The following is a 57,671-nucleotide window of genomic DNA, read 5'->3' as shown; positions in this document are numbered from 1 at the left end:
ACGAAACCCGATTGTTGTGTAGAGATGGGACGCTCGTTAAAGTACGATTCGTCATTAACCTTGAAGCTTAATGGAGAGAGGCGATATGGCATTTTGTATGGACCTGCGCCAAAATCATTGGTTATATCCAACGCTGTTCCTTCATAATGGTCGCGCATACAATCGCGCACATCTGCTACAGAGAGTTTTTTGTTGGCTTTGAGGTAAAGTGGCATCGGTTCGTCAGTTTCACCTAATATATAAGGTAAGAACTCATTGCCCCGATCGGTCACCATATTAAAGAAACTCCACACACGTGCTTCGCAATACCTACGTGCACCAAAATCGAGTGGAGCATACGCTTTGGCAAAACTAAAATCTTTGTTCACACCACTAAAATAACCTTTTTCGCGTGCAAAAGAGATAACGTCGGGTGAGCAAAGACAATTATTCTTATCGTCCATATTAAAGGTATGGATACGTGCCTGATTGGCATGTGCCGAAACGCAATCGTCGGGAATGCGAACTGCTACCCAAACCGCTCCACGTATACCGGGTCCTTTACCAATCATCTCCATGATCCATATCTCATTAGGGTCGGCAATGGTAAAAGATTCTCCACTACTGTAATAGCCATATTGTTGCACAAGATCGGTCATTGTTTTAATAGCTTCGCGAGCTGTACGCGAACGTTGCAAAGCTATATAGATAAGACTACCGTAATCCATAATACCCAAAGTATCTACCAATTCTTCACGTCCACCAAAGGTCGTTTCCGCAATAGTCAACTGATATTCATTGATATTTCCAACTACATTATAGGTTTGGCGCGCTTGCTCTATTTGCCCAAGATATTTATTAGTATCCCATTCGTACACATCTAACATCGTCCCTTTGGGGTATGTTGCAGCGGGATAGTGGTAAAGTTCACCAAACAATCCGTAAGAGTCTGCCGAATAAGAAACGATTGTAGAGCCATCGGTTGACGCACCTTTGCCCACAATAAGATTTGTACAAGCGAAAGTATTCGCCAAAGCTGCAAATATCACAGCCACAGATAAAACAATTTTCTTCATCTTCATTAACTGGTTATAGTATTATATTTAAAATCAACTACCAATAAAACGTATGGCGCACAGTCGATTCGTTACCGCAATTGTCTGTCGCTACCATTACCACTTCATGGTTTTTACCTTTCTCCCAACGCTTGGAATCGAGTTTACACACAAAAGTATTATTCATTATATACCACTCAAAGATGGCAAATTTTCCATCAATTGTTCCGCGATACGACTGTATACCTGTCTCCTTTTCTTTGACTTTGTAAACAACCTTGCCCGATTTCCCCCATGTTTTCTCTCCAACAGGCAATATTTCAGGGGCAATCGTATCAACAGCTACTGTGTATGTTCCTAAATTAGAGATACGCCCTTTCATAAAGCCATCTTCATACTTACCACCTACACTCGATAATTTACCGGTTTTAGACATTCGTGCAATGTAATATTTGCCCATATCTGCCACCGGACGACGCAGTAGTCCTATTTGAATATCTGCATAACGACACAGCGGCACATGTTCATCACTTAATTGATAAACGAATGCAACGGTAGTTGTATCCTTCCACACAGCATAGTTAAGTACCACATCGTCATAGAGTTGTCCTCGTCTGACAATCAGGTCTAAACCCGGTTCTTTAAGGAAGTTTACTTTGTCCCATGCAAAATAAGACTTTTTTTTCATATTTACAGTTTTTATTACCTGCTTTTTGCCTTTTACAGTAAAATTATAGCGGGAGGTATTACCGTAAACATCCTTTAGCGTGTAATTAAAGTGATAGTCGCGCTCTTCGTCAATGGTTATTAATCCACGATTATTATTCTTGGCATGCAACATACGCAGTGTGTTTCCCGGCTCAATAAAAGACTTCATATATTGCCCATATGTCCATGAATTTATCATGTGGTTTTCCTCAGAAGAGAAGCGATCTACTATACTCGTAAATATTTCCTCTCCATCTACCTGCAGTTGAACCGTATGCACTCCGTAGCGATTATTTACCCCATTCATATAATCGTAGGCTTTGATTCCAACACCTATTACCCCCCATGCTTCCACTCTCTTTTTATCTCCGGTAAAGAAAGCAAACGGTTTATCCGAACCGTTTACCACTCCTCTTCCCAGCTGTGGAAATATCATGAAACCCGAAGCTACAGGTGCTTTTGTATCTATTATCTGTTTTTTGAAAAACGGAAGCGGATCAATATAGTCTTTGCTGTCTGTCTCAATCATATCCAGATGCAAATGTGGTCCAAAGGAGTAGCCCATATTACCACCGTAGCCTATCAACTGCCCTGCCTTAACACGATACTCGTCTTTGCCGGGAATGATTTCTACTTGCCAACTCTCTTTTTCGTATTGCAAAGCTTTTACTCGCCGGGCAATATCACCAACGTACGCTTCATTGTGTCGAAGTATAGTTGTATAACCATTGTCGTATGCTACTTCAAGCACATATCCCGAGCCATTTGTAACACGGATAGCCGAAATATAACCATCTGCCATAGCATATACCGGTTTACCGGATACACCTTGACTTTTGAAATCTAATCCGCCATGAAAATGATTGGATCGTATCTCACCGAAATTTCCACTAAGATAGAGCGGAAAGTCAAAAGGAGCAACAAAATGAATGGATGGTTGTTCTTGAGCAATGGCTTGAAATGAGAGAAGAAAGAAAAAGAACAACGTCGTATATAGAGACTTAATCATGGTATTATGTACATGTATATTAATCAAGTGCAAATGTACGGTTTGCAGTGGAGATAATAAAGTTCTTTACATAGTTTAAGTTCTGATTAACAGAAGGAGAAATTAATTGTAATCTTCTTTGAAAAAACTTTTTCTAACTGTTTTCAGAAAAAAAAATAATAACTAAATTGCGCTCTGTATTTTAACCTTATAAATTAAATCGTCATGAAAATTGGTATTCCAAAAGAAATTAAAAACAACGAAAATCGCGTAGGAATGACACCGGGTGGTGTCGGAGAGTTTGTAAAAAGAGGTCATGTTGTCTATGTGCAGCACACAGCGGGCGAAAACAGTGGTTTCCCCGATGCAGAATACGAATCGGTAGGTGCCACTATACTACCTACTATCGAAGCTGTTTACGCTGAAGCAGACATGATTATAAAGGTGAAAGAGCCTATCGAGCCCGAATACAAACTAATCAAAAAAGATCAACTCCTGTTTACTTACTTCCACTTTGCCTCTGAAGAGAAATTGACACATGCCATGATTGAGTCGAATTCTGTATGCCTTGCCTACGAAACCGTAGAGATGCCCAATAGATCGCTTCCGCTACTTGTACCCATGAGCGAAGTTGCCGGACGCATGTCTATTCAAGAAGGTGCGCGCTTCTTAGAGAAGCCACAAGGTGGAAAAGGCAAATTACTAGGTGGTGTTCCGGGTGTAAAACCTGCGAAAGTATTGGTACTTGGAGGTGGTATCGTAGGATACAACGCCGCGCTAATGGCTGCCGGTATGGGTGCCGATGTAACAGTTACCGATATTTCCATTCCACGCTTACGCTACCTTAGCGAAGTGATGCCTGCCAATGTAAAAACGCTGTACTCTTCGGCGCACAATATTGAAAAGGAGCTACCAACAACCGATTTGATCATTGGTTCGGTATTAATTCCGGGTGCAAAGGCTCCACATCTCATCACAAGGGATATGCTGAAGCTGATACGCAAAGGTAGTGTTTTAGTAGACGTTGCTATTGACCAAGGCGGTTGCTTTGAAACGTCAAGACCAACCACACATGCCGAGCCTACGTATGTTGTAGACGATATCGTTCATTACTGCGTAGCTAATATTCCGGGAGCGGTTCCTTTTACCTCTACACACGCGCTTACCAATGCCACATTACCATACGCGTTGAAGTTAGCCGATATGGGTTGGAAAGCTGCTTGCAAAGCCGACCCCGTACTGGCACTGGGACTAAACGTAGTAAACGGAAAGGTTGTGTACGAAGCCGTTGCCGACACATTTGGATTGAAATATGAACCATTGAGTTTATAAAACTCTTCATTAATAAAGTGCAGCGAGAGTTTGTTTTAGGACAAACTCTCGTTTTTTATAGAAGAAACACACTGCGCATTCAGCAAAGTGTTTCCATATTAATGTTCTTAAGTCGGAATAATTAAATCATTACCAGAATTATTCGAGCGGCAGTGTGAACCAGAATTCAGACCCTTCTCCAAGCTTAGAATTCACACCAATGTTTCCTCCCATTTTCTCTACAATCTGTTTGCATATAGAGAGTCCAAGACCCGTTCCTTGTGCAAAGGGATTGAGTTTTACAAAGCGATCAAATATATCATCCTGATGTTCATTCAAGTCAATACCAATACCTGTATCGGAGACACTGAATTTTACGTACTCTTCTTCAACATCATACCTCAAGCAGATACTGCCTCTTTCCGTAAACTTAAGAGCGTTATTAATCAAGTTATTTATGACTTGAGCCAACCTGTTTTTATCAACATTCAACAGTACTGATTGCGAGTTATCTTCATAAAAAACAGCTACATCGGGAGATGGGGTTATCAAGAAGGATTCAATAACTTCTTTGCAGAACTTGTTTACCTCAATGAGTTCGAACGTAAAATCATATTTTCCTACTTCCACTCTTGATAAGTCGATAATATCGTTGACGAGTTTTAATAAAAGGTCATTGTTTTTCTGTATCAAAAGGAGATACTCTTGTCGTTCATTTGTATCTTCTATTTCACCTAGTACACTCGAAAATCCAACGATAGCATTAAGAGGTGTACGTATCTCATGACTCATATTCGCCAAAAAGTTTGATTTAAGTTTATTGGCGGTTTCTGCCTTTTCTTTAGCAATAATGAGTTCTTGTTCGGCTTTCAGTCTCTCGGCTATCTCTTCTATTCTAAGGAGTCCGCCCACAAGAACCTGATTATCATCGTAGACGGGAGTAGCAATAACCTCGAGGTCAATTCCATTTACCTTTTTCCGCTGTGTTGCCGATATTCCATCTTCCACAGCTTGCCTCAGTGGACAGGTTGGGCAAGGCTCTTTTTCCCCAAAAGCCGTGCGATAACATTGTTCTCCCGGTACATAATGACGGTTTATGTCGGTAGCTGTAACATTTTTGGTTAACTCCCACTGCACCACAAAATTTGTATCCATATATACAAGACCAAACTTGGCATTATCCAACGCCAGATTTTGCTTCTTTATGGCATCTTCCAAGTTTTCTTTAGCAAGAATAAGATCGTGTTCGGTTTTCTTTAGTTCCGAAACATCAACCATTATCATTTCCGCTTCCTCACCGTTGGTGTAGTAAAAGGTGCACTTGTAGGTTATACTACTGCTTGTTTGATGGAATATAAATTCTGTATTTGTACTTCCCTCAGGCATCTCCCGGATACAGCTCATCATATTATCAAAATCATCGCCAAAGAACACACTACCAAGTTGGGTGTATTCACTATCGGTAAGCAATTGAGGAAAACGCTCAATGGCTTTTTTATTCCCATTCAGCACAAAGAAATCTGTTGGATGGTTGTTTGCCACTTGCATCCTGATGAAAAAGTGACATATAGGCATACATTGATAAGCAGCTATTATTTGCTCGGCTGTTTTTGCCTCACGCCAAACCTCATTGCTTTTCAAGACTTCTGTATGTTTGTTTAAACTCATTTCTGTATTTTGGAGTTTGTTTTAATAAAAATGCACTAATCTTACTCCTTAATTATAGGAATAGAAGAAAAGTGAAAGTCTACTGACTTACAAAAGTACAAAAAATAAAAAAACAATGCAATTTCTCTGGTTTTCTATATACTAGTTTAGTAGTATGAAAGTCTGTTTTTCTGTTCCATCAAGTACTACAAAAGGGAAGAGCACAACAACAATGTAAATAATTATCCAAAACCACAAAACTAAAGTTGATATAAATAACTTACAAATAAACAGCTCTACAGCACACTCTAGGGGCGTTTTTACAAATGCAGCATTTGTCTCTTTCGAAATGCAGCAAACCACTTCATCGAAATGCAGCATTCTACTCAAGCGAAATGCTGCATTTCGATGAAGTGGTTTGCGAGAGACATTAAGATGTAAATAATAAGTACTAAAAAACAAAGAAAACCACCCACCCCTCTAAAAGAGCAAACCACAAAAATAGGAGAAACCAAGAATAACCATTATCTTTGCACCGTTTTTTACGTAGAACAACAATAATACACACTATATGTTAGCTAAGATTAAGCAACTTCTGGAAGAAGTGGAAGCGCTGAAAGCTTCGAATGCTGAAGAACTCGAAGCTCTCCGCATTAAATACCTCAGTAAAAAAGGGGCTGTCAATGACTTGATGGCTGATTTCCGTAATGTAGCCGTCGAACAAAAAAAGGAAGTCGGCATGCGTCTTAATGAGTTGAAAAACAAAGCACAAGAACGCATTAACGCATTGAAAGAACAGTTTGAAAGTCAGGACAGCGGAAGCGACGAAATAGACCTTACCCGCACTGCCTACCCCATTAACTTGGGTAGTCGTCATCCTATTACCATTGTGCGCAATGAGGCTATTGACATATTTACCCGTTTGGGCTTTAGCATTGCCGAAGGTCCCGAAATTGAAGATGACTGGCATGTATTCTCAGCACTTAACTTCGCTGATGATCATCCTGCACGCGATATGCAAGACACCTTCTTTATTGAAGCACATCCTGATATTGTTCTGCGCACTCATACTTCGTCGGTGCAAGTGCGCGTAATGGAAAATGCGAAGCCGCCTATCCGTATAGTTTGTCCCGGACGTGTATATCGTAACGAAGCTATTAGCTACCGCGCACACTGTTTCTTTCATCAGATTGAAGCACTGTACATAGATAAGAACGTATCGTTTACCGATCTTAAACAAGTTTTATTATTGTTTGCCAAGGAGATGTTCGGCAATGATACAAAGATACGTCTACGCCCTTCTTATTTCCCATTCACCGAACCAAGTGCCGAAATGGACATCAGTTGCAATATCTGCGGCGGAAAAGGATGCCCGTTCTGCAAGCATACCGGCTGGGTAGAGATTTTAGGATGTGGCATGGTCGACCCGAATGTTCTTGAAGCATCGGGCATTGACAGTAAAGAATACACAGGTTACGCACTAGGCATGGGGATTGAACGTATTACCAACCTCAAGTATCAGGTTAAGGACTTGCGTATGTTCTCTGAAAACGACATTCGCTTCTTGAAGGAGTTCGAGGCAGCGAATTAAGACATATTCCGTTTGGGTTCTCTTTCTCAGAAAAAGAGAATCCAAACGGTTCTATATTTATTTTAATAACTCAATTATGGCTAAAGACAAACTTGTAACGCCAAGTTACTGTTTCTTGTTAGCAGCTAACTTCCTCTTGTTTTTCGCCTTTTACCTAATACTTCCTATACTTCCGTTTTACCTGTCTGAAGTTTTTCAGGCGGAGAATTCGCTCGTAGGTATTGTATTGTCCGTATATACAGTAGCTGCACTTTGCATTCGTCCATTCTCTGGTTTTTTGTTGGATATACTCCCACGTAAACCACTCTACCTACTGGCATATTTCATCTTCACAAGTGTATTTGCGGGGTATATGTGGGCAGGTGTATTGTCACTTTTTATAGCATTTAGGGTTATACACGGATTATCCTTTGGAATGGTAACAGTAGGTGGAAATACGATTGTGATTGACGTTACCCCCTCCTCTCGCCGTGGCGAAGCCATTGGCTACTACGGGTTAATGAACAACATGGCAATGAGTATTGGTCCTATGGTTGGACTTTTCATGCATGATGCCTATTCGTTTGAAACAATCTTTACGTGTTCACTCATCTCAGGATCTATCGGTTTCCTGATGGCATGTTTGGTAAAAACGCCTAAGAAAGAACCGGTTGAAAGCGAACCTATCTCACTTGACCGTTTCTTTTTAATAAAAGGAATACCCGCGGGGATATCGCTATTATTGCTCTCCATACCTTATGGCATGACAACTACGTATGTAGCTATCTACGCGCAGCACATTGGCATTAGCGTAAACACAGGGCTGTTCTTTACTTTCTTAGCAGTGGGCATGGCGGTTTCGCGCCTCTTTGCCGGTAAGCAAGTAGATAAAGGACGTATCACAGAGATTATTTCGGCAGGATTTTACGTAGTTTGCACCTGTTTCTTTCTGTTGGCTGCATGTGGCACATTGATTAAATACAACGCGATGTTTACCAACATCCTGTTCTTTGCCATTCCGCTGATGCTTGGTGTAGGCTTCGGGACTATGTTCCCGGCGTTCAACTCGCTATTCGTTAATCTGGCACCAAACAGTAAACGAGGTACGGCAACTTCTACTTACCTCACTTCGTGGGATGTAGGTATCGGAATCGGACTTATGTCGGGAGGATTCATCGCGCAATACATTTCGTTTGATGTGATGTACTTTTCCGGTGCATGCCTCACTGTATTATCTGCCATTTATTTCAGGGTAAGAGTTACACCGCTTTTTCATAAAAACAAATTACGCTAACCATGACAAAGAAAGAACGTTATAAAATAGTCATCGAGTGGTTCCAACAAAATGTACCGGTTGCCGAGACAGAGCTTCAATATGAAAGTCCATACCAATTGCTGGTTGCAGTCATTCTTTCTGCACAATGCACGGATAAACGGGTGAATATGACTACCCCAAAGATATTTCAAGACTTCCCTACCCCCGAAGCACTTGCTGCCACTTCCCCCGAGGTAGTATACGAATACATTCGCAGTATATCTTATCCAAATAATAAAGCAAAGCACTTGGTGGGTATGGCACAAATGTTGGTAAAGGATTTCAATAGCGAAGTGCCCGATACATTGGAGGAACTGATAAAACTACCCGGTGTGGGACGAAAAACAGCAAATGTCATTCAATCGGTAGTGTTTCATAAGGCAGCAATGGCAGTAGATACACATGTGTTTCGTGTATCCAACCGCATTGGTCTTACCACCAATTCCAAAACGCCACTCGCTACCGAAAAAGAACTGATGAAATACATTCCTACCGAATTGGTACATATAGCACATCATTGGCTTATTCTTCATGGGCGATACATTTGCCAAGCAAGAAAACCCCAATGTGACAAGTGTGGATTGCAATTGGCATGTCAATTCTATTGCAAGACTTATAAAGTCTTAAAAAGCAAGCCGAAAAGCAACCAATAAATAACAAAATCGTTCACAAAGAGAGAAATAGTAGTAACTTTGCACTTCAATTTAGTAGATTCATTACATATTTAATAAACAATAGCGTATTATGCAGACAATTGACAAGTACAACTTCAAAGGTAAAAAGGCATTCGTTAGAGTGGACTTTAATGTTCCATTAGACGAAAATTTCAACATCACAGACGACACCCGCATCCGCGCGGCACTTCCTACACTGAAGAAAATTCTAAGCGATGGCGGTAGCGTTATTATTGGTTCGCACTTGGGACGTCCAAAAGGTCCAACTGAGAAATTTTCACTAAAACACATCATCGGACACGTATCCGAACTACTGGGTGTAGATGTTCAATTTGCTAACGATTGTATGAGCGAGGAAGCTACAATGAAGGCTGCCGCACTACAACCAGGAGAAGCATTAATGCTTGAGAACCTCCGTTTTTATGCCGAAGAAGAAGGCAAACCAAGAGGATTGGCTGACGATGCTTCGGAAGAAGAAAAAGCAGCTGCCAAAAAACTCGTTAAGGAGAGTCAAAAGGAATTCACAAAGAAATTGGCTTCGTATGCCGATTGCTATGTAAACGACGCTTTTGGAACTGCTCACCGCGCACATGCCTCAACAGCATTGATTGCAGCCTATTTTGACACCAACAACAAGATGTTTGGTTATCTGATGGAAAAAGAGGTGAAAGCAGTAGATAAAGTTATGAACGACATCCAACGTCCGTTTACAGCTATCATGGGTGGTTCTAAGGTTTCTTCTAAAATTGAAATCATCGAGAACCTATTGAATAAGGTAGACAATCTTATCATAGCAGGTGGCATGACTTATACTTTCACCAAAGCTTTAGGAGGCTCAATCGGTCTTTCTATTTGCGAAGAAGACAAGTTGGATCTTGCTTTGGATTTGATAAAGAAAGCCAAAGAAAAGAGTGTAAACCTTGTACTTGCTGTTGATGCTAAGATTGCTGACAGTTTCTCTAACGAGGCTAACGCTAAGTTTGTTCCGGTTGGTCAAATCCCTGATGGATGGGAAGGTCTGGACATTGGCCCTGAAACCGAAAAGAAATTTGCAGACGTTATCAAACAATCAAAGACAATTCTTTGGAACGGTCCTACAGGAGTATTTGAGTTTGACAACTTTGCACATGGATCACAATCGGTAGGCGAAGCAATCGTAGAAGCTACAAAGAACGGTGCTTTCTCTTTAGTAGGTGGAGGCGATTCGGTAGCTTGCGTAAATAAATTTGGCTTAGCCGACGGCGTATCATACGTATCGACCGGTGGTGGAGCATTGCTCGAGGCAATTGAAGGAAAGAAACTTCCGGGTATTGCAGCTATTGAAGAATAATATTTTATATAAGCAAAGGCAGCCAATGATGGTTGCCTTTGCTGTTTTCTACTATCACTTCCGGAACAACATTGTTCTAAAAACACCACCATCAATGAAACGTTACCTCCTCTGTTTAGCTATTATCCTAGCCATTCCTGTTGTTGCACAGGAAACATTAAACACTGTTATTAACACGCTGAAAGAACGCATTACCCTACAAGGTTACGCACAAGCCGGATATACGTATGACGATGCCGAAGATCCTGATAACACATTCGACATAAAACGTATTATCTTTATTATGGATGGTAAGATAACCGATAAATGGAGTTGCACTTTTATGTACGACTTCAAACAAGGTGGATCATTGGTGGAGTATTATACTGATTATTCTTTCTTACCTGGTCTATCGGCACGTTTCGGACAGTACAAGATACCCTTTACCATAGAAAATCCATTCTCCGCTTCATCGGTAGAACTTATTGATAGCTATTTCCAATCAACCTTGTACATGGCTGGAGTTAATAATAGCGACAAACTATTGGGTGGAAGTAGCGGTAGAGATATCGGTTTGATGCTATACGGAGATTTATTCAACAAATTCCTGTCGTACAGAATAGCAATAATGAATGGTCAGGGAATCAACCAGAAAGACAGGAACAATCAAAAAGACATTATCGGTGGTATTGATATAAACCCCACATCATGGCTTATGCTGGCTACTTCGTTTATGAAGGGGAAAGGACACGCCATGGGAACCACCGAACTTAACCCAAGTATACAGTATGGCGACAACTACAACCGCAATCGTTGGGCAATAGGTGGTACTGTTAAACTGAAAGATTTTACTCTTCGTTCGGAATATATGATCGGGAAAGACCGCAGTGTAAAAAGCGAAGGTTACTATGCGGTAGGTACACTCACCGTACTACCAAAGTTTGATGTCATTGCGGCATACGATTATTTGAATAAAAGCAAAGAAATAAATGCCAAACAGACAAACTACATAGCAGGCGTTCAGTATTGGTTCTATCCGCGTTGCAGGTTACAAGCACAATATACTTACAGCGATAAGAAGCAAGAAGATAGTTCGAACAAAATACAACTGCAAGTACAGGTAAGATTCTAACCCCTAACGTTCCAACAAGCCTACAATCTGTTCGCTGAATACCATAAAGAACAGACTGTAGCACAGCAGTCCCACAGTAATCAACATTTTGCGATGAACAGAATAGAAGGATCGATAATATTCTTCTATTCCTGTATATATGTACTTATTAAGAAACCACTTATAGGTATAGAACACACCCACTCCAACCAATAAGCCGGCAATGAGTCCGCCAGCAATATCCGTAAGAAAATGCACGCCCAGATAAATACGCGAGTATGCCATCACCACAGCCCATAGAGCAACCGTCCATGTATAGTAACGATAGCGAAAGAGCAACGCGGTAAACGTAGCAAAAGCAAACGAGAATGTGGTATGCCCGGAAATAAAGCCATAAAGCCCTTCGCCTTTATACCCAAACAATGTCTTTACATCGTTTATAAAGTCGGGATGATACGTAGGACGGAAGCGCGCGATATTGGGTTTGAATAACACATCCGATACCAATAAGCAAGTGGCAAGCAGTACAAGAAGTGAGCAAACAACCGGCAACCACACCCGTAGTGGCTTCTTGTATATCAGAGCGAAGAAAAAAGCAAAGAGCCATGGAATCCATACAATCCAACCCGAATAAAGCCATAAAGCGTTATCCAACAAAGGTGTCTGAAAATTATTCAATGTAAGGAACAAACTCCGTTCCCACTCCAGTAGGGTTTCTAACATATTATTTATTATTATCTTGTTTCATAACCAATGCCACTCTTTTGCAAGCTGCCCTATCTGTTTTACCATTTGGAGTTTGAGGTATCTCCGTCACGGTAATAATCTCCTTTATGTATGTAACAGCCGAAAAATCTTTCAGTTCGTTCAACGTTATGTTTTCTTCTACCAGCAACACAACTCTTTCGCCAAATTTAGCATCGGGAAGAGAAGTGACAGCAAAGTTCCCGGTAAGCAGCCTCCGAAGTTCCTCTTCCATGACCTCAATCTGCAACTTCACACCACCGGAATTTATTACGTTGTCCCGTCTACCCAATATTCTGAAACGCCCATCGGGAAGGAACTCCGCTATATCATTAGTGTATAATAGCTCGTCGGCTATAAGGGGAGCATCTATCACGAGTGTTCCCTCGGTAGAGAGTGAAAGTTTGACCGACGGAAAAGGAGTATAATACAAAGAGGCTTCCTCACCGCTTAATCGTCTTAAAGCAATGTGCGAAAGAGTCTCCGTCATGCCATAAGTAGAGTAAACAGCATTAGGAAAAGGTTTAAGTGCTTCGACAAGTTCATAGCTGATGGCGCCACCACCTATGAGGAGTGTGTCAATATTGCGCAGTCGCTCGGTTTCGAGAGGGACTTGCAAAGAATTGAACACCTGCATGGGGGTCATAGCAGCAAAATGGATGGGCTCCTCTATATCTTTAAGCGGATTTCCCGATGGTTTGCTTACCAACAGATTCAATCCGGCTACCAGAGCACGAACAACCACCATTTTACCGGCGATGTACTCCAATGGCAAACAGAGCAGCGTGGTACTCTTGGGTTTTATATTCAGGTGTGCACAAGTAAAGAGGGCGCTTTGCGCCATTTGTTGCTTACGCACAGTCAGCACTTTGGGTATACCGGTAGATCCGGAAGTCTGCACAGTAAGCGTTGACGAGGAAGAGTTCCAATCAGGTTTAAAGAAGAACATATTTTCTGTCTTTCGTCGTTTCTTCCACCACAAGCAATCGCCCTCTACCACTAGTGGCAATTCCACATTGTCTGTAAACAACTGCCCTGTTCCCAATCCCTGCAGCAACGGATTTTCATATTGCGCACACCACTGTGCAATGGCATTCAGACCCACATTTGTTTCGAGTGCCGAAGTAACCCACCATTGTATGTCACGTTTCTCTGCTTCTTCTATCCACTCCTCGCATCCACGCATCCCGCCATGAAGCGATGGTTTCAATACAATATAAGACGGACGAATGGTATCAAGCAAACTCTGTTTTGATTCGCGGTCATTGATGCCGATCAATTCTTCATCTAAAGCTATGGGTAATGGCGAGTGTGCAACAAGCTGTGCCATTTCCGTCCACTGCCCGTTACGAATAGGTTGTTCGATGGAATGAATGTCGAGTTCGGCAAGCTTGTTCAGTTTGGCAAGTGCTTCTTGCGGAGTAAACGCACCGTTGGCATCTACACGGAGCTCTATTTCATTGGCAGAGTAATGGTTGCGAATGTGCCGAATCAGCGCAAGTTCTTCGTCAAAGCGAATAGCACCGATTTTTAATTTTATGCAGCGAAAACCCGCAGCCATTTTGGTCTCTATTTGTCGAAGCATCTGTTCGTAATCTCCCATCCAGATAAGTCCGTTGATAGGAATACCTGCTTCTCCACGAGCGAAAGGAGTATCCCAAAGAAGGAAGCTACCGGTTTCGTAATGACGAAAGGCGGTTTCCAAGCCAAAAAGGATAGAAGGATATGGGCGAAGAGAGTCCCAGTCTATGCAAGCGGTTTCTTCTATTTGCCGGCAAAACTTAGCTAACAGATACTCGTAATCTGCCACTGCATCGCAGCTCAAATCGGGTAGCGGGGCACACTCTCCTACTCCCCAACGTTCTGAATCTGTTTTGGATTGCAGCAACACATACCACACCTTGCGTGTATGATAAATGCCGCGCGAAGTTCCCGCCGGTTGTCTGAACGACCATGTGCGAGGAATTATCGTTAGCCGCATCGTATTACTATTAAGGAAACTTGGGATATTTCTTAAAGTCGGGTTTCCGCTTCTCAAGAAAAGCCTGCTTCCCTTCCTGCGCCTCATCGGTAAGGTAGTAAAGCAAAGTAGCATCTCCGGCAAGTTCCTGAATACCTGCTTGTCCATCCAGTTCGGCATTTAAGCCGGCTTTGATCATACGCAAGGCAAGTGGGCTAAGTAGCATCATTTCTTCCGCCCATTGCACATATTCATCTTCGAGCTGCTCTAAGGGAACTATTTTATTGATCAAACCCATATCCAACGCTTCTTGTGCATTGTACTGGCGACAAAGAAACCAAATTTCACGTGCTTTTTTCTGCCCCACTACACGTGCTAAGTACGAAGAGCCAAAGCCAGCATCGAAACTTCCCACACGTGGACCCGTTTGTCCGAATATAGCATTCTCCGAAGCAATGGAAAGGTCGCACACCACGTGCAACACATGCCCTCCCCCAATGGCATAACCATTTACTGCCGCAATAACCGGTTTAGGAATGGAGCGTATCTGTTTCTGCACATCAAGCACACTAAGTCTTGGCACGCCATCTTTACCGATGTAACCACCACGTCCCTTCACGTTCTGGTCGCCACCCGAGCAGAATGCTTTATCTCCCGCGCCAGTGAGAACCACTACACAAATGTCGGGGTTCTCGCGACAAATAGCCATCGCGTCGCTCATCTCGCCCGTAGTTGTTGGTGTAAAGGCGTTGCGATAGCGCTCGCGATTAATCGTTATACGGGCAATGCCGTTGTAATAGTCGAAAAGAATATCTTCGTATTCCTTAATGGTAATCCATTCTCGTTGAGTTGCCATAAGTTTATGTTATTATTGTTGCTTTCTTAGTCCGTGATAATATGTTTTTAACAAGCGAATATCTTCATCAGGATTGGTAAAGACCTCGAGTAAGATAGGAGCTTCTGCAGGTTGGTCGGCAATGAAAGTAGTCATGGATTCGGTCAGCTCAGCATCATTACGGGCAGCTATATAGCTGAAACCACGCTCCTGCGCCCAAGCTTTTGCCGAAGTGTGATGCACTGCCGTTGCAGCGTTGCGCGTTGCTTCGTTCATCTCTAACCCCGGTAGTGCACGAAATATTTCGCCACCGCCATTATTGAGCAACAAAATACGTACATTATTACCGACATTCTGCATCCACAGCGCGTTCATATCGTAAAAGAAACTGAGGTCGCCAATCGCTATAAAGTTTATCTTATCCGATTTCGACGCATACCCCAGCGCGGTAGATAGCGACCCATCAATGCCCGATGTGCCACGGTTGCAACACACTTCGACTGTTTCTGGTAACGTATAAAGTTGTGCATAGCGCACCGTAGAGCTATTTGCCAAGTGCAGTGCGGCCACAGGGGGCATATTCTTCATAAGTGATCCTATGGCACTCATCTGCGAATAGCCAAAGTCGGGTTCGGGTATCTCTTTGGAAAGCTGCTCCCATGCAAGCGGGTAGTTCGGAGTTTTGTTCTCGAGCATCAGCGACAAGCGGTCAAGAAACTCAAACGGGTCAATCTCTATCACCGTTGTGAGCGAGCCAAACGTATCCGTCACAGAACCATCGAGCGAAATGTGCCAATGTTCGCGCGGTGGAAAGGCACGCAGATACTCTTTCAGCCTTTTAGAAACGACATGTCCGCCATACGTCACTACCAGTTCCGGTCTTAATCCCTTCTTCTGTTCCTCGGTCAACGAATAAAGCAACGCATCGAAATTCTTTATCGCCATGCCCGGCACAATTCGGTTACTCAGGTGTTCTGTGAACCACACAAAGTGTTTATAAAGCAGCTTGCTTACCCGTTTTTCGAAGAGGTATATTAGCGTCATTTGTCCCGCTATCATCATACGCTTGTTGTACTTGTTCATGCGTCCGATGAGTGTAGAGAATTCGCGATCGTACTCATTGAGTCCCTGATAGCGTGTAATAACCCTCACTTCGGGTAGTTCGCGCGTTGTAAAATTAAACAACGGTTCGGAGATAGGTACGTTAATATGCACCGGCCCTTTTCCACGATGAGTAAGTTCCATCAGTGCTTCATTAATAAGGCGGTTGCAATACCATTTATCTTCGTCGCTACGAATTTCGGGGAGTGTTACGGATTTCTTCACCAATGCACCGAATATATTCGGTTGCGGTATGGTTTGCCCGTCCATTTGCCCAATCCATGCAGCCGGTCTATCGGCAGATATCACTATCAACGGCACTTGTTGGTAAAATGCTTCGGCAACGGCGGGGTGCATATTGGCAAGTGCTGTGCCCGAAGTACAGCACACTGCGGCAGGCCTTCCACCGTGCAACGCCAAGCCTAAGGCAAAGAACGCCGCGCTTCGCTCATCCGCCACCGTATGGCAGGTAAAGTACGAGTGGTTTACCAATGTATGCACCAGCGGCAAGTTGCGACTGCCCGGACACACCACTACCTGGTTTACTTCGTGCTTAATCAGCAACGCCACCAGTTCGAGTACGTTCTTTTTATCGGTATACATATTTTTTCGTTTATAGTTATTTATCTTTAGATGATTGCTCTCATGGTATAAAGCTTGTCTTCGGTTTCGCGCCACTCTTCCTGAAGATCAGAAGAAGCAAGCAGTCCTCCACCCGCATATAGGGTAAGGGTTGATGTATCTACATGCATACAGCGCAGATTTACATATATATCGCTTCGTCCGCTTCTGTTGATTCGCCCGATAAAGCCAGAATAGTAACGCCGGTCATAGCCTTCGTGCATACGGATGAAACGATATGAGTCGTTTTTGGGAAGTCCGCAAACAGCCGGTGTGGGGTGCAACAACGCAAGTAAATCGCCCAGTTTGTCGCGCTCTTTCAGGATGAAACGAAAATCACTCCTGAGGTGTGCCAACTGTCCGGCTCGCACCGCATGGGGTCCTTCTTCGCAAATAGGAAGCCCAAACGTATCTAAGCATTGACGAATATAGTCTGACACAAGGCGTTGTTCCTTACTGTTCTTTTCATCCCATGCCGTAGGAAGCACTTCACCTTGCATTATCTGTGTACCCGCCAAAGCCACTGTATGCCAGTTTTCGCCTTCGCCGGCAAGAATTATCTCGGGGGTACTACCTATCCATGTACCCGATTGCGGCGTATGACACAGGTAAACATACGAGCGCGTATAACATTTGCATGCTTTACGAAAGGTTTTGTAAGGAGAGAATGAAGATTTACGTGCCATCTGTTCGTTGCGCGAAAGGACTAACTTTTCCAAACTACCCGTTTGCAAAGCAGCCGAAAAGATGTTATAACACTCTTTATAGGCAGAAGAGACTGCCGCGTATTGCTCTTTTCCGGCAATGGCATCTTCAACCACCTCTGTTTCTATTGGTAAAAGAATTTCTTCGCCTTCTATCAGTAAAACAGGACACTCATCCGCTATTCTGAAGGGAGCAATAACAAAGCCATCTTTTCCATTAAGCTGCGATATATCGGTATAAACAGCAACCTCTCCCTGTTTCTGTTGCAAGAATCTCACCTGTGCATCGCCCGGCAGGCGATACAAAGCAAAACTTTTGTTCGAAGCAATGAGTGCGTCAATGGCTGTGGCTAGTTCTTTTCCGTTCATTTACTATTTCTTATCAAGAAGGCAAAGGTATAAAAAGATTTTGAGCGAAGAAAGACATTCGTAAACTCCCATAAACTACCGTAACTTACCATAACTTACCGTAAACTACCGTAACTTACCGTAACCGGACATTGATTATTTTCGAGTATTTACATTTGCACTGTGTTAATACAAAAGTAATTCAAAATAGTTTCTTAACCCGAATTGAGCGAATGTTTTTTTGAGAAGCACGGCCGGCTTGCCCAAATTCCTCGGACGCTAAATTCACAACACTTTTTAATTATGAGTATGCCTTACAAGGTAATTAAGCAATCATTCGGTTTCGACGAAACCAAAACCGAGAAGTATGTAGCAAAGGCTGTAACCGGCGGAATGCTTCCTTTCAAAAAAGTATGTAATCAGGTAAGCCAGATTTGTGGTGCCCATCGCGGCACGGTGGTTTTGGTCATCGGCGGACTGCTCGATGTGATGGTGAACAACCTCGACATGGGTCACAGCGTTCAGTTAGGCGAATTTGGGATATTGCGTCCCGGTTTGCGAGCTAAAGCACAAGATACGGAAGAAGCTGCCAACGCGCAATCCATTTATCGGAAGAAAATCAATTTCGTACCGGGCAAGATGTTGAAAGACTTCCTCGAAGATCTATCAGTAACTCGTACCACTGTAACCGCCTCTAAAAGCAACAGTAGTAACCAAGATCCCGGAAGCGATGATGGAGGAGAAGATTGGGTAGATCCTACCACTTAATCCATAACGGATAATTAGCCCTGATTGAGGCACAGACGAGAAGTTTTTCTCTCTGTGCCTCTTTTTTTATGCCTAAATGGCTGGTTTCGTGTTAAACACGACAGGTGCTCGTGTTTAACACGGGTGATTGCGGTGTTAAACAGGGGTATTGGTCGTGTTTAACACGGAGAGTCGTTGTGTTTAACACGGGGAGTCTGTAGTAGCCTTGTAGTAACCTGATTTTGGTTGACTGTTTTCTATCTTAACCCTGAAGCGAGTTGACTGGGTTTAACACTTAAAACTATATTTGGTTGACCGTTTTTTCTTTTATCTCTAAAAGCGGTTTACCTTTTTAGCATAGTAATGTAATGAAAAATCTCAAAGAGCAGCCAACCGCCTCCTAGCGCCTGTAGAGGGGATACTATCAGGTCTTTATACTTGAAGCGTGTAGTCTTTATAGTTGACGCGTCAAGTATAAAGAGTTGACGCGTCAAGTCTTTGACCCTTAATTCACTACCAGATTTGGGCGTTTAATAACAATCGAATTGTTGAAAAATAATATTTTCGAGTGAACGCATTATTTTATAATATTTTTTTTAGTATGTTTGCATAATAGTGTTGCTTTAGTGCAACAGACTATTGAATTTGATATATGTATTTGCTGTCAAATCTCCAAAACTGAAAACGACCAAAAAAAAGAACGCGGAGAGGAGGCGAAGCGAATGCATCCCGTATAGGGGTGTGTTCCTTTTGCTTTTCTTGTTGCGTGCGGGTTACTTGGTCGTACCTCAGTTTTACAAGATAAAGCGGAGGTTCGCACCTTTTTTTGTATTTTAAATTATGATGTAAAAAAAGAAATAAAAAAAATAACATATAATGCTTCGTCGGCATTTTCTCGAAACTGAAAACGACCAATTTTAAAGTATGCAGAGAAAATCGAAAAGGCGAATGCACTCCTATTTAGGGTGTGTTCCTTTTTTCTATTCTGCAAGGTTGTAAAAGGCTTGGGGAGGGGAGATGGGGATGCACCCTTAATTTTTAGATGATAATAGAGAGATATATTTTGATTCATGATTAATCAGTATTTGGTTCAAAGATGAGAGTAATACATATAAATAGAAAGATTATGACAGAAAATGAAAAAAAAATGTTTTTGGGTTTGTATCAAATGCTATTAATAGATGCAGAAGTTCACCCAAATGAATTAGAGTTGCTTTATCAAATAGGCAGAGAAAAGGGAGGTATTTCTGAGGAAGATATACAACGAACTATTTTTTCTCCAAACACATTCGTTTCGCTGGATAGTTTGAGTGATGAAGATAGAATAGAATATTTATATAATCTGTCTCGAATAGCTTGGGCGGATGGTAGAATAGATGATAAAGAAATAGAAACTTTGCAAGAGGCTAGTAGACGGCTTGGATTTGCTGAAGAAAATGTTATAAAAATATCGGAGTTCCTTTTAGAACAAGCCAGAGAGAGGAAGTCATTCGAAGAACTATTACAAACCATCAAAAATTCATAAAATGGGAATAGCAGATATTTTTACAATTAATAGAAGAGTTACTACAGAAGCAAAAGTTCAAGAAAGAGACTCTGATGAAACTATTGCTGTAATTTCAGGTGCATCGTACACGGCACGAGGAACAAAGGATGCTGGCTATTGTGGTGGTTCTCCTCAAGCTTTACAACCCAAATTGCATGCTGTTTATATGCAACTAACGCGCTATATTCAGCAAGACGAGATAAAGCAAAACGAAAGAAAGAGCCAAATAAAACAAGAAATTTGTGGATTGGAATCAAAAGCGAAGAATATTGAAAGCCAAATAACAGATGAGCAAGAAAAACTAGGCCATGAAGAAAATAAAATAGGAAAAATATCAAGTGAAATTGATAATATTAAGGAAAATCCTAAAATAATTTCGGGAGATTCTTTTGCAAAAGCAAGTTTCTGGATTGGGTTTGTAATTCTAGTATTCCTCACCATTTATTTATTTGTGTTTTATAGTTCCGCTGCTTACTCGGCTTTTTTCAAAAGCTTTACTCCAGATGACGACAATATTGCGCAAGCAATATTTGATGCACAAGCAATAAGTAAAGCGTGGGCAGGAGGTTTTACTGAGTTAATCTTCATTCTGGCAATCCCTGCCGTTTTTCTAGGACTTGGATTTCTAATACACAAATTTTCGGAAGAAAAAGGATTTAGTAAGTACCTGAAAATCTCGAGTCTTGTCATTGTTACATTTGTTTTTGATTTTATTATTGCATATGAAATTATAGATAAAATACATGAGATTATGAGACAAGGGTCTTTTGATACTACGATTCCACCAATGTCTATTGGGATGGCTTTTCAGAAAGTCAACTTTTGGTTAATTATTTTTGCGGGTTTTGTAGTGTACTTAATATGGGGACTAGTGTTTAGCTTTACAATGAGCGAATATGAAAAAATGGATAAAGTGAGATATGCTATCAAAAACAAAGAACAAAAATTATCTGAATACAAAATAGAATGCAAGAAAATTAAAGAAAAGATATCTGCTCTTCAAACAGAAAAAAGCAACAATCAAGGAGAGATTGAAAAATTGAGAGTACAATTAGGATCTTATGTTTTGTATTTCAACGATGTTAGAGAAGGTATTAACAATTATTTTTCAGGTTGGATTGTTTACTTGAGATCCACGGCCTCTTCACATACAAATATCCAAGAATGTGAACAAATTAAAGAGCAATTTTTGTCAAGTTTAAGAAATTCAGAATTTATTAGAGAGGATTCTAATTAAACAACCAATTAAAATAAAATTTATGAAACGATTATTCTTTATAATAGCTACAATATTACTATTGGTTGCTTGTAATACCAATAATAAAAGTAATGTGGGCGCTTCTAATACAGAAAAACAACAAGAAAAGCAATTAAATATTTCAATCCTACTGGATTTATCTGATAGAATTAACCCGCAAAAGTTCCCTACTACTCCCGAACATTATCAGCGTGATATTGAAAACATTAAAACTATTACAGAGTTCTTTAAATCAAACATGCAACGTTTAGGTGCATATAAAGCCAAAGGGAAAATTAAAATATTTTTCAACCCTCCACCTGCAAATCCTACAATTAGTTCAATTGCAAGTGAGCTCAATATTGATTGTTCAAAAACGGACAATAAGGGGAGAAAAGAAATTTATGATTCTATTACGGAACTTTTCACAAAAAAACTTGATGAAATTTATAATCAGACTATCGTTTCAAGTGTTTGGGAGGGTAGCGATATTTGGCGTTTCTTCAAAGATGATGTGAAAGATTTCTGTGTTGATAACGATTCAAGCTATCGCAATATATTAATAATTTTCACGGATGGATATTTATATCATAAACAAACTGTGTACAATGATAAGAATCAGTTCTCGTATATCTTGGATAAAAATCTGAGTTCATACAGGAAGTTAAACTGGAAGCAACTTATTGAACAAAATAATTTTGGAATTATGGCAGAGCGCAACGATTTAGAGAACTTAGAAGTTCTTGTATTAGAAGTGAGTGCTGAGAATCCAAAGAATAAGATAGATGAAGATATCATATCGTTTGTTTGGAAGAACTGGTTTGAAAAAATGAGCATACCACACTATGAGGTATATCGCTCTGATCTACCAACAAATACAAAAACAAGAATTGAGAATTTCTTAAATCAAAGACAACAATAAATTATCAACTTTTATAAAAAACAGTATATGGGTATTTTTATTATTTCGTTAGTAATCATTTTTATTGTGAAATATTTCCTTTCTTTTAACAAGTATAAGAAAAACAACGGTTTATTAACTCAAGCGGATGCTTATGAATCAGTTAAATGGGATGAGTTTGCACGGAAATGCTCGTCGAGGCTTAACAGTGCGGATAAAAATGGAACATTTATGGCAGAGCTTGCAACTCTTAGGTTTGAAGCAAGGGTGAATAGGGATAAAATAAATAATCAGGCAGTAAAGTTAAAAGCAAATAAGTTAATTGAGAATTTAGATAAAGAATATGCAAAGCGAACAAACATACATTTATGATTTATATCGCAATGAGCTACAGCTTGTATGTGTTAAGGAGATTAATAGAATAATACATAAAAATACACCAAATGGGATTATTAAATAATGAACTTCATAAAGCAGCAATTGTTGCTGGACAAATAATACTGGGATTGGAACACCTTGAAAAGCAGATATATAGTAAATATGATATTCTTGAGCACAAGGAGGATTTCTTGTTTTTAGCATATATGTGTAGAGTTGGAATAATAGATAGAGTAGAATTAAAAGGTTGGCCTCCAACACTTCCTATTGTGATTCCATTGGGTATATTTAGAACAAGAGAAGAAACAATATCTACTATGCTTATTTTTATAATTACTCAACTAAAAGAATTGGCATCTTCTCAAGAGGATATAATAGCTGTGATAGATGATATACTTGAAAAAGGAGAGATTTTTTATGAATATGATAGTATAATTCCTTATGATATTAAGAACAATCTTTTAAGTAATACATACTAATTTGGCCGTTTTGAACATTTAATTTATTTCAACAAATAACTAAATATTTATCAGATGAATAATAGCTTTGACAAGAGTTTAGCCTTATACTTAACTATGAAGTTTAAGGAAGTATTAATAGAATACATAGGAGAAGAATCAGATCTACTCCAATTTTATTTGCATAATATAAGAGAAACAATATTGTATGACAACAATATTAGTGAATTTATAGAGGCTAACGATATATTTAGCGAACAACATTTTGTTGTATACTCTTTTTATATTCAGGCCTTTTTGGATGTAAAAAGGATGTTTGATTATAAGATGAATGCTAGAATGCATATTAAAAAAATATTGTTGAAATGCTCAGATGAATTATATGTAATCGAGGCCATAACGCTTGATGAATATATAAAATTCAAAGATCATGCAAATAAGCTTAGCTTATTCTCTATTTATGATCAGTATTAATATAAGAACAAGGCAGTATGAATGAAGGTAAGGCAGTAGAAAAATCTATTCGCAAGTCATTAAGGGATGGATTTGAGGGTGTTATTATAACGGCCTATAATAGTGTTGATGGCATGGATGTATTAGCACCTGTTATGATGCAGTCAGCTATGAGTGATTTTTACCAAAGTGTTAAATCTAATGATAGTTTAAGATTGCTTGGTAGCGCATCTGGTATTAACTTTGAGGAGATTTTAGAAGAAGAAGCCCAATTAGCCTATGAAAAATATTTTAAATAGGAACAAAATCCTTTAAAATGAAATTACTAGCTATCTTTCTCTCCGCCCTTCTCCTACTCTGCTTACTAGACATGCCCTATGGCTATTACATCCTTGTGCGCTACATCGCCACGATAGTTTTCGGCATATTAGCCTATAGAAACCACGGAAAAAGTCCAGAATGGCTAACAATTGTTTGGGTAGCTTTAGCCGTACTGTTTCAGCCATTTATAAAATTACCATTAGGTAGAGAGCTATGGAATGTAGTTGATGTTGTAACGGCTGTGGTATTATTGGTATTTGCGTTTAGAGGGAAGTTTGAAATAAAAAATAAGTAGAAAAAATTACAGTTATGATAGTAGGTATATTGGTGGGCATTATATTTGTTTTTTTAGTTATCCGAACAGTCTACTCGTTTACTAGAACAGACTGTTCGGAAAACAAATATAGAATTAAACAAAGTATAGAAACAACAGAAAAGATACTCGTTCGCGTACTAAACGAATTGAATTGTGATACCAAATCGGAAAATGGTAATGATGAAACGATTATCAATTTCTCTTTTCAAGGAGTATATTTTAGTGCTAAGATATTACCCGACGAACCTCACATAAAGTTAATGATCTATTCTTTCCATGAAACCTCGATAACAGACTTAAATTTGGTACGCCAAGTCTGTAACCTGCTAAACATGGAAATAAACACTTCTAGGTATGTTTATTCCATAGATAGTAAAGAGAATAGAGTATATATTCATTTGTTTATTGATTTATTGTTGTTAGAAAACACTCCCAATATCAAAGATTATATTAAAGAATGTTTAGCAAAGAATTTTCAATATATGCACTATTATATTCATAGATTCGATGAATTGAAAAAAGACACAACCGATAATGACCCAGAGGAAGATTGTGCGAATCAAGAACGTGAATTATTTTTGCTTCGAGAACAAGAAATTAACCATCAGCAAGAAAATTGGCAATGGAGGCTGAATGAAACTGAAAATTTAACATTATGGCAGTTTTTGAATACTGTTTTAGATATGCATGACGTTGCTCTATCTCAATTGACTATCGTCACACATGATATGCGAGTAATTACAGATTCTGTGGAAATATCTTCTTTCAACTTACTTCGAACCATAATTGACATTTCTAAAGAGAAAAAACTTTCTTTCATCTGCGAGAATGCTACATTAATTATTACATATAGCGACACATGCAATAAAAAGAAGAGTGTAAATCAAATTATCACCATTAATTTGCATGCCGAAGGGAAAACCAGCCAATCGTCCCATTCTAAACAATCATTTTATGTACGAATAACGTGTTGTAAACCACCTTTAAACATTGATAGAAATCAGTCATTAGTTAGTAAAAGAAATGATGTTAAGGTTCGGTCTTTACTTGTTGCTTTCGACACACAGCCGGTTGAGCTAAAAAAAGCTGAGTTTGAATATATGTGGCAGGATGCAAAAGACAAAGTCAAGGAAGGAAAAAGAAACGAATTAACAGAAGAACAACAATTGATCTATGATTGTGTATATCCTTCCGTTGCCTATAATCTCTATTGGGGGAAAATACTATTTAGAGATAAGAGATACTACGAAGCATTGCTTCATTTAGAAAACGTTTATTATATGTCGCAAAAAGAATATCATATCATGAATGATTCCGACAAAGAGGTTTTCTATGAGATATGCTATTTGATAGGGTTTTGCTATTGTGAACTCAAGCAATATCAACATGCATATTTCTTTCTGGATATAACATTCAGAGCAACAAAATCAATCATGTATGCATATGAATATATAAATTGCCTTACTAACTCAAACGATTTCCGTGCCCTCATGGCTATAGACTACCTTATGGAAAGGATAAAACAGAACAACAATGAGGAAGAAGAAATTGATCCTGCAACAATTTCTTTTTTCCATTTCCTTCGTCGTCGCAAGGGTTATGCGCTTATTAATTCAGGATATTTGGATGAAGCAGAAGAAATTTTCAAAGCAATGCTTGATGAACCGGAGAATAAGGATTATGCTTTAGGCGAATTGGCGTATATACAGCAATTGAAAAATCAAGTTGAAGAATAATATATAAATACTTATTCAACTATACGCATTGTTTATGGAAAAAAATCAAATGCAAAACATACTAATAAAGATTCTAAAATGGTATTTAGGCTAGACACCACGAGAAACACGTATAATCCTTTCGGAGTTCGCCATTCTTTCTAATGTTTTGAGAATTGATTTTGGTTCTCCGAATTTAGTAAAGTCGCTGGAAGAGAAAATTAAACCTCTTCCGCACTTCTTAATTTCACTATATATCTTATTATCAACAGATTCCATTGGGTATATCATTGAATTATGTCGCAAAAAAAGATTGTTTTTGCGACATAATACTCAAAACTTACAAGAAAACAGATTGATAAAATCATCAGCCACAAGCTGACGGGCATGAAATAGAAGGAAAGAAATATCCCTCAATCCTTTAGACAAGCTAACGGCACTACATACACTCCATCTTCACGACGATAGGCAAAGCTGCCGACAGCAGTTAAAATCATAAGAAAAGAAGGAGATTTCATCTTGGTGGTATCTATTTTAGAAGCAAGCGATAATAATGTAGAGACACCATCAGCAATCAGTTTATCACCTCCTAACTTTATTTCTACTAGTCCATAGCTGCCATTACGTAAATGTATCACGGCATCGCACTCAAGGCCTGTTTTATCGCGATAATGAAATACTTCTCCATCTAAAGCCTGCGCAAAGACACGAAGATCGCGTACACAAAGCGTTTCGAAGAGTAGCCCGAATGTTTCCAAATCATTCATCAAGTCGTTAGGGCCAAGACCTAATGCCGCAGTAGCAATTGATGGATCGACAAAATAACGTGTATCAGCCGAACGAATAGCTGTTTTAGAACGCAAATTAGGATTCCAAGCCGGCATATCCTCTATCACAAAAATACGCCGCAAGGCATTGATATAAGAATATATCGTATCTTCGGAAAGCGTATCATTCTCGTTGGCATTAATGTCTTTACATATTTGGGCAGAAGATGCTTGCGAGCCTTGGTGGCGTGCATAAGAACGCATCAAACGTTTAACACGAACTGCATCGCGGTTTACACCATCTGCTTGTTGAATATCAGAGTTGACAACAGCATCATAATAATCAAAGGCTTGATCGAGAGCAATATCCTCGGATAGCGTAGATGCTAATGGCCATCCGCCACGACAAGTAAGAAAAGCCATCTGATGTAAGTCCGTATCGTTGACTGCTGCTATTTGCCGAGGTGCGGCAAATAGTTGTTTCAAGCTGATAGCGCCTGTAGAATCGCCCGACTCCCACAGACTCATCGGACGCATCAACAACCAAGCAAAACGCCCTGTACCTGAGTGGTGTATATCATCGTCATTAACAGGAGTAGCGGAACCGGTTAGAATAAAATGTCCTAATCCAGGGCGATGGTCAACTTCAAAACGTATTGCATCCCACAGCTTTGGAGCTAATTGCCATTCATCGACCAAACGGGGAGTATCACCATCGAGTATCATTTCCGGGTTTTCGGAAGCAAATAACATATACTGTTCGTAACGTTTGGGGTCTGACAAGTAGATTATGCTATTAGCCTGTTGTTCGGCAGTAGAAGTTTTTCCACACCACTTGGCACCTTCAACCAACACAGCGCCTTTGCCTCGCAGTTTACGAGTCAAAAGTTGGTCTATCACTCGCGGCTTATACTCAGAAGTCTTCATAACACAATTTATTAAATTACCAGCTACAAATATACATCATTTATTTTCTTTTCGGCAATTTGGCCATTTTTCTTTCGGCAATTTGGCCATTATTTTTTCGGCAATTTGGCCATTTTTCTTTCGGCAATTTGGCATTTGATATTAGTTGGAGTATACAATATTTCTCAGTTACAGAAAGAAAGAACATAAAACTCATAGAGCAAGAATACACGGATTTATATCAAAACATTAGAAAAGCATCAGCGCTTTCCTTTTTTTTAGGAAACAATCCTGCATTTTGTCCTAAATAAAAGGAAAAACAAATCCATATTATTCCGGCTTGGAAATGGTTACTAGAAAGCGTGCATTATTAGATATCTATAAAATAACACCAATAACGTTTCTAAAACCTAGAATAAACCGTATTTTTGTAAAATACAACACATTGCTATACAACGTATGAACGAAAAAGCCATTACCGAAGAGTACCAATATATTGTCAGCCTGATTCTTAGGAAGCAGCTTAGAGACGCGCTTATTGAGCTGAAGGATTATATAGAAGATGTAGCCTACTGGAATCTGAATAGTAAGTTGGAAAGCATTTCGACCTCCTACAACTATATGCTCGAATACATGAAGCAGAATGTTATGGACCCCGAACGGAAGAAATTGCACACGCAATTGCTTGCCCAGGCTTGGGAAATAGCGGAACATGCACGGGTATTGAAATTGGGCAACGCATCATTACGCCAATTTTATAGCGTGCGTGCGTTAGTAAAAACATTCCCACAAACGGATATCAAAAGCCAGTTGATGGAAATGGAAGCCTTTTCGGATGATATTGCTGTAGCGGATTTAATGAAAGATGATAGTCAATCTATCACAGCCGACCATGTGCGCGAACGCCATGAAAAGGCACAGCAAACATTGTTCTATATTGTATGGACAAACATTGCGTGGAGCATGCAGGATGAAAGCGAAGCACAAGAGGTGCTTGCCTCGGCATTACTACCCCAAAAAGACCTTGCTTTGTTTGTGAGCGCGGTAACAATGAGTCTTATGGAGTGTTTTGACATACGCAAGCTAATGTGGCTCTTCGATGCTTACGAACACGAAAATTCATTAATCAATCAACGCGCATTAGTGGGATTAGCCTTTACTTTTCAGCTCTATAACAAACGCATGGAGTTATATCCGGAAATTTCGGCACGACTTAGCCTGCTGAACGAAAATGAAAAGTTTGGCAAAGAGCTCTCGCGTCTGCATGTACAGTTGCTCCTTGCTAAAGAAACTGAGAAGATAGACAAGAAGATGCGCGAAGAGATTATTCCGGAAATGATTAAGAGCGCCAACCTTCGTAACATGAAGTTCGACTTCGACGAAGAGGGCGAAGAAAAAGAAGACCGTAATCCTGATTGGGACATCATGGAGGACCCCAAACTAAGCAGCCGTCTCAAAGAAATGGGCGAATGGCAAATGGAGGGGGCAGATATCTACCTGAGCACCTTCTCGCAACTAAAAACATTCCCTTTTTTCCGTTCAATCAATAACTGGTTCTATCCTTTCGACTCCGAACATTCGGCGGTTATTAAAGAAATGTCAAGAAACAGCGGTAAGACACTTATTGATCTTATTTTACAGTCGGGGTTATTTTGTGATAGCGACAAATACTCCATGTGCTTCATGCTAATGTCTATGCCACAGGCACAACGCGAAATGATGTTTAACCAACTGTCACAGCAAAACATTGAAGACATAACTGCTAATAAAGAAGAGTACATAACCGATCATAGTAAGCAGAAACAGGTGCTTGCCAACCAATACTTGCACAACCTGTATCGCTTTTTCAACCTATATCCACGCAGACATGAGTTCCGCAACCTATTCAAAGAGCCTATCCGCCTGAATGAGTATCCTATTTTGCTCCCTATTCTGGATAAAACGGAGTATCTCGAAGCCCTCGCCGAATTCTTCTTCAAGAAAGAACACTATAGCGAAGCCGCACGTAACTACACAAAAATAGCTGTACAAACGGGTGGTAGTGCCGAAGTTTATCAAAAACTGGGCTACTGTTTACAGAAAGAGAAGAAATATAACGAGGCAATAGAGGCTTATCGCAAATCGGATATGATAAAGCCGGATAATATCTGGAATATGCAGCATTTGGCTACCTGCTATCGCAAAAATCGCAACTACGAAGCCGCGTTGGAATATTACGGTAAGGTGGAAGAGCTTCAACCCGAAAATATCAACTTGCTTTTCAACATCGGTAGCTGCTTGGTAGAGCTCGATCGCTACGAAGATGCACTTAAGCTCTTCTTTAAGCTCGATTTTCTTAGTCCCGAAAATCTAAAAGTATGGCGCGCCATTGGTTGGTGTTCTTTTGTTACCGCTAAGTTAGAACAAGCCATGCGCTATTACGAACGAATTTTAGAGAACTCGCCACAAGCACCCGACTATCTTAACGCGGGGCACGTAGCTTGGTGTCAAGGAGATCTAAAAAAAGCGATTGCACATTATACACAATCGCTAAATACAATATCCACACGCACGGAATTTGTAGATTTATTTAATAAGGATAAAGAATATCTTATCAAGCTGGGAATACAAGAGGATGATATTCCGTTAATGCAGGATTTGTTATAAGAAAGTGATCGTTTAAGACCTTATTCACTCAATTTTCACTCTCTTCTGCAGGAAGCTGAGAAACCCCTTCAGCAGTATAGATGGTAGATGGGATATTGGGTTTTCGCATAGCTCCAAGAACTAATTCCGCAAAAAGTTTAGATGAATTATCTATCTCACCCCCACTCATAGTGAAGTATCGGTTGGTATAGGTATTTGAGCTAAGCATGTCGACGAAGCAGTAATAATCTGTGCCTTTGTAGGTGGTTTCGTGTAATACTACAAAGCCTTTTTTATAACCGCTCATCATTTCGGCAACAACCTTTGCTACCCACTCTGGTTTGTTTGGATCCAGATACAACTCATATTCAGAGTCATCTCTATTATCATCTTTACTACATGATGAGAAAGCTACAGTCAGCAATAGAACTGAAAGTAAGATAGGTATTAATTTAAAGTGTTTCATGATATAAGGTATTTAGTATTATTTAGTAAATGCTTGTCTGTGAAATATACTGCACGAAATCATGTTCTTTATAATAATAATTCTACACCAACTTCATCAGTTCTTTATATAGCCGTTGTATCGGCAGCCCCATTACGTTGTAGAAGCTACCAATTATTTTTTCGACTCCTATGTAGCCAATCCACTCTTGTACGCCATACGCACCGGCTTTATCCATTGGGTGATAGTTCGCTACATAATAAGCAATTTCCTCATCGGTTAACGTAGCAAAAGTAACTTCACTCATAGCGCTAAAGCTACGCTGCCAAGCTGTAGTAGTAAGACAGACCCCTGTTATTACCTGATGCGTTTTGCCGGAGAGCATACGAAGCATTTCACACGCTTCGGCATCATCCATAGGCTTGCCCAGCACTTTACCATCGAGCCAAACAATGGTATCGGCGGTAATGATGAGTTCGTCAGGAAGTTGCTTGGATTGGTAAGCGGCTGCTTTCGTACGTGCTATGTGCAAAGGTATAGCCTCAGCTTGAAGAGTGGGCGGGTAAGATTCGTCCACATCCGGAAGCACTTTAATGGAGAAGTCTATACCAAGTCCGGCAAGTAACTCTTGGCGGCGAGGCGAAGCCGAAGCCAGAATAACACGATATCCGGCTGTAGTGAGAAGTTGTTTTAAGGGATGTTTCATTTTATGTTTTATTTATTACCAATTATTACCAGCCAAAAGCATCGCCAAGCATCCATTTGTCTTGTGTACGTAGTACCTGCTCAATAACATCGCGACCACAGCCGCAACCTCCGTTAAAGTGCGAAATGTAAAGCGATATATTCTTTACATCGGGAACAGCGTCTTTTGGGCAACAGGGTAAACCAACCATCGAAAGTACTTCAATATCGGGAATATCGTCGCCCATATAGAGAATTTCTTCATCCTTAAGTTGATATTTATCCCGGAAGTGACGATAATCATGTATCTTCATTGCAGAACCCATGTAGATATCCTTTATACCTAGCCCGGTGAAACGTTTGTGCACCGCTTCGGTTCTACCACCTGTAATGATGGCTACGTGCAAACCCTGTTTCACAGCAAGTTGCAAGGCATATCCGTCTTTTACATTTACAGTTCGCATAGGTTCTCCGTTGGGATGTAGCATCATCACATCGGTACTTAATACACCGTCGACATCAAAGACAAGAGCTTTTATCCGGGTTAAATCATAATTAATCGTAGACATGATTTATTCTTTTGGGGTTACTGCTTCGGCATACCGGTGAATACTTTCGGAGAGCAAACGGTATACTTGTTGTTTATCGGGGTGTGCAGCAAGCATCTGCAAATGCGTATTAATAACATTCTCGTCATAACGAATAGCAGGACCGGTTTGTGCCTGCTTCGGAGCAAGATGGTGTACCTTTGCGGCAGTTTCATCTATCAAAGGTAATAGAGCGTTAAATGGTAGTTCATTTTCGGCCAATACATCCGACGCAATAGCATATAAGTGATTTGTAAAATTACAGGCAAAGACTGCCGCGAGATGCAGACTCTTCCGTTGCTTAGAAGTAGCATTGTAAACATTGCGCGACATTGTTTTTGCTACTGCGCTGAGTAATTCGACATCTTGTGTCGTAGCTGCTTCTATAAAAAAAGGTATCTGCTCAAAATCCACTTCGCGTTCTTTACTGAACGTTTGCAATGGATAGAACACCCCATATCGTTGGGCTGTGCTTGTCTTCCAAACATCCATAGAAACACTGCCGGCAGTATGCACAAAAAGAGCATGTTCGCGCTGCGCGGTTAGCTGTGACAACAAATCCGGTAACACCGTATCTTTAAGAGCAACAATGTAAAGTTCGGCACGCGTGGTCAGTTCAGAGAGTTGGTTTGTCCACTCCGCCTCTACCGAAGTAGCCAATGCGCGAGCAGACTCTTCCGTGCGACTGTACACCTGTACTATACGAAACCCTTTACGATACATTGCTTTGGCAAGATTCGTGGCAAGATTACCTGCTCCTACGAAAGCTACCTTTGTTCCTTCTATATTCTTCATGGACAGTTACTCTGCTCCGTATTTATTAATGTGTACTTTCTCCCATTGCAGGTGTTCCTCATTGAATGGTTTGCGCTCTACTGCTTTGTGACCGATAGCAATAATAGAAAGCACTTGCAGTTGCAAAGGAATATCCAGCAGTTCATGAATAAAATCGTTAGCCGGCTCACCATTTGCGGAGAAGCGTTCGCGCACCTGCACCCAGCAGCTACCCAATCCTAAATCTTCTGCCTGTAACTGTATCATAATAGAAGCCACCGAGGCATCTTCAATCCACACGTCGCTCGCCATAGGGTCGGCGGTAACAACAATAGCCAATGCGGCATCGGAAACAAAAGCAGCACCGTGCTCTTTACAATAAGCCAACTTCCGAAGTGTTTCCTTATCATCTACGGCTATGAATTGCCAAGCATTCGTTCGTTTGGAAGAAGGCGACATCAAAGCTGCTTTCAATAGGGTTACTACTTCATCTTGTGTGAGTTGCTCGTCAGTAAATTTACGAGCGCTACGACGTTTGGTTATTAAATCACTAAAGTTTTCCATAACTAATTTGTTTGCTTTATGTAAGGCAAAGATACACCATCTGCTTAAAACTAGCTTAAAACTCATTGATAATTGCCTTAGAAAAAGAAATTTACAGGTAAAATCAGCCAAACAGAACTAATTACCACCTATTTTGACATTGTAGATGTACAGACTTTTGGATAGCTTTGTAACGTTAACCTTAAGCTAACCTAAACCTTAGCTCAATGGAAAAACTAATAATAAGTTTATGCGGTGCAAATGAGACCCCTAAACAATTTAACAATCGCTCTATTAGTCGTTGTCATTCCGAAGACATTTGCGCACGCAGAGACTTATCCCTATCCTACAGATAGGAAAGAAAGCAAACAATCCGTGAGGACAGTTTGCTTTTTTTTGATTTAAATGTAGCGATTAACCGCAAGAATAGTATAAATTTGCAATATGCCGTTAAAGCTAACTTCATACTACAACAGCAAAGACATTCCGGAACTTCCCGGAACTAACATCTTTCACTCCAAAGACGTGTTTCTGCTTTATGAAGCAGCAGCAGGTTACGAACCGTTACTTATTGTAGCTTCAATAAATGGAAAGATTGTTGCCAAGTTGCTGGCAGCATTTCGAAGACAAACCTCCTTCATCCCCGCCAACATGATCAGGCGTTGCGAAATTTATGGGTTGGGCGAATACTTTGATAACAACATAGAAAAGGAAGAGGTGTTTGATGTGATGTTGGAACGACTTACTGATGAAGCAATGCGCAACTCATTTATAATAGAATTCCACAACCTGAATCATGCATTGGACGGATATAAATATTTTCGCAAGAACCAATACTTTGCCATAAACTGGCTACGCGTTCGTAACTCACTGCATAGCGTAGAAAACGTGGAAGAACAGATTAGTCCTTCGCGCCTGCGACAAATCAAAAACGGTTTGAAAAACGGTGCGAAAATCCACAAAGCTACTTCTATAGAAGAAACGGTAGAATTTTCTAAACTGCTTCACCGTATTTACTCGTTGCGTTTCCGCAAGTATTTTCCACCTACAGGTTTCTTCGAACAAATACACAAATGGCTTATCGGTAAAGGATTGGCTTGTATTTATGTGGTGAAATACAAGAAGAAAATAATAGGTGGAGCCGTTACACTCTTTTCGGGAGATAACGCATACTTATGGTTTTCGGGTGGGATGAAAAAGAGCTATCTAAGACAATACCCTGGTGTCCTTTCGGTTTGGGCTGCACTGAGCGATGCTAAAGAACGCGGATGCAGGCATCTTGAGTTTGTAGATGTTGGCTTACCATTCCGAAAACATGGATATCGAGACTTTGTGTTGCAATTTGGCGGCAAACAAAGCAGTACCCGCAGGTGGTTTCGCATCCGTTGGAAGTTTCTGAACAATGTAATGAGATGGCTTTACTCTTAAAGTAGATTTAATTATTTTTCGACCGACATATACGCAGAATAGATTTTCTACGTTTATATTATCAATGAAACTTCATACACGTTATACATATATCATCTTAGTTCTATTCAGCTTGCTGCCGTTCTCTCTATCGGCACAAACTGTAAAGATAGGTGGAGTCATTACCGACGAAGCCGGCGAACCTATTGAGCTAGCCACAGTCAGAGTAGAGGGTATGCTAGTGGGTGCCGTAAGTAACCTGAAAGGAAAATACGCTCTTACCTTTCAATCACGAGACACTGTAACAGTGATTTACTCCATGCTGGGTTACCAAACGCGCAAACGTACACTTCATAAGCCCAAGGGAAATATAAGTATCAACATGGTATTACCCGTAGCCGATTACGAACTGAGCGAAATAACCATTACCGAACGGCGACGTCAAACCAGCAGTTTCCAACAGCTAGACGCGCAAAGCAGTAAGCTTATGCCAGATGCCTCCGGGAATGCTATTGAGTCGATGATTTCCATGCAGGCAGGGGTTAGTTCACGAAATGAACTAAGCTCACAGTACAATGTACGTGGCGGAAGTTTTGACGAGAATATGGTGTATGTAAACGGCATTGAAATTTATCGTCCGTTGCTTATTCGCTCGGGAGAACAGGAAGGATTGAGTTTTCTTAATTCGGATATGGTTTCGGCGGTCAATTTCTCTACGGGAGGATATGACGCAAAGTTCGGAGATAAAATGTCTTCCGTACTCGACATTACTTACAAGAAAGTAGAAAAGACCGAAGGTTCTGCAAGGCTTAGTTTGCTAGGCGGTTCGGCGTACGCAGGGGTTTCCGCCAAAAACCTGAGTTGGACACATGGCATTCGTTATAAGTCCAATAGCTACCTGCTTGGCACCTTAGATACCAAGGGAGAATACGACCCACGATACATTGACTATCAAACCTACCTTAACTGGGCACCCTCCAAACAATGGGAAATACAGATTATCGGAAATATTTCTGAAAATAAATACAACTTCAAACCCGAAGATCGCGAAACACGTTTCGGCACATTATCGGACATAAAGAAATTCAAAGTTTACTTTGAGGGAAAAGAACGCGATGTTTTTCGCACCTTCATTGGCTCGGGAAGTCTGACTTACCATGCCGGCGAAAACCATCAGGTTACGCTACAAGCCTCGGCCTTCAAAACCAAAGAGCAAGAAACATACGATATTACCGGGCAATATTGGTTAAGCGACTTGGGTAGTGGTGAAGATGAAGAAGAAAGCGAAAACATCGGTATAGGAACTTACATGGAGCATGCGCGCAATTATTTGAGTGCCAATGTACAAACATACACATTATCGGGTTTACACCGCATCGAAAGACATGCGCTTCGTTGGGGGGTGGAGATGAAACGCGAGGAAATAAAAGAAACACTTAAGGAGTGGGAAATGCGTGACTCTTCCGGCTACTCCATGCCACACGTACCAGATGGACCACAACTCACGTATAGTCTCTCGGCAAAGAACCATATCAAGAGCAACCGCTTCTCTTTTTATGCGCAAGACACATACCGGTTTCAATCGGGTTTGGGATTGTTCTCGCTTACTGCAGGGGTACGTGGCAGTTATTGGGATTGGAATGAAGAATTTATCTTTAGCCCACGCGCCTCACTATCGCTAATACCCGAAGCTAACGAGCAGTTTACCTTTCGACTGGCAACAGGGGTATATTATCAGGCACCTTTCTACAAAGAATTTCGTGACACTATTACAGTAGACGGCACCTCATACGCCTCGCTTAACAAGAGCATAAAGTCCCAACGATCCATTCATTTTGTGGCTGGAGGCGATTACAACTTCCGCATTGCCGATCGTCCATTTCGTTTTACTACCGAATTATACTACAAAGCACTGAGTAATCTTGTTCCTTATAATATAGACAACCTTCGCATCAGCTATTACGGTTACAACTGCGCTAAAGGCTATGCTACCGGATTGGATATGAAGTTATTCGGTGAGTTTGTACCCGGTACCGATTCATGGCTTAGTCTATCGTTGATGAAGACAGAAGAAAAAATAAACGGCCGCTGGCTTCCACGTCCAACAGACCAAAGCTATAACATATCGCTCTTCTTTACCGATTATTTTCCCGGCAGTAAACTTTGGAAGATGAACCTCAAGGCAAATCTAGCCGGAGGGTTACCTTTTGGAACGCCACACGGTGGACGTGAAGAAAGTCTGTATCGTTCATCGCCCTATAAGCGAGTGGATATAGGTATGTATCGCTGCTTACTCAGTAACAACGACAAAAGTAAATATGGTAAATTCAGTCGTTATTTCCGCAACATCTGGCTGGGGGTAGAAGTGTTCAATCTGTTAGATATGAGCAACACCAGCTCCTACTACTGGGTATCTGACTATGAAAATAATCAGTTTGCAGTACCTAATTACCTCACTTCACGGCAGATTAACGTATCGCTGACAGCAGAGTTTTAAACAAATTCCTACAACAGATTATAGCTGTTACCCTAACCTATGGACGGACGATTGTGCGCCTATGGATGAGCGACCGTGAGACTATGGCTGACGGAGCGTGAGACTATGGCTGACGGAGCGTGAGACTATGGTTGACAGAGCGTGCGCCTATGGTTGACAGGAGGCGAGACTATGGCCGACGGAGAACAAGATTTGTTCGTCCTTTTTTCTGACTGTTTTTCACCTCACTTCCGACTGTTTTTTACCTCGTTTCTGACTGTTTTCTTAGTACAAAAACAGTCAGAAATTGGTCGTGAAAACCTTGTGAAAGATAAAAGAGGGGGGCTTCACAAGGAACTCGTTCATTACCATATACTTACAGCGATATGTGAAGGTGAAGACCTATTTAGTAAAACTACATTTGGAGTGTATATTAAGCGTATTTACTCAATAACTAAAAAAAGAAGACGATAAAGTGTGATTATTGTACAAAGTCAACGACTTATTAGGTAAATTACAAATTGATTATTTACTTTTGCTAATTGTGGCAACCTATTGGCAAACAAAACAGAAAAAACAATGAAAGATTTCTTAAAGTACACACTGGCAACAATTACAGGGCTTATTATAGCGGGCGTTGTGCTATTTCTTATCAGCGTTGTATCCTTAGCTGGTATCTTATCGACATCCGAAACGGAAACTATTGTAAAAAAGAACTCCGTGATGATGCTGACTATGGACGGAGGATTATCGGAAAGATCAATAGATAATCCGTTTGACAAACTATTTGGAGATAACATGACAACCTACGGGTTGGATGATATCCTAGCTTCCATCAAGAAAGCAAAAGAACACGAAGATATTAAAGGTATCTATATTCACGCCGAATACTTAACAGGTGCTTCCTTTGCCTCGCGACAAGAAATACGTGATGCGCTGGTAGATTTCAAAGAGTCGGGCAAATTCATTGTGGCATATGCCGATGCTTACACGCAAGGTTTGTATTACATGGCATCTGTTGCCGATAAAGTATTACTTAACCCCATTGGTAAAATAGAATGGAGAGGATTGGCTTCGCAACCCACGTTCTATAAAGAGTTACTCGCCAAACTGGGTATTGAGATGCAAATTGTACGTGTAGGAACCTACAAAGCAGCAGTAGAGCCTTTTATTGAAGACAAAATGAGCGATGCTAACCGCGAACAAATTAATGCATACATTAACTCTGTATGGGATCAACAACTAGCTGGTGTATCCGAGTCTCGCAATCTTTCTAAAGAAAAGCTAAATGAAATAGCCGATAAGATGCTAATATTCTACCCATCGGAAGAATGTGTAGCCGAAGGGTTAGTAGATACCCTTATCTATAAGAATGATGTGAGAGATTATCTTAAAAAGATGGTTGGTGTAGATGAAGACGATAAGCTAAACACACTAAGCATGAACGACATGAAGAACATCAAACGTAATGTTCCAAAAGATAAAAGTGGAAACATCGTAGCTGTTTACTATGCATACGGAGACATTGACATGGGTTCATCTTCTTCTGTTTATGCAGACGGAATTAACTCCAGCAAAGTAATTCGCGACTTGCGCAAACTTAAAGAAGATAAAAATGTAAAGGCAGTGGTGTTACGTATCAACTCAGGTGGAGGTAGTGCGTTTGGCTCGGAACAGATGTGGTATGCCATCGAAGAGCTGAAGAAAGAAAAGCCAGTAGTAGTTTCTATGGGCGACTATGCTGCATCGGGTGGTTATTACATGGCATGCAACGCCGACTGCATTGTTGCCGAACCAACTACACTTACCGGCTCAATTGGAGTTTTCGGAATGTTCCCAAGCTTCGGCGAACTAAGCAAAAAAGTAGGTTTGAAGTACGACTTGGCAAAAACCAACAAGTTCTCGGACTTCGGAAACATGACCCGCCCACTTAACACCGACGAACAAGCTTTATTGCAAATGATGGTGAATCAAACCTATGATCTATTCCTTACCCGTTGCTCTGAAGGACGTGATATACCGAAAGAAGAACTGGCAAAAATAGCCGAAGGACGTATCTGGACCGGTGTTATGGCAAAGGAACTAAAACTGGTCGACGAACTCGGTGGATTAGACAAAGCACTTAGCATTGCAGTAGAAAAGGCTGAGGTAGAGAACTATACATTGGTAAGCTATCCTGCCAAAAAAAGTGTTTTCTCGTCTATTTTAGAAGAAAAGCCGACAAACTATATCCAAAATAAATTAATAAAGAGTAATTTAGGCGATTATTATAAAAGCTTTAGACTCTTACAAAATATGGAGAACGCAGACTTCATGCAAGCGCGTGTACCATTTGAGTTGAGTATCAACTAAAATAATGGATGAGAAGTTTGTTAAGATAAATAAGTGGCTGTATCCTCTGTCATTCCTTTATGGAATAGGGGTTGGTCTACGAAATAAGCTCTTTGACTGGAGAATACTCCGGTCAAAGAGTTTTGACGTTCCTGTTATATGCATTGGGAATATAGCCGTAGGTGGTACAGGCAAAACCCCACACACTGAATATCTAATCAAACTGCTTCAACACGATTTCCGCATTGCTGTACTGAGCCGTGGCTATAAAAGAAAAAGCAAAGGATATATTCTTGCCAATGAGCAAAGTACCGCACAAACTATTGGCGACGAGCCTTTTCAAATCAAAAATAAATTCCCTGAGGTAACCCTAGCTGTTGCCGAAAGTCGTGTAGAAGGTATTGAGCAGCTACTCAAGACCAAAGAAGACAGACCAGACGTTATTCTGTTGGATGATGCATTCCAACACCGTTATGTGCATGCCGGAGTTTATATTTTGCTAACGGACTATCACAGGCTCTTTTGTTACGACACACTGCTGCCCGCCGGAAGATTGCGCGAACCTGCCAAAGCTAAAGACCGGGCGCAGGTTGTGGTAGTCACCAAGTGTCCTCCTGATTTGAAACCAATAGAATACAATATCATAGCTAAGAAGTTACAACTGTATCCTTATCAGAAACTTTTCTTCTCGACCTTTGTATATGGTAAACTCACACCTATCTTATCTAAAGAAAAAGAGAAACGGCTTCTCTCTTCTATAAAAAAGGAGGAAAGTGTTTTATTGGTTACAGGTATTGCCGCTCCCGAATCTATCATCAAAGAGATAGGAAAATACACCGGGCAAATAGAAACGCTTACATTTGGTGATCATCATAACTTTACCAGTAAGGATATCAAAACCATCGAAGAGCGCTTTGCAGCACTGAAAGGAGAAAAACTGATCATTACTACCGAGAAGGATGCCAGTCGATTAGTAAACGCAACATTTTCAAATCAAAATATAAAGCAGTATATTTACGCGCTGCCAATTGAAGTACAAATACTACAAGGACAACAACATTTGTTTAATAAATATATATATGGTTATGCTAGAAAAAATAAAAGAGACCGCACTATTTCTTAAGGAAAGAATGAATACAAGTCCAGAAACAGCTATTATTCTGGGAACTGGCTTAGGACGTTTAGTTGATGAAATAACAGAAAAGTATGAAATACAATACGAAGATATCCCTAATTTTCCTATTTCAACGGTAGAAGGACATAGTGGAAAGCTAATCTTCGGCAAACTGGGCAATAAAGACATTATGGCTATGCAAGGACGTTTCCATTACTATGAAGGATATTCCATGCAAGAATGTACATTCCCTGTTAGGGTAATGAAAGAGTTGGGGATTAAAACTCTTTTCGTATCCAATGCCAGTGGTGGCACAAACGCAAATTTCGAAATTGGCGACCTTATGATTATTACTGACCACATCAATTACTTCCCCGAACATCCACTACGTGGCAAAAACTTGTATGGCGATCGTTTCCCCGATATGAGCGAAGCCTACTCTAAAGAGCTGATAACAAAAGCGAAAGAAATAGCGAAAGAAAAAGGCATCAAGGTACAAGAAGGAGTTTATCTGGGCACACAAGGTCCTACTTTCGAGACACCGGCCGAATATAAGATGTTTGGCATTTGGGGTGCAGACGCCGTAGGCATGTCAACTGTTCCTGAGGTAATTGTAGCCAACCATTGTAAAATTAAAGTATTCGGCATGTCTATCATTACCGATCTTGGCGTAGAGGGTAAGATTGTAGAAGTTTCGCACGAAGAAGTACAAAAAGCTGCCAATGAAGTACAACCGTTCATGACAGCAATCATGAGAGAGTTGATAAATCGCGCATAATTGATGAGTACAGAAATAGCTACATTGGGCGAGTTTGGTTTGATTAAACATCTTACCGATTCACTCAGTTTAAATAATGAATCAAGCCTTTATGGAGTAGGAGACGACGCTGCTGTCCTCTCCTACCCCGATAAGCGCGTGCTTGTAACTACAGACATGCTTATGGAAGGTGTGCATTTCGACCTGGTTTACACACCTCTAAAGCATTTAGGTTATAAATCAGCCATCGTTAATTTCTCGGATATATGTGCCATGAATGGCACACCAAGACAAATTACCGTTTCCATTGCTCTGTCGAAACGATTCCATGTAGAAGACCTTGACGAATTTTATGATGGGCTTCGCTTGGCTTGCCAGCAATACAATGTAGACATCATAGGTGGAGACACCACTTCTTCCCTCACCGGATTAGCCATTTCTATCACATGCATTGGCGATGCCGAGGCCGAAAAGGTTGTCTACCGCAACGGAGCTAAAGAGACAAACCTTATTTGTGTAAGCGGAGATTTGGGTGCTGCCTATATGGGATTACAATTGTTAGAGCGAGAAAAAGCTGTTTTCAAAGGAGAACAGGATGTTCAACCCGATTTTACAGGAAAAGAGTATCTGCTTGAGCGCCAACTTAAACCCGAAGCGCGTTATGACATTATTAAGGAACTTGCCAAGCACAACATCCTCCCTACTTCCATGATTGACATATCCGACGGTCTCTCTTCTGAACTGTTACACATTTGCACGCAAAGCAAAGTTGGTTGCCGTGTGTATGAAGAGCATATTCCTATTGATTACCAAACAGCTGTTATGGCCGAGGAATTCAATATGAACCTCACCACCTGCGCCCTTAATGGAGGTGAAGATTATGAATTGCTTTTTACTGTTCCCTTAACAAGTCACGAACAAGTACAACAAATAGAGGGCGTAAAAGTTATCGGGCATATTACCAAAGAGGACTTGGGTTGCGCTCTTATCTCGCGTGACGGACAAGAGTTTGAACTCAAAGCACAAGGCTGGAACCCTCTGCAAGAAAAAAAAGATTAGTTACTTAGAAGAAACTCTTTTGAATTTCAAAAAGTTTCTCTATTTTTGCACTTGCAAACGGTTAAGGTATCATAGCTCAGTTGGTAGAGCAAAGGACTGAAAATCCTTGTGTCCCCGGTTCGATTCCTGGTGATACCACTCCTTTAAGAGTAGAAAAACAAAGTATATCCTTGAAATACAATATATTTCAAGGATATTTTTTTTTGAAAATCCCAAAAACTATTATCTTTGCCACCCTATGCTAAAAACAAAGAAGGATTTGGTGAAGTAAATAACCTTTGGCGTTCTGTCAAGGTTATCCCTTAATTTATACTCAGGCATATTCTTGCCCGGGTTATTTTCATATATACATATTACAACAAATAACGACATGTGATAGGTGCTTACCTCCTACCTCAGTGTCAAAACAATAATATATAAACATCATGAGTAATAATAATAATTCAGTTCACTCTATCCATGAATTCGACTTCAATCTTATTTGCGAATACTTCGCCAATGTAGAACGCCAAGGGCCTGGAAGCCCCGAAACAACGATCAAAGCATTAAGCTTTATTGATAATCTCACGGAAGAATCTCGCATTGCCGATCTGGGTTGTGGAACAGGTGGACAAACGATGGTATTGGCTCAACATGTTCCGGGAAAAGTTACCGGACTCGATTTGTTTCCTGATTTCATCCACATCTTCAATCGCAATGCAGAACAGTTAGGTCTGCAAGATCGAGTAAAAGGTTTAGTTGGATCAATGGACAATCTTCCTTTTGAAAAAGAATCTTTAGACCTAATCTGGTCGGAAGGCGCTATCTACAATATCGGCTTCGAACGGGGTCTAAATGAGTGGAAACAGTATCTAAAACAGGGTGGTTACATTGCCGCATCCGAAGCATCATGGTTTACTGATGAGCGTCCTGATGAGATTACCGATTTCTGGATGGCAAATTATCCTGAGATAGATACCATTCCAAACAAGGTTGCTCAGTTGCAAAAGGCAGGATATGTACCTGTTGCCACATTTATCATTCCCGAGAATTGTTGGACAGAGCATTTCTACAAGCCATGTAGTGTAGCACAAGAAAATTTCTTAAAGAAGTATGCAGGTAACCCAACGGCAGAGAAACTCATTGCCGGGCAACGCTATGAAGAGAGCTTGTATCACAAATACAAAGCCTTTTATGGTTATGCGTTCTATATCGGAAAGAAAATTTAATAAGTAAATAACAAAGGCGTATTCAAAATTGATACGCCTTTGTTTTAGTCTTCCTACACCTCCGCCCTAAACGCCACCACAGGAACTCCTTCTGTTGAAAACAGATTCCCGATACTGTCGTCATCAAAACAATAACTGATATTTACTTTAGTGGCAGATTGTAATTCGTTAGCCGATATCACTAATTTATCTCCTTCTATCTTGCCGCTAACTACTTTCCAGTCGCCATTATCTACTGATATTTTGAGTCCTTCTATCTTATTGCCACGGATTTGCAGTCCCTTTTATAATGTTTCACATGTGGGGCTTTTACACAAATTGACAGGGGAATTTTTGTTATGAATAAAGGGTTATATTGTTAAGAGGCTATCCCAACCCATTCAGGACAGCCTCTGTAGCCTTGATTTATATAAGAGCTTAATTGCCCCTCTCCGCCCCTTCTTTAAAATCAAACCAGTCGAAATCCGCCGGATTTGTACTTGCTTTACCATTTCCTGAGGCATACATGCCAATGAATACACCGGTAAAACCACCTATCTTTTCGTTCGATACATCTTTAGTGGTGGCTGTACCTACCAACTTTGCATCTTTTCCTTCTTTATACGCCCAAAATTTGTATTCTGAAGCAGTAGCAGTAATTTGCAATACAATCTCCCCATTGGGAATCTCTTTATAATTTACTTCGGCTACTCTATCCTGTAAATACTTGCGGAGCATAACAACCCTCTTACCGTGATAACGGGTAATGAGCAGATCGTAGTGGTTTTTATCATCGGCCCTGACTATCAGTCCGGCCTCTTCGTTATCGGTTACAGGTGTGAAGTCTACCTTCGCTGAGGCAGTTATATCAAAAGCTGTTTGCCTTCTGCCTACAAAAGCAGGCGAATCGTTCTGGCTGAAATTCAGTTCCGAACCGTTGAGGCGCAAATAGCCAGGCCTTTCGGTAAGCGACCAGTCTTTCGCATAGGGATTTCTGAGGAAGTTCCAATACAGTTTTAATTCGGTACTGTTGAAATGATCCCGGGTAGGGTCTTTTTCCCACACATGCAAGGGGAGGTTGGGCTTGGGAAACTCTTCTCTTACAATGCCGTCGGTACCTACTTTGGGCCACCCATTGGCATCCCAAGTGATGGGTGCCAGAAATGTTTCGCGTCCCAAATGCTGGAATTTTCCGTTTTTCGGACGTATTCCCAAACAAACTGCCCACCAGCTACCATCTTTCAGTTGCACCAAATCGGCATGTCCTATAGCATGGAAAGGATGTTCACGAACATTCATATTGGAGAGCACCGGGTTCGTTGGGCTTGGCTCATAAGGCCCCCAAGGCGATTTACTACGCTGTATCACTTCGCGATGCTCGTATCCCGTTCCGCCTTCGGCAGACATAATGTAGTAGTAATCACCTACTTTATAGAAGTGAGGTCCTTCGGGTGAGGAGCCACCCAATCCGGATGCCACTTTACGCAACGGTTCGATGAATTTTCCGGTTTCTAAATCTATCGTACCCAGTAGAAAGTTGCCTGCATTGTCGGGGCTGAGGTAGTAAACTTTATCATCGATGAAATCGAGTGAGGGGTCAACATACCACTCTCCTATCCAGATGGGGTCCGACCAAGGACCGGCAGGGTCTTTGGCGCTTACATAAGAGATTCCGCGTGAGCCTTCGCCACCGTAGTTAGTACCGATAATATAAAAGGTGCCATCGTGATATCGAAGCGTAGGAGCATACTGCCCACCCCAAGATGCCTTAGCTCCTTTCAAAGGGTTGCTTTTGGGCGTAGTCAGTGCATGACCAATCATCTTCCAGTTTACCAAGTCTTTACTGTGATAAATGGGTAGTCCGGGAAAGTACTCGAAAGTAGAGGTTACCAAATAGAAGTCATCACCCACCCTGCAAATACTGGGGTCGGGATTCATACCGGTAATAATGGGGTTTTTAAAGGTAACTTGCGCAAAGAGTGCACAATTGGTTACAAAAACAAAACAAGCTAATAGCGTTACAATTCTTTTCATTATCTGAATGTATAAGATGGTTGAGAAATATGTTCTAATTCCGACAAAGATAAAAAGAAGTAATCGTCAAAGGCTTAAGTTTTGTTTCACAAGAGGGAGAAAAAATGGCTAACGGGCAACAAATTTGTTATCAATAAAGAGCGAAGATGTTAAAAGGGCTATACCTGTGCCACGCTACTGGCAAAGTTGTGCCAACGCGTTGGCACTATTGTGCATCAACGGTGGCACGACAGTGCCAACGCGTTGGCACAACTTACCACTGCATGAATAAAAAAGCTAAAGAAAGATAGCTTACCAATTATACAATTCTATGTATGCGTCGAATTCTTGAGGATGAGACACGCCACAACTTTTAAGTATATCCAAAACGCTTCTTTGTTCGGATGGAGAGAGTAGACGTTCTCCTTTACGAACCCTATAGTAGGTTCTCCGACCAAAATGAGCTGATAATTGGGCAATAACCATTCGCATTTGTTTGTAGGGTAGATGCTCTATCATTTTAATAAAGCCTTGAGCAAAACGCACTTTGGCAGATGAATGATAAAGTGGGCAAGCACCTTTAAGCGAAGCCAAATATTTAGGCATGACGACGGAGCATCTTTGAATGTGGTCTGGTATGCTTCTTTCTACAAGTTGTCTTAAACAAGTGTCTGCTTGGAGACATTCCTGATTAAGGCATATTGTATAGTTATGGGGTGCTTGGGTGTAATCGATTTCTGTTTTCATTTCATTGGTTTTTGTGGGTTATTAAACGCGAGTTTCGCGTTAAATTAATGCTTCGTATTTTTGTTTTGATAATTATTTAATTGATTTTAGTTATTTCCTTGCTTGCAATGCGCATCGCAAGGGTGAATTTTATCTGTTTCTTGCTTGCAATGTGGGTTTATTGTTACAATCACTTCCAATCGTCGGGGATATCGGCGAAATTCGTCATGTTTTCGCATCCGTCGAAGCAGTTGGTCTTGGTAACACCTGCGAACGTACAATTCCACAGGGCTGGGGGGACGCCTGCATAGCCGCTTTGGAGGTTGCTGCCTACGTTATAGAAGCAATTCGAGAAGCCTATCGTCCTGCTGGCGAAGTACGTGGTCAAATCTGTACCTTCGGGCCAGAAGATGTAGGGGTTTGCCTTGGCGGCGGTGCAGCCATAGAAGCAGCCGGCGAAGCTCGTGACATCATCCAGCCCGTGGAAGAGCCCGTTGGGTATTTCTTTCAGGGCGGTGCAGCTGTAGAAGCACATGTTGAAGCTTGTGGCGGTCTTATTCTTTGCAAACAGATCTGCCGGGATGGTTTCGAGCTTCTTGCATTCGGAGAATAAATAGAAAAAATCGTCGGCGTTCATCTTCAGCATGGGCGTATCCATGGATTTCAGCATGGCGCCGATGTCTGCGCCGACGGAGAGGTCCCATTTGGGCATCTGCACGGCGGTTGACGCTGCGGTGCTGGTCAGGTTCACCGTGTATGTGCCTGCCGCAGCGTAGGTGTGCGCCGTGGTGGTTACTTCCGCATTGGTTCTGGGGTCGATTGTGCTTATGGTGCCGTCTCCCCAGTTCACCGTCAGGGTGTAATCGCCGGAGGTGCCGGTGAATGGTAGTGTAATCTCCTTGTTTGTTTCGTCGGCCACTACGGTAAACGCCATTGTTTTGTCGGCCTCGGTCATGGTGGCTTCGGCGATGTACATTTTTGCTGCGCCGAACTTGCCGCTCTTCAGTATGGCGGTGTAATCCGTGCCGCCGGCGGTGGCGGTTATGGTGATGGGGCCTGTTGCAACGTCGGGCAGCACGGGTTGGGCTACGTAGATGGTGAATTCTTCGCCGGTATTGTAAGAGATATCGCTGATTTTGATGGTTGTACCGATGCTGGGGTTCGTCCACTCGCCGGTGGCGAAGGTGTACTTGGCACTGCTCACCAATCCGGGGGCAGTGAGGGTGATGTTGCTGATGAATGCCTTGTCGAAGGCTGGGTTTTTGAGCGTCAACTCGAGCATAGCTGTTTTGTTCTCGAAGTTGAAGTCCAAATCTTTCCACTCCTTGATGTTGCCCGAGGTGTTGTCTACCGTTGCTCCCATGAAGTGGGAGCTGACTCCTGTTCCGTCTTGCAAGTAGAAGGCGGCTAGATAGGTCTTTACGTCGGCATATGTAACACTCCCACCATAATAGCATGCATGGATGGCTTTTGTGGGCACGTCGCCTGCGGGCAGGTTTTGGCAGGTGAATGCTCCGCTGGTTTTTCCTGCGTCATTAGGGTCGAGCGCGAATTCATACAGGGCGGATGCGGCGCCTTCGTAGTGGATGCTGAAGGTGTCGCCCTCCTTCCAGAGCACTTGGGTCGATGTTTCGCCTACGTTGAAGTCCACTCGTGTGTCTGCCTTTTGGTTGATGCCTGCGGTGATGGTTACCGGTTTGCCTGCGAGGGCTTCGGTGTTGTCGTCTTGGGTGCACGCTGCCATGCTGATGGCGAGGGCGGCGGCTAATAAGATTTTTGCTTTCATATACTGTTGGTTATTGGTTTTTTCACCGCAGAGTACGCGGAGTTTCGCGGAGTTTTTAGTTGCGATGCCGCATGGTACTTGAAACTCTGCGCAACTCTGCGTCACTCTGCGGTAAAATCCATTGGTTTACGCTTTATTGTCTGGGTTAATATTGTTTATTACTTCGCCTGCGGCGGGGTTTTGGACGTAGATGCCCCAATCTTCGTTGGGCAGGCCCTGGATGCTGGCGGCGATGATGCCTTCGCTTTCGAGTTTAATTACTTCGATGGCGGGGGTTTGATAATTTGCTTTCATTATTATATGGGTTAAAGTGAATATTTGGGGTTATGGTTACAATCCTTTCCATTCGTTGGGGATTATGGCGTAATTCGTCATGTTCGAGCAGCCGGTGAAGCAGTTGTTGCTGTCTTTTTTCGTGGCCATATAGTTCCACAAGGCTGGCGCGGTGCCTGCATCGCCGTCGGTGATGGCGCTGCCCACGTTTCCGAAGCAATAGTCGAAAACTATCTCCTTGCCGGCGAAGCGTGTGCTCATTTCTGTGGTCTCATTGCAGAAGATATCAGGATTTACCTTGGCGGAGGTGCAGCCATAGAAGCAATGCTGGAAGTTCATGGCATCCTCCAGCCCGTGGAAGAGCCCGGCGGGTATTTCTTTCAGGGCAGTGCACTCGTAGAAGCAGCCGGTGAATATTGTGGCACCCGTGTTCTTGGCAAACAGGGCTGGGTGGATGCTTTCGAGGCGCATGCCCGCGTAGAGCATATCAGAAAGATCGGTGCCGGCCATCCTCAACATGGGCGTATCCATCGATTTCAGCATGGCTTTGTTGGCTGCAGTGATGGGGAGGTACCAATCGGGCATTTGATCTTCTGTAGACGGCGCGCTGCTGATTAGGGTGATGGTGTAGGTGCCCGGGGTAGTGTAGATATGCTTGGTGGTGGCGTCTTCCTTAAGCGTGCCTGCGCCAATTGTGCCCATGTTGCCGTCTCCCCAGAACACCGTCAGGATGTACGAGCCGGTGGTGGTGTAGAATGGCAGTGTAAACTCTTTATCTGTTTCGTCGGCCACTACGGTGAACTTCATTATTTTGTCAACCTCGGTCATATTTGTCTCGGCGATGTACATCTTTGCTGCACCGAACTTGCCGCTCTCCAGTGTGGCGGTGTATTCTACCTCGCCGCAGGTGGCGTTTATGGTGATGATGCCTGTTGCTTCGCCAAGCGGCGGTTGGGCAATGCGGATGATGGGGTACCCATCCTTGTCGGCAAGGCTACTTGCTTCGATTTCGATGGTTGCGTTCTTAACTACGCTTGTCCAGCCACCTCCGTCGAAGGTGTAATAAGCCATTTCAACTAGTCCTTCGGCTGATATGCTGATGTTTTCTAAGGTTTTATCTTTAATATCTGCGTTTTTGAGCGTTATTTCGAGGATGGCGGTTTTGTTTTCGAAGGCGAAGTTCAACGCGCCCCAGTTGGTGAACTCGGGGGTGGTGTTATCTACCGTTGCTACCATGAGGTGGCAGTTGGTTGCGGTGCCGTCCTGCGAGTCGAAGCCAGTGTTAATACCCGGCGTGTTTACGGGGAGTGAGGAGTTTCCGTAATACACGGCGTGGATGTTTGCTTCGGGCACGGCTATGTCGCCCAGGCTATAGTTATTGAATGTTCCGCTGGTGGTTCCTGCGCCGCCGACGAGGGTGAAGATGTGCAAGTTCGAATTCTCGTCGTCCGCGTAGCAGATGGTGAATTTATCGTCCTCCGCCCACAATACTTTGGTGGCATCCTCGCCTACTTCAAAGTTTATGCGCGTGTCTGCCTGCTGTTTGATACCTGCGGTGATGGTTACTGGTTTTCCTGTGGGGATGTTTGGTGTTTCTTCGCGGGTGCACGCTGCCATTGTAAAGACAATGAGAGCGGCAATGTAGCTTTTTAGTTTCATTTTTATTTATTTAATTGATACACTCGGAAAATAAATCTTCATCGAGATTCTATTAGTAAAACAAATGTATAGAAAAAAAATGATTAAACATTACTGGAGGCTGGTTTATTGGGTTGCACCCGACGTTTTGTTGCAAAAAAGGGGGAGTATTGTTAACCCCTTTTCAATATTCCTTACGAATTGTTGATAAACAGAGTTTTTTTTGCGAATATTGTACCTGTTAACCATACAAAATTCTATGAAACGTACAATTATCCGCTTAAAGCGTGCCGCACAGTATTTACGCGAAAGCCAACAAACTGTTTCCGAAATAGCATATCAAACAGGATTTAGTAATCCCAAGTATTTCAGAAAGTATTTCAAGGAAGAGTTTGGCGTTTTACCTTCCGAATATCAGGAGAAAGAGGGCAAGAGTTAGAAACAGCCAAATAAGGAGGTGATGCATAGGCAAAGTCAGGAAATAGTGTAAAACAATTTGCTCTGCTTTAATAATTCGTTATATTTGTCTGTTCAAAACAGCAATATGGATATTATTATACATAACATGATTCTGCACCTACCATGCTTTGTCTCCATATACTGGGCAGCGCTTCTGTTGTTGAATAAAAAAAGTAATAACAGACCCCAGAATATATGGATGGTACTCATGTTCGTCTTGAGTGCCTGCACATTTGTATGGATCATGCTTTTCGGTGGTATTGATAATTATAAACTTTATTACAAGCTAGATATAGTTGACATAACCCTGACATTATTTATATTTCCACTTCTCTATCTTTATTTTTGGGCATTGAACACCCAAAAAGCATTAACCTGGAAGCAATATATATGGTTTCTGCCCGGGCTTATTCTCGGAGGTATTTCTGCCTTCCTTTATTTGCGTATGGGCGAAGAGCAGTCCATCAAATATATACAAACAGTTATTGAAAATCAGGACACTTACCAGTTTGTACCGGGAACACCTCAATGGTTGCTTTACTTAGTGAGTCTACAAATATACTACGTCGTTTTTTTCATACAAATAATAGCTGTATTATCTCTTTCTACATTAAATGTTATCCGGTACAGAAAAGGGGTTCAAAACTTCTTTTCCAACTTAGAAGGAAAATCCATTGAAAACAACCGTGCAGTATTGATTGGGCTTTTTATTTTTCTGTTCATCGGGCTTGTAGCTGCTTTTCTATGGGGAGCGTCTCCCGAAGTCTATTACTCGTCCAAATATGTACTTATGAGTCTAACGGGCGTATGCATCTTCTACATGGGGTATCATGTGTACAAAACCAAGCCTATTTCCCAGCACCTTCTCCATACAGAAGGGAAGCTACCCACAGAAGAAGACGAGCCCCTTGAAGAGGTCAACGAGGCCCATAGAAATAAAATGCTTCCACTATTCAATCGATTGATTGACGAAGAAAAAAAGTTTCTTCACTCCACCCTTACCTTAGACGATATTGCCTTCGAACTTAAGACGAACCGCACCTATGTTTCGCGCATTATCAATGAAGAGTTCCAGTGCAATTTTTACGAATTTATTAATCGCAAACGCGTTGAATTCGCTAAAGAATTGATGATGGAAAACCCACATCTTACCCAAGAACAGATAGCCGAAATGTCAGGTTTTACTCATGCCTCCACCTTCAGTCGCACGTTCAAAAAACAAACAGGCTTGACATTCCGCCAATGGAAAAATCGTTAATTTAACAAGCTAAAACCTTCTTTTTTTTACGCAGTGCTAAGTTTCTTTACGCAGTGCTAAATACTTTTACGTAGTGCTAACAAATACACGTTTAGTGCTGACGCCACATCTGTTTTGTATCTTTAATTTTGTGAGAATTTTTAAAAGAACAAATACATATGAGGAATTTAACCAGTAAACAAACCTATCAGCAACCTCGAATAGAGGTGATTGAAGTGCAAAACGAAGCCAGTGTAATGACTGGAAGTAACACACTGCCCGACGTTGGAGACGGAGGAGGTATCTTTCAAAGTAGCAGCTCCGGAGCTACACACACCGGAACCAAACACCAGCAAGCAAGCTCATTGCAAGAGATGGAAGATATGCTGAACGATCTATTAACTTTCTAAACAACCTTACGATGAAAAAGAATAAATTATTTACCCATGCACTGGCCATAATAGCCATAGCAACAACAGTGGCATGTACAAACGATGACGTACTAAACCAACAGCCACAAACCCCCAATACCAAAGCAACCATTACAGCAACCATGCCAGCACCGGCCGATACACGCATGAGCGTTACCGACACCGGAGTATTTGGAGCCGAAAAGCTGGAACTAAGATGGGAAGTAGGCGACGAAATATTTGTGCGCGCAGAATACGGCAACGCCATAAAAGCAACCTACAAAATTGAAGCCGCCACTGATATTACCAACGAGGGCAAAACAGCAAACTTCACAGCGGTAGGCGATGTAAGTGGAGTGAGCGTTACAAACGGGAAAATATACTTTGCCGATATAAATCTTGGTAGTGAAGTCATTGTGCCCACCTACCAATCAGCTAACGACACCCAGCCCTTTGGCACCCAAAAGCTACCCATGATAGCCAAAGGCATTACCATCGAAAACGGCGTATGCCCCAGCCCCATCGCCTTCGAGCACATGGCGTATGTACTCAAGTTTACGTTTAGAGTAGAAAAGCCCTTGGTAGATGTAGCCCCGCAGAAGGTTATGCTGACAGCAGGAAGCACGTGCTTCTCGCAGTCCGTTACTACTCAAAAAAATAGTGCCGAGTTCGCATTAACCGACTACAGCTTCCCGGCAGGAAGTACAAACACCTTCGATGTATATATCCCCTTGTTTCCGGTAGCAAATAAACCGTTGGGGGGGATACTAGTGGCTTTAGAAGAAGAAGCTACTTTTAGAGGGCAATTCAATGCAACAACCAATAGCACCACCGCACCATTCCAGGCAGGGCTGATGTACACAGCCAGAATACAATTTGATAACTTTGGCGATGGCACAATCATAACATACGATGTATTTGATGATGAGGTTGCCAACCTTGGAGAACCTGACGATATTGAAGACTACGTCGGCGATGGTTTAACAGCAGAAACAGCCTACGAAATAAGCTCGGCCCGACAACTGAGAAAGCTAATATTAGAAGTAAGAACCGAGCCCGGAAAATCCTACGACGGCAAATACTTTAAGCTAACCAAAGACATACACGTAACAGCCAGCATGTGGACATCAGTGGGCATTACTGGCATTCCCCCTAGGACTTACCCATTCAGCGGAAACTTCGATGGAAACGGACATGTTATTACCGGAGTATTAAACTGCTATAACAATAAGAGTGGTTTCTTTGGGCAAATCGGCAGCGAGACCGGCAGCGTTGTAATTAAAAACCTAACCATTGCAGCCAATGTAGAGAGCAAAGAGCCAGTCATAGGCGCAATAATAGGCAACATAACAATGGAAAGCGGCGAAGGCCAACCCATAACAATTAGCAACTGTCACTTTACAGGCAATTTAACCGGAGACAACTCATTAGGAGGCATAGTAGGATCATCCAGTATAGAGAACGATGCTACAGGCACACTAACCATTGAAAACTGTACAACCCGCGGCACAATTACCGGTACAGGTACGGCTGAATACTTAGGTGGCATAGTTGGCCAATTAGTAGGAAAAGGCATCGTAAACAACTGCACAAACTACGCCAAAATAACCGGCGAGAATGGCATTGGAGGCATTGCAGGAAACATTGACGGCCAAAATGAAACTAAGATAACCGCATGCACAAACTGGGGAAGCATCGACGGTACTCGAGATATAGGCGGCATTATAGGCTACGAAGATATTGCCCAAGAAGTTAGCGGTAACGCAAACTACGGCACAATAGGAAACACCAACGCCAGCATAGTAGGAGGCATAGCAGGTTTTGCCGATGACAAAGCTGCATACATCAATAACCACAACTACTCGCCAAACATATACGGCAGTAGCTATGTTGGCGGCATTTGGGGATATGCCGAAGGCAACGACGACGGCGACAACACAACCGTAGACATCCCCCAACCCTAACCCCAAGCAACCTTTATTATCAACTAATCATATTAACCATTTTTTTACAATTGTATTTATGAACAAAAAATCAATTTACCTGCCACCCTGCATTGAAGTAATAACAATGCACAACGAAGGCGTGATGGCAGCAAGTGCAGGCCTCGACGGGATGGACGGCACAGACTTCATCAACAACGCAGCCGGCGCACAGTCGGGAAGTATCACATCGAGTGGAAACGCAGCCACAAAAGGCGCAAACTCCATGCAAGACCTCGAAGACATGTTGAACGATTTATTCACTACCACAAAATGAAAAAAATAGCACTACTTACCGCAGGCATAGCAGCCATCATGATGACAGCGTGCCAAAAAGACGACAACGTATTGGAACAACAAAATACGTTCACCGTAACAGCAACCATACCACAAAAGGCGGACACCAGAGTGGCACTTACAGAAGTAGCCGGCGACCCACTATCGAGCCTCAAAGTTACATGGGCAGAGGGCGATGCGATTATGGATGAAAACGGCGACTTGTACCGCCTCGACACCGGTGCAGGAACAACAAGTGGTACATTCATCTTCGAATCTGAACCCACCGAAGGTACCAAGTTTACTTACGGCGAGTGGCATAGGAGCCAAGCTCAAGATCCTAGCGACACTATGAGCGACTTGAGCGCTGTTCATGTAATGGCAGGCACGTACAATACCACAACCCAAAGCATCGCCTTCGAGCATCAAACGTCCGTGATGCGCATTGCACTCTCGGGCCTCCTGAAGAGCAGTAGCCTCGTAAGACTTTATATAGAATATGGTGAGGAATATATCAATCTCAACCTCAATGATTATAATAACAGCACTACGGACGAAGGAACATTCGTAGCATGGGCTTCCATAGCTCCTACAGCGTTAGATGGTATAACTGAACTCACCTTTAAGTTAGAATACTTGGATACCAGCACCCCCCAAATCTACACCCACACCTTCAGCAGCGCCCTCGTAGGCGACAATGTGAAAGGCAAACTACTGCACTGCAACATCAACATGAATGCAGCAGCAGAAAAAGCAAGGGAAGACTTCTTAGCTTGGTATAATGGCAGTAGGAATACTGATTTTACGCTTACCAGCGACATCACTCTTCAGTCGGGCGATATAACAAGCGTGCAAGATTTGGACGAAAGCATAACCTTCGATGGCGGGGGACATACGATAAAGGGGTTGGAACTAACAAAAAATTACAATCCAGTAGGACTGTTTAACACAAACTATGGTACCATAAAGAATGTAATTGTGCAGGGCGCTAAACTGAACGGTGGTTCTGTCGGTGTCATTGCGGCAACTAACAGCAGTGTTATTATAGGTTGCCAGACAATTGATTGCGAATTAACAAGTAGTAATGGTTATATCGGCGGTATTGCCAACAATAACAGAGGAACTATTGTGGCTTGTTATGAGAGTGGTAGTACAATTGACGGAAGTACGGCTGGCGGTATTGTCGGCTATCATAACACTGGAACCATTTTGGCTTGCTATGCCCAGCCGGCAACAGTAACCGGCGACTATTCGGGCGCCGTCGTGGGAGTAAATACTAGTGGCACCACCACTGCATGCTACTGGCAACACGCTACCTTATCGAAGGGCGTTGGCTCTGGTACCGACACCACCACAAAAAGCAATTACGCCGATTGCTACGCTACTATGAACACCGCCTTGGCTAGCAGTGCTGCGGCTGGCGTTGTAAGCTGGGGTACTACAGGTTTGGTTTATGCTGACTAATTGCTGTTGATAAACGACAACGACAACAGCACAGCAATTCCCCGAATCTCCCCTACAGAATATCGAAATGGCTGCGAGTTTATCACTCGCAGCCATTTCTTTTTATTTATGAATCGTTTGTTGGGCGGTTTTACTTCACTTCTTCAGAATTGAGCATATATGAGTAAAAGAATGTTTTATTGTGTCACAAACACCCTCCAGCTACCATCTTTCTCTCCACGCTCCACATACTTCTTGGAAATCAGCTGATCCAATAATTTCTGAATAGCCGTCACGCTGATGCCCGTTTCCTCTTTCATGTCCGCAAGCGTCAAAATTGGCTGTGTCCGCATAGCGTTCAGAATTTTTGTGTAACTGGGCGTCCGGAATGCAATCCGTTCCCCATCATACCACCACACATTCTCATTCCTCTCGCTCACAAACAGCACATCATTATACACTTCTGTAGACACTAGGTCATTGAAATATTTCATGAAAGGACGGATATTCTTGATATCTGCATGGGCACCATCGGTAGGCACAGGACCAACGTCAATATCACTCTGATGTAAAGCTTCCAAATATTCACTTTTTTTGCGACTACGAACCACAATCATCGGATAATCGTGGCGAGTTAGGATGTAGTTCATCATCAGTCGGGCAATACGACCGTTGCCGTCCTCGAAAGGATGAATGCGTATATAACGATAGTGAAACAGTGCAGCCAACTCTACCGGTGAAAGTTTCCCCTCTTGTTCTGCCGCATTATACCAGTCCACCAAATCTCCCATCAACCCTGGAGTCTCCTCGGGTGAGGCGTACTCGAATCTGTCTCCATATCGTGTAATAACACTGTTAGGTCGTGTCTTATACTGTCCGGCATGAATCACGTAACTTGTCTGTATACCACTAGGTAAATCACGGTATACTGTGTAATCCTCTCGTAGTATGGTCTTATGCAGTGTCCGGATAAAATTCTGCGTCAATGGTATTCCTTTCATTGTAGCTTCTTCTGTCATCATTCGTAAGCCTACGTTACTTGCAGTCATTTCTTGTACATCACGCACATCCGCCTCTCCAATTACCTTACCAAAAAGTAGCAAGATTTCTGTCTGGCCATAAGTTAATGTGTTGCCCTCAATATGGTTACTGTTGTAGTTGAAATCTACAGTAAAGCGGCGACTAAGCCTTTCTCTATCTTTCTCTGACAGTGGCTGCAAATTTTCCCATGCAGTCAGTGCCTTCTTTATATTAAGATACCTCATACGGATTTATAATTAACAACGAACAGTACAAAGATAGAAAAAAACACCTAAAAGGTTGTATTATTACAACCCTTTAGGTGTTTTTACGTCTTACATTTTATTTAATAAGGTTTTACCTTACTTGACTTCTTCAAAATTGAGCGTATATGAATATCAGCCAGTTATATTTATATGGTACAAATACGATACTAATATAGGGTATAGAAATCATCGGTTAGATAGTCGTTTTTAGTTGTTCTTGTTCATTTTGAATCGCTGTTCATTGTCGATGAACACGCAAAGGTAGTGAACAGTTTTGAATTGGAATAGCGGTCATAGATAGATTTTCAAACAGATAATACACTCCATACATCATATTACGAGAAGTTCGCCGACGGAACTGTGAAATGTATCGACGAGGAGATACCGTTTGAGATACCTGAGAGTTGGGAGTGGTGTAGATTGGGAAA

The 57,671-nt window shown here is 41.7% G+C and carries 51 protein-coding genes, 1 tRNA gene and 2 pseudogenes (1 of these 54 running past the window's edge); 31 read left to right on the top strand and 23 right to left on the bottom strand.

What is annotated here, in order from left to right; translation table 11 throughout:
• Both D0T50_RS05745 and D0T50_RS05740 read right to left on the bottom strand, forming a co-directional pair.
• Positions 1-1,055: the 5' portion of a C69 family dipeptidase gene (locus D0T50_RS05745; protein WP_203558192.1), read on the bottom strand. Its footprint begins 583 nt before the window's first position; the window shows 1,055 of its 1,638 coding nt (coding positions 1-1,055); the start codon lies at positions 1,053-1,055; its stop codon lies beyond the left edge, outside the window.
• A 37-nt stretch (positions 1,056-1,092) separates the two neighbouring features.
• Positions 1,093-2,751 carry a M23 family metallopeptidase gene (locus D0T50_RS05740; RefSeq protein ID WP_163222560.1) on the bottom strand — a complete coding sequence of 553 codons (1,659 nt, stop codon included), beginning with the start codon at positions 2,749-2,751 and terminating at the stop codon, positions 1,093-1,095.
• 204 nt (positions 2,752-2,955) lie between these two features.
• Between D0T50_RS05740 and ald the strand changes: the two genes are divergently transcribed.
• Positions 2,956-4,062 carry an alanine dehydrogenase gene (ald, locus tag D0T50_RS05735; protein WP_163222559.1) on the top strand — a complete coding sequence of 369 codons (1,107 nt, stop codon included), beginning with the start codon at positions 2,956-2,958 and terminating at the stop codon, positions 4,060-4,062.
• Between the two features lie 138 nt (positions 4,063-4,200).
• Here ald and D0T50_RS05730 read toward each other — a convergent pair whose 3' ends face one another.
• Complete coding sequence (locus D0T50_RS05730) at positions 4,201-5,709, bottom strand: HAMP domain-containing sensor histidine kinase (RefSeq protein WP_163222558.1); 1,509 nt, start codon at positions 5,707-5,709, stop codon at positions 4,201-4,203.
• 550 nt (positions 5,710-6,259) lie between these two features.
• Between D0T50_RS05730 and pheS the strand changes: the two genes are divergently transcribed.
• From pheS to D0T50_RS05705, 5 genes are all read left to right on the top strand, one after another.
• On the top strand, positions 6,260-7,279 hold the full coding sequence (pheS, locus tag D0T50_RS05725; RefSeq protein ID WP_163222557.1) for a phenylalanine--tRNA ligase subunit alpha: 1,020 nt from the start codon (positions 6,260-6,262) through the stop codon (positions 7,277-7,279).
• Between the two features lie 76 nt (positions 7,280-7,355).
• Positions 7,356-8,552, top strand: coding sequence for an MFS transporter (locus D0T50_RS05720; RefSeq protein WP_163222556.1), 1,197 nt, complete (start codon positions 7,356-7,358; stop codon positions 8,550-8,552).
• Between the two features lie 2 nt (positions 8,553-8,554).
• Entirely contained in the window at positions 8,555-9,226 is a 672-nt protein-coding gene (nth, locus tag D0T50_RS05715) for an endonuclease III (protein ID WP_163222555.1), read from the top strand.
• Between the two features lie 91 nt (positions 9,227-9,317).
• Positions 9,318-10,577, top strand: coding sequence for a phosphoglycerate kinase (pgk, locus tag D0T50_RS05710; protein ID WP_163222554.1), 1,260 nt, complete (start codon positions 9,318-9,320; stop codon positions 10,575-10,577).
• Between the two features lie 94 nt (positions 10,578-10,671).
• Positions 10,672-11,688, top strand: a complete 1,017-nt coding sequence (locus D0T50_RS05705) for a porin (RefSeq protein WP_163222553.1) — start codon at positions 10,672-10,674, stop codon at positions 11,686-11,688.
• A 3-nt stretch (positions 11,689-11,691) separates the two neighbouring features.
• Here the strand turns inward: D0T50_RS05705 and D0T50_RS05700 are convergent, their stop codons facing one another.
• The 6 genes and pseudogenes from D0T50_RS05700 to D0T50_RS05680 form a co-directional block, all read right to left on the bottom strand.
• Positions 11,692-12,390 carry a phosphatase PAP2 family protein gene (locus D0T50_RS05700; RefSeq protein ID WP_163222552.1) on the bottom strand — a complete coding sequence of 233 codons (699 nt, stop codon included), beginning with the start codon at positions 12,388-12,390 and terminating at the stop codon, positions 11,692-11,694.
• 1 nt (position 12,391) lies between these two features.
• Positions 12,392-13,360, bottom strand: coding sequence for an AMP-binding protein (locus D0T50_RS13750; protein WP_239058220.1), 969 nt, complete (start codon positions 13,358-13,360; stop codon positions 12,392-12,394).
• 18 nt (positions 13,361-13,378) lie between these two features.
• Positions 13,379-14,392 (bottom strand): annotated as a pseudogene (locus D0T50_RS13745) (o-succinylbenzoate synthase); the annotation flags it as partial.
• 10 nt (positions 14,393-14,402) lie between these two features.
• On the bottom strand, positions 14,403-15,227 hold the full coding sequence (gene menB, locus D0T50_RS05690) for a 1,4-dihydroxy-2-naphthoyl-CoA synthase (RefSeq protein ID WP_163222550.1): 825 nt from the start codon (positions 15,225-15,227) through the stop codon (positions 14,403-14,405).
• A 12-nt stretch (positions 15,228-15,239) separates the two neighbouring features.
• Complete coding sequence (menD, locus tag D0T50_RS05685) at positions 15,240-16,910, bottom strand: 2-succinyl-5-enolpyruvyl-6-hydroxy-3-cyclohexene-1-carboxylic-acid synthase (protein ID WP_163222549.1); 1,671 nt, start codon at positions 16,908-16,910, stop codon at positions 15,240-15,242.
• 26 nt (positions 16,911-16,936) lie between these two features.
• Entirely contained in the window at positions 16,937-18,001 is a 1,065-nt protein-coding gene (locus D0T50_RS05680; protein ID WP_163222548.1) for an isochorismate synthase, read from the bottom strand.
• A 282-nt stretch (positions 18,002-18,283) separates the two neighbouring features.
• On the opposite strand from D0T50_RS05680, the gene D0T50_RS05675 reads away from it, so the two are divergent.
• The 10 genes from D0T50_RS05675 to D0T50_RS05630 all read left to right on the top strand — a co-directional run bounded on the left by D0T50_RS05675 (position 18,284) and on the right by D0T50_RS05630 (position 26,073).
• On the top strand, positions 18,284-18,748 hold the full coding sequence (locus D0T50_RS05675) for a DNA-binding protein (protein ID WP_163222547.1): 465 nt from the start codon (positions 18,284-18,286) through the stop codon (positions 18,746-18,748).
• A 1,105-nt stretch (positions 18,749-19,853) separates the two neighbouring features.
• Positions 19,854-20,252: a TerB family tellurite resistance protein gene (locus D0T50_RS05670; RefSeq protein ID WP_163222546.1), complete on the top strand. Its 399-nt coding sequence runs from the start codon at positions 19,854-19,856 to the stop codon at positions 20,250-20,252.
• A 1-nt stretch (position 20,253) separates the two neighbouring features.
• Positions 20,254-21,510, top strand: a complete 1,257-nt coding sequence (locus D0T50_RS05665) for a hypothetical protein (protein ID WP_163222545.1) — start codon at positions 20,254-20,256, stop codon at positions 21,508-21,510.
• A gap of 22 nt (positions 21,511-21,532) precedes the next feature.
• Complete coding sequence (locus D0T50_RS05660) at positions 21,533-22,432, top strand: hypothetical protein (protein ID WP_163222544.1); 900 nt, start codon at positions 21,533-21,535, stop codon at positions 22,430-22,432.
• Positions 22,433-22,459: 27 nt separating this feature from the next.
• Positions 22,460-22,783 carry a hypothetical protein gene (locus D0T50_RS05655; protein WP_163222543.1) on the top strand — a complete coding sequence of 108 codons (324 nt, stop codon included), beginning with the start codon at positions 22,460-22,462 and terminating at the stop codon, positions 22,781-22,783.
• Between the two features lie 71 nt (positions 22,784-22,854).
• Positions 22,855-23,268 (top strand): hypothetical protein, encoded by a 414-nt coding sequence (locus D0T50_RS05650; protein ID WP_163222542.1) that lies wholly within the window; start codon positions 22,855-22,857, stop codon positions 23,266-23,268.
• Positions 23,269-23,322: 54 nt separating this feature from the next.
• Positions 23,323-23,721 carry a hypothetical protein gene (locus D0T50_RS05645; protein WP_163222541.1) on the top strand — a complete coding sequence of 133 codons (399 nt, stop codon included), beginning with the start codon at positions 23,323-23,325 and terminating at the stop codon, positions 23,719-23,721.
• Positions 23,722-23,738: 17 nt separating this feature from the next.
• Positions 23,739-23,999, top strand: coding sequence for a hypothetical protein (locus tag D0T50_RS05640; RefSeq protein WP_163222540.1), 261 nt, complete (start codon positions 23,739-23,741; stop codon positions 23,997-23,999).
• A 17-nt stretch (positions 24,000-24,016) separates the two neighbouring features.
• Entirely contained in the window at positions 24,017-24,316 is a 300-nt protein-coding gene (locus D0T50_RS05635) for a DUF6804 family protein (protein WP_163222539.1), read from the top strand.
• Positions 24,317-24,330: 14 nt separating this feature from the next.
• The gene (locus tag D0T50_RS05630; RefSeq protein ID WP_163222538.1) at positions 24,331-26,073 is read left to right on the top strand and encodes a hypothetical protein; all 1,743 of its coding nucleotides are present in this window, start codon (positions 24,331-24,333) and stop codon (positions 26,071-26,073) included.
• Between the two features lie 90 nt (positions 26,074-26,163).
• Here D0T50_RS05630 and D0T50_RS13955 read toward each other — a convergent pair whose 3' ends face one another.
• Both D0T50_RS13955 and D0T50_RS05625 read right to left on the bottom strand, forming a co-directional pair.
• Positions 26,164-26,331, bottom strand: a complete 168-nt coding sequence (locus D0T50_RS13955; protein WP_370520887.1) for a DUF6088 family protein — start codon at positions 26,329-26,331, stop codon at positions 26,164-26,166.
• Between the two features lie 134 nt (positions 26,332-26,465).
• The gene (locus tag D0T50_RS05625) at positions 26,466-27,746 is read right to left on the bottom strand and encodes an ATP-binding protein (protein ID WP_163222537.1); all 1,281 of its coding nucleotides are present in this window, start codon (positions 27,744-27,746) and stop codon (positions 26,466-26,468) included.
• A 438-nt stretch (positions 27,747-28,184) separates the two neighbouring features.
• On the opposite strand from D0T50_RS05625, the gene D0T50_RS05620 reads away from it, so the two are divergent.
• Positions 28,185-30,371 (top strand): tetratricopeptide repeat protein, encoded by a 2,187-nt coding sequence (locus D0T50_RS05620; protein WP_163222536.1) that lies wholly within the window; start codon positions 28,185-28,187, stop codon positions 30,369-30,371.
• A gap of 28 nt (positions 30,372-30,399) precedes the next feature.
• Here the strand turns inward: D0T50_RS05620 and D0T50_RS05615 are convergent, their stop codons facing one another.
• The 5 genes from D0T50_RS05615 to D0T50_RS05595 form a co-directional block, all read right to left on the bottom strand.
• Entirely contained in the window at positions 30,400-30,816 is a 417-nt protein-coding gene (locus D0T50_RS05615; RefSeq protein WP_163222535.1) for a hypothetical protein, read from the bottom strand.
• 82 nt (positions 30,817-30,898) lie between these two features.
• Positions 30,899-31,501, bottom strand: a complete 603-nt coding sequence (locus tag D0T50_RS05610; protein WP_163222534.1) for a Maf-like protein — start codon at positions 31,499-31,501, stop codon at positions 30,899-30,901.
• A gap of 25 nt (positions 31,502-31,526) precedes the next feature.
• On the bottom strand, positions 31,527-32,048 hold the full coding sequence (locus D0T50_RS05605; protein WP_163222533.1) for an HAD family hydrolase: 522 nt from the start codon (positions 32,046-32,048) through the stop codon (positions 31,527-31,529).
• A gap of 3 nt (positions 32,049-32,051) precedes the next feature.
• A complete protein-coding gene (locus D0T50_RS05600) occupies positions 32,052-32,861 on the bottom strand; it encodes a Rossmann-like and DUF2520 domain-containing protein (RefSeq protein WP_163222532.1) in 810 nt (269 codons plus the stop codon).
• 6 nt (positions 32,862-32,867) lie between these two features.
• A complete protein-coding gene (locus tag D0T50_RS05595) occupies positions 32,868-33,404 on the bottom strand; it encodes a nitroreductase family protein (RefSeq protein WP_163222531.1) in 537 nt (178 codons plus the stop codon).
• A gap of 423 nt (positions 33,405-33,827) precedes the next feature.
• Here D0T50_RS05595 and D0T50_RS05590 point away from each other — a divergent pair, with 423 nt between their 5' ends.
• From D0T50_RS05590 to D0T50_RS05555, 8 genes are all read left to right on the top strand, one after another.
• Entirely contained in the window at positions 33,828-34,811 is a 984-nt protein-coding gene (locus D0T50_RS05590; protein WP_163222530.1) for a GNAT family N-acetyltransferase, read from the top strand.
• 64 nt (positions 34,812-34,875) lie between these two features.
• On the top strand, positions 34,876-37,287 hold the full coding sequence (locus D0T50_RS05585) for a TonB-dependent receptor (RefSeq protein ID WP_163222529.1): 2,412 nt from the start codon (positions 34,876-34,878) through the stop codon (positions 37,285-37,287).
• Positions 37,288-37,845: 558 nt separating this feature from the next.
• Positions 37,846-39,618 carry a signal peptide peptidase SppA gene (sppA, locus tag D0T50_RS05580; RefSeq protein WP_163222528.1) on the top strand — a complete coding sequence of 591 codons (1,773 nt, stop codon included), beginning with the start codon at positions 37,846-37,848 and terminating at the stop codon, positions 39,616-39,618.
• A gap of 4 nt (positions 39,619-39,622) precedes the next feature.
• Positions 39,623-40,720 (top strand): tetraacyldisaccharide 4'-kinase, encoded by a 1,098-nt coding sequence (gene lpxK, locus D0T50_RS05575; RefSeq protein WP_163222527.1) that lies wholly within the window; start codon positions 39,623-39,625, stop codon positions 40,718-40,720.
• A complete protein-coding gene (locus tag D0T50_RS05570; protein ID WP_163222526.1) occupies positions 40,683-41,489 on the top strand; it encodes a purine-nucleoside phosphorylase in 807 nt (268 codons plus the stop codon). The genes lpxK and D0T50_RS05570 overlap by 38 nt, the downstream gene beginning before the upstream one ends.
• A 3-nt stretch (positions 41,490-41,492) precedes the next feature.
• Positions 41,493-42,527 carry a thiamine-phosphate kinase gene (gene thiL, locus D0T50_RS05565; RefSeq protein ID WP_163222525.1) on the top strand — a complete coding sequence of 345 codons (1,035 nt, stop codon included), beginning with the start codon at positions 41,493-41,495 and terminating at the stop codon, positions 42,525-42,527.
• A gap of 65 nt (positions 42,528-42,592) precedes the next feature.
• Positions 42,593-42,665: transfer RNA gene (locus D0T50_RS05560), tRNA-Phe, on the top strand.
• Between the two features lie 287 nt (positions 42,666-42,952).
• Positions 42,953-43,735: a class I SAM-dependent methyltransferase gene (locus D0T50_RS05555; RefSeq protein ID WP_163222524.1), complete on the top strand. Its 783-nt coding sequence runs from the start codon at positions 42,953-42,955 to the stop codon at positions 43,733-43,735.
• A gap of 417 nt (positions 43,736-44,152) precedes the next feature.
• Here D0T50_RS05555 and D0T50_RS05550 read toward each other — a convergent pair whose 3' ends face one another.
• From D0T50_RS05550 to D0T50_RS05530, 5 genes are all read right to left on the bottom strand, one after another.
• Entirely contained in the window at positions 44,153-45,748 is a 1,596-nt protein-coding gene (locus tag D0T50_RS05550; protein ID WP_163222523.1) for a glycoside hydrolase family 43 protein, read from the bottom strand.
• 291 nt (positions 45,749-46,039) lie between these two features.
• Positions 46,040-46,474 carry a DUF6078 family protein gene (locus D0T50_RS05545; protein WP_163222522.1) on the bottom strand — a complete coding sequence of 145 codons (435 nt, stop codon included), beginning with the start codon at positions 46,472-46,474 and terminating at the stop codon, positions 46,040-46,042.
• A gap of 169 nt (positions 46,475-46,643) precedes the next feature.
• Positions 46,644-48,239: a fimbrillin family protein gene (locus D0T50_RS05540; protein ID WP_163222521.1), complete on the bottom strand. Its 1,596-nt coding sequence runs from the start codon at positions 48,237-48,239 to the stop codon at positions 46,644-46,646.
• Between the two features lie 126 nt (positions 48,240-48,365).
• Positions 48,366-48,533, bottom strand: coding sequence for a hypothetical protein (locus D0T50_RS05535; RefSeq protein ID WP_163222520.1), 168 nt, complete (start codon positions 48,531-48,533; stop codon positions 48,366-48,368).
• A gap of 36 nt (positions 48,534-48,569) precedes the next feature.
• Positions 48,570-50,171 (bottom strand): hypothetical protein, encoded by a 1,602-nt coding sequence (locus tag D0T50_RS05530; RefSeq protein WP_163222519.1) that lies wholly within the window; start codon positions 50,169-50,171, stop codon positions 48,570-48,572.
• Positions 50,172-50,421: 250 nt separating this feature from the next.
• Between D0T50_RS05530 and D0T50_RS05525 the strand changes: the two are divergent.
• The 6 genes and pseudogenes from D0T50_RS05525 to D0T50_RS05500 form a co-directional block, all read left to right on the top strand.
• Positions 50,422-50,589 (top strand): annotated as a pseudogene (locus D0T50_RS05525) (helix-turn-helix domain-containing protein); the annotation flags it as partial.
• A 105-nt stretch (positions 50,590-50,694) separates the two neighbouring features.
• Positions 50,695-51,867: an AraC family transcriptional regulator gene (locus D0T50_RS05520; protein WP_163222517.1), complete on the top strand. Its 1,173-nt coding sequence runs from the start codon at positions 50,695-50,697 to the stop codon at positions 51,865-51,867.
• Positions 51,868-52,025: 158 nt separating this feature from the next.
• Positions 52,026-52,256, top strand: coding sequence for a hypothetical protein (locus tag D0T50_RS05515; RefSeq protein ID WP_163222516.1), 231 nt, complete (start codon positions 52,026-52,028; stop codon positions 52,254-52,256).
• An 11-nt stretch (positions 52,257-52,267) separates the two neighbouring features.
• Positions 52,268-54,220 carry a hypothetical protein gene (locus tag D0T50_RS05510; RefSeq protein ID WP_163222515.1) on the top strand — a complete coding sequence of 651 codons (1,953 nt, stop codon included), beginning with the start codon at positions 52,268-52,270 and terminating at the stop codon, positions 54,218-54,220.
• 58 nt (positions 54,221-54,278) lie between these two features.
• Positions 54,279-54,515, top strand: coding sequence for a hypothetical protein (locus D0T50_RS05505; protein WP_163222514.1), 237 nt, complete (start codon positions 54,279-54,281; stop codon positions 54,513-54,515).
• Complete coding sequence (locus tag D0T50_RS05500; RefSeq protein WP_163222513.1) at positions 54,512-55,978, top strand: hypothetical protein; 1,467 nt, start codon at positions 54,512-54,514, stop codon at positions 55,976-55,978. The genes D0T50_RS05505 and D0T50_RS05500 overlap by 4 nt, the downstream gene beginning before the upstream one ends.
• 176 nt (positions 55,979-56,154) lie before the next feature.
• Here the strand turns inward: D0T50_RS05500 and D0T50_RS05495 are convergent, their stop codons facing one another.
• Both D0T50_RS05495 and D0T50_RS13620 read right to left on the bottom strand, forming a co-directional pair.
• A complete protein-coding gene (locus tag D0T50_RS05495; protein ID WP_163222512.1) occupies positions 56,155-57,222 on the bottom strand; it encodes a Fic family protein in 1,068 nt (355 codons plus the stop codon).
• Between the two features lie 259 nt (positions 57,223-57,481).
• The coding region (locus D0T50_RS13620; protein ID WP_203558191.1) for a hypothetical protein at positions 57,482-57,671 on the bottom strand (190 nt) is incomplete at its 5' end.

The sequence above is a fragment of the Bacteroides sp. 214 genome, from assembly GCF_010501015.1.
In the GTDB taxonomy this organism is placed as follows: domain Bacteria; phylum Bacteroidota; class Bacteroidia; order Bacteroidales; family Bacteroidaceae; genus Bacteroides.
This window is presented reverse-complemented; position numbering and strand designations above follow the sequence as displayed.

What these genes read in the sequence shown, in the direction of transcription:
- thiL (WP_163222525.1), top strand. Translation starts at nt 41,493, where the DNA reads ATGAGTACAGAAATAGCTACATTGGGCGAGTTTGGTTTGATTAAACAT.
- D0T50_RS05535 (WP_163222520.1), bottom strand. Translation starts at nt 48,533, where the DNA reads ATGAAAGCAAATTATCAAACCCCCGCCATCGAAGTAATTAAACTCGAA.
- D0T50_RS05610 (WP_163222534.1), bottom strand. Translation starts at nt 31,501, where the DNA reads ATGAAACATCCCTTAAAACAACTTCTCACTACAGCCGGATATCGTGTT.
- D0T50_RS05655 (WP_163222543.1), top strand. Translation starts at nt 22,460, where the DNA reads ATGGGTATTTTTATTATTTCGTTAGTAATCATTTTTATTGTGAAATAT.
- D0T50_RS05500 (WP_163222513.1), top strand. Translation starts at nt 54,512, where the DNA reads ATGAAAAAAATAGCACTACTTACCGCAGGCATAGCAGCCATCATGATG.
- D0T50_RS05730 (WP_163222558.1), bottom strand. Translation starts at nt 5,709, where the DNA reads ATGAGTTTAAACAAACATACAGAAGTCTTGAAAAGCAATGAGGTTTGG.
- D0T50_RS05495 (WP_163222512.1), bottom strand. Translation starts at nt 57,222, where the DNA reads ATGAGGTATCTTAATATAAAGAAGGCACTGACTGCATGGGAAAATTTG.
- D0T50_RS05600 (WP_163222532.1), bottom strand. Translation starts at nt 32,861, where the DNA reads ATGAAGAATATAGAAGGAACAAAGGTAGCTTTCGTAGGAGCAGGTAAT.
- D0T50_RS05635 (WP_163222539.1), top strand. Translation starts at nt 24,017, where the DNA reads ATGAAATTACTAGCTATCTTTCTCTCCGCCCTTCTCCTACTCTGCTTA.
- D0T50_RS05555 (WP_163222524.1), top strand. Translation starts at nt 42,953, where the DNA reads ATGAGTAATAATAATAATTCAGTTCACTCTATCCATGAATTCGACTTC.
- D0T50_RS05630 (WP_163222538.1), top strand. Translation starts at nt 24,331, where the DNA reads ATGATAGTAGGTATATTGGTGGGCATTATATTTGTTTTTTTAGTTATC.
- D0T50_RS05680 (WP_163222548.1), bottom strand. Translation starts at nt 18,001, where the DNA reads ATGAACGGAAAAGAACTAGCCACAGCCATTGACGCACTCATTGCTTCG.
- D0T50_RS05550 (WP_163222523.1), bottom strand. Translation starts at nt 45,748, where the DNA reads ATGAAAAGAATTGTAACGCTATTAGCTTGTTTTGTTTTTGTAACCAAT.
- D0T50_RS13955 (WP_370520887.1), bottom strand. Translation starts at nt 26,331, where the DNA reads ATGGAATCTGTTGATAATAAGATATATAGTGAAATTAAGAAGTGCGGA.
- menD (WP_163222549.1), bottom strand. Translation starts at nt 16,910, where the DNA reads ATGTATACCGATAAAAAGAACGTACTCGAACTGGTGGCGTTGCTGATT.
- D0T50_RS05585 (WP_163222529.1), top strand. Translation starts at nt 34,876, where the DNA reads ATGAAACTTCATACACGTTATACATATATCATCTTAGTTCTATTCAGC.
- pgk (WP_163222554.1), top strand. Translation starts at nt 9,318, where the DNA reads ATGCAGACAATTGACAAGTACAACTTCAAAGGTAAAAAGGCATTCGTT.
- D0T50_RS05640 (WP_163222540.1), top strand. Translation starts at nt 23,739, where the DNA reads ATGAATGAAGGTAAGGCAGTAGAAAAATCTATTCGCAAGTCATTAAGG.
- D0T50_RS05530 (WP_163222519.1), bottom strand. Translation starts at nt 50,171, where the DNA reads ATGAAACTAAAAAGCTACATTGCCGCTCTCATTGTCTTTACAATGGCA.
- D0T50_RS05665 (WP_163222545.1), top strand. Translation starts at nt 20,254, where the DNA reads ATGGGAATAGCAGATATTTTTACAATTAATAGAAGAGTTACTACAGAA.
- D0T50_RS05740 (WP_163222560.1), bottom strand. Translation starts at nt 2,751, where the DNA reads ATGATTAAGTCTCTATATACGACGTTGTTCTTTTTCTTTCTTCTCTCA.
- D0T50_RS05615 (WP_163222535.1), bottom strand. Translation starts at nt 30,816, where the DNA reads ATGAAACACTTTAAATTAATACCTATCTTACTTTCAGTTCTATTGCTG.
- pheS (WP_163222557.1), top strand. Translation starts at nt 6,260, where the DNA reads ATGTTAGCTAAGATTAAGCAACTTCTGGAAGAAGTGGAAGCGCTGAAA.
- D0T50_RS05645 (WP_163222541.1), top strand. Translation starts at nt 23,323, where the DNA reads ATGAATAATAGCTTTGACAAGAGTTTAGCCTTATACTTAACTATGAAG.
- D0T50_RS05510 (WP_163222515.1), top strand. Translation starts at nt 52,268, where the DNA reads ATGAAAAAGAATAAATTATTTACCCATGCACTGGCCATAATAGCCATA.
- D0T50_RS13750 (WP_239058220.1), bottom strand. Translation starts at nt 13,360, where the DNA reads ATGTTCTTCTTTAAACCTGATTGGAACTCTTCCTCGTCAACGCTTACT.
- D0T50_RS05545 (WP_163222522.1), bottom strand. Translation starts at nt 46,474, where the DNA reads ATGAAAACAGAAATCGATTACACCCAAGCACCCCATAACTATACAATA.
- D0T50_RS05700 (WP_163222552.1), bottom strand. Translation starts at nt 12,390, where the DNA reads ATGTTAGAAACCCTACTGGAGTGGGAACGGAGTTTGTTCCTTACATTG.
- D0T50_RS05515 (WP_163222516.1), top strand. Translation starts at nt 52,026, where the DNA reads ATGAGGAATTTAACCAGTAAACAAACCTATCAGCAACCTCGAATAGAG.
- D0T50_RS05605 (WP_163222533.1), bottom strand. Translation starts at nt 32,048, where the DNA reads ATGTCTACGATTAATTATGATTTAACCCGGATAAAAGCTCTTGTCTTT.
- D0T50_RS05720 (WP_163222556.1), top strand. Translation starts at nt 7,356, where the DNA reads ATGGCTAAAGACAAACTTGTAACGCCAAGTTACTGTTTCTTGTTAGCA.
- D0T50_RS05675 (WP_163222547.1), top strand. Translation starts at nt 18,284, where the DNA reads ATGAGTATGCCTTACAAGGTAATTAAGCAATCATTCGGTTTCGACGAA.
- D0T50_RS05540 (WP_163222521.1), bottom strand. Translation starts at nt 48,239, where the DNA reads ATGAAAGCAAAAATCTTATTAGCCGCCGCCCTCGCCATCAGCATGGCA.
- lpxK (WP_163222527.1), top strand. Translation starts at nt 39,623, where the DNA reads ATGGATGAGAAGTTTGTTAAGATAAATAAGTGGCTGTATCCTCTGTCA.
- D0T50_RS05660 (WP_163222544.1), top strand. Translation starts at nt 21,533, where the DNA reads ATGAAACGATTATTCTTTATAATAGCTACAATATTACTATTGGTTGCT.
- D0T50_RS05670 (WP_163222546.1), top strand. Translation starts at nt 19,854, where the DNA reads ATGACAGAAAATGAAAAAAAAATGTTTTTGGGTTTGTATCAAATGCTA.
- D0T50_RS05590 (WP_163222530.1), top strand. Translation starts at nt 33,828, where the DNA reads ATGCCGTTAAAGCTAACTTCATACTACAACAGCAAAGACATTCCGGAA.
- nth (WP_163222555.1), top strand. Translation starts at nt 8,555, where the DNA reads ATGACAAAGAAAGAACGTTATAAAATAGTCATCGAGTGGTTCCAACAA.
- D0T50_RS05595 (WP_163222531.1), bottom strand. Translation starts at nt 33,404, where the DNA reads ATGGAAAACTTTAGTGATTTAATAACCAAACGTCGTAGCGCTCGTAAA.
- sppA (WP_163222528.1), top strand. Translation starts at nt 37,846, where the DNA reads ATGAAAGATTTCTTAAAGTACACACTGGCAACAATTACAGGGCTTATT.
- D0T50_RS05620 (WP_163222536.1), top strand. Translation starts at nt 28,185, where the DNA reads ATGAACGAAAAAGCCATTACCGAAGAGTACCAATATATTGTCAGCCTG.
- D0T50_RS05520 (WP_163222517.1), top strand. Translation starts at nt 50,695, where the DNA reads ATGGATATTATTATACATAACATGATTCTGCACCTACCATGCTTTGTC.
- D0T50_RS05505 (WP_163222514.1), top strand. Translation starts at nt 54,279, where the DNA reads ATGAACAAAAAATCAATTTACCTGCCACCCTGCATTGAAGTAATAACA.
- ald (WP_163222559.1), top strand. Translation starts at nt 2,956, where the DNA reads ATGAAAATTGGTATTCCAAAAGAAATTAAAAACAACGAAAATCGCGTA.
- D0T50_RS05650 (WP_163222542.1), top strand. Translation starts at nt 22,855, where the DNA reads ATGGGATTATTAAATAATGAACTTCATAAAGCAGCAATTGTTGCTGGA.
- menB (WP_163222550.1), bottom strand. Translation starts at nt 15,227, where the DNA reads ATGGCAACTCAACGAGAATGGATTACCATTAAGGAATACGAAGATATT.
- D0T50_RS05705 (WP_163222553.1), top strand. Translation starts at nt 10,672, where the DNA reads ATGAAACGTTACCTCCTCTGTTTAGCTATTATCCTAGCCATTCCTGTT.
- D0T50_RS05625 (WP_163222537.1), bottom strand. Translation starts at nt 27,746, where the DNA reads ATGAAGACTTCTGAGTATAAGCCGCGAGTGATAGACCAACTTTTGACT.
- D0T50_RS05570 (WP_163222526.1), top strand. Translation starts at nt 40,683, where the DNA reads ATGCTAGAAAAAATAAAAGAGACCGCACTATTTCTTAAGGAAAGAATG.